58 protein-coding genes and 5 tRNA genes (2 of these 63 cut by a window edge) are annotated in these 57,671 nt (G+C 28.7%); 14 read left to right on the top strand and 49 right to left on the bottom strand.

Going from position 1 to position 57,671, the window contains the following annotated elements; all coding sequences use genetic code 11:
* The 4 genes from AMN78_RS02665 to AMN78_RS02650 all read right to left on the bottom strand — a co-directional run.
* On the bottom strand, positions 1–27 hold the beginning of the coding sequence (locus AMN78_RS02665) for an AEC family transporter (RefSeq protein ID WP_075534045.1). The gene continues 873 nt to the left of window position 1, outside the view; only the first 27 of its 900 coding nucleotides appear in the window; its start codon is at positions 25–27; its stop codon lies off the left edge, out of view.
* A complete protein-coding gene (locus tag AMN78_RS02660; protein WP_075534044.1) occupies positions 27–1,034 on the bottom strand; it encodes a putative transporter in 1,008 nt (335 codons plus the stop codon). The genes AMN78_RS02665 and AMN78_RS02660 overlap by 1 nt, the downstream gene beginning before the upstream one ends.
* A 2-nt stretch (positions 1,035–1,036) precedes the next feature.
* Positions 1,037–1,321 carry an ETC complex I subunit gene (locus tag AMN78_RS02655; RefSeq protein WP_075534043.1) on the bottom strand — a complete coding sequence of 95 codons (285 nt, stop codon included), beginning with the start codon at positions 1,319–1,321 and terminating at the stop codon, positions 1,037–1,039.
* Positions 1,322–1,330: 9 nt separating this feature from the next.
* A tRNA-Pro gene (locus tag AMN78_RS02650) sits at positions 1,331–1,407 on the bottom strand.
* A gap of 73 nt (positions 1,408–1,480) precedes the next feature.
* Between AMN78_RS02650 and nhaA the strand changes: the two genes are divergently transcribed.
* Genes nhaA through AMN78_RS02635 form a run of 3 tightly spaced genes read left to right on the top strand, consistent with a single transcriptional unit; the run spans position 1,481 to position 3,586 of the window.
* Entirely contained in the window at positions 1,481–2,659 is a 1,179-nt protein-coding gene (nhaA, locus tag AMN78_RS02645; protein WP_075534042.1) for a Na+/H+ antiporter NhaA, read from the top strand.
* Positions 2,652–3,053 (top strand): iron-sulfur cluster assembly scaffold protein, encoded by a 402-nt coding sequence (locus AMN78_RS02640; RefSeq protein ID WP_075534041.1) that lies wholly within the window; start codon positions 2,652–2,654, stop codon positions 3,051–3,053. The genes nhaA and AMN78_RS02640 overlap by 8 nt, the downstream gene beginning before the upstream one ends.
* On the top strand, positions 3,050–3,586 hold the full coding sequence (locus tag AMN78_RS02635) for a glutathione peroxidase (RefSeq protein WP_256997700.1): 537 nt from the start codon (positions 3,050–3,052) through the stop codon (positions 3,584–3,586). The genes AMN78_RS02640 and AMN78_RS02635 overlap by 4 nt, the downstream gene beginning before the upstream one ends.
* On the opposite strand, the gene AMN78_RS02630 is transcribed toward AMN78_RS02635, so the two are convergent.
* From AMN78_RS02630 to AMN78_RS02595, 8 genes are read right to left on the bottom strand one after another with little or no spacing between them, the layout of a single operon-like run.
* Positions 3,583–4,350, bottom strand: coding sequence for an MBL fold metallo-hydrolase (locus AMN78_RS02630; protein WP_075534040.1), 768 nt, complete (start codon positions 4,348–4,350; stop codon positions 3,583–3,585). The two genes, AMN78_RS02635 and AMN78_RS02630, sit on opposite strands and share 4 nt — an antisense overlap.
* Positions 4,347–5,123 (bottom strand): TatD family hydrolase, encoded by a 777-nt coding sequence (locus AMN78_RS02625; protein WP_075534039.1) that lies wholly within the window; start codon positions 5,121–5,123, stop codon positions 4,347–4,349. The genes AMN78_RS02630 and AMN78_RS02625 overlap by 4 nt, the downstream gene beginning before the upstream one ends.
* Positions 5,113–6,654 carry a methionine--tRNA ligase gene (gene metG, locus AMN78_RS02620; RefSeq protein ID WP_075534038.1) on the bottom strand — a complete coding sequence of 514 codons (1,542 nt, stop codon included), beginning with the start codon at positions 6,652–6,654 and terminating at the stop codon, positions 5,113–5,115. Before metG ends, AMN78_RS02625 begins: the two co-directional genes overlap by 11 nt.
* Positions 6,647–7,579: a hypothetical protein gene (locus tag AMN78_RS02615; RefSeq protein ID WP_075534037.1), complete on the bottom strand. Its 933-nt coding sequence runs from the start codon at positions 7,577–7,579 to the stop codon at positions 6,647–6,649. Before AMN78_RS02615 ends, metG begins: the two co-directional genes overlap by 8 nt.
* Complete coding sequence (tmk, locus tag AMN78_RS02610) at positions 7,579–8,226, bottom strand: dTMP kinase (protein ID WP_075534036.1); 648 nt, start codon at positions 8,224–8,226, stop codon at positions 7,579–7,581. The genes AMN78_RS02615 and tmk overlap by 1 nt, the downstream gene beginning before the upstream one ends.
* On the bottom strand, positions 8,219–9,367 hold the full coding sequence (locus AMN78_RS02605) for a D-alanyl-D-alanine carboxypeptidase family protein (protein ID WP_075534035.1): 1,149 nt from the start codon (positions 9,365–9,367) through the stop codon (positions 8,219–8,221). The genes tmk and AMN78_RS02605 overlap by 8 nt, the downstream gene beginning before the upstream one ends.
* Positions 9,360–10,103, bottom strand: a complete 744-nt coding sequence (locus AMN78_RS02600; protein WP_075534034.1) for a hypothetical protein — start codon at positions 10,101–10,103, stop codon at positions 9,360–9,362. The genes AMN78_RS02605 and AMN78_RS02600 overlap by 8 nt, the downstream gene beginning before the upstream one ends.
* Positions 10,093–11,091, bottom strand: coding sequence for a lytic murein transglycosylase (locus tag AMN78_RS02595; RefSeq protein ID WP_075534053.1), 999 nt, complete (start codon positions 11,089–11,091; stop codon positions 10,093–10,095). The genes AMN78_RS02600 and AMN78_RS02595 overlap by 11 nt, the downstream gene beginning before the upstream one ends.
* Before the next feature lie 106 nt (positions 11,092–11,197).
* On the opposite strand from AMN78_RS02595, the gene AMN78_RS02590 reads away from it, so the two are divergent.
* A tRNA-Ser gene (locus AMN78_RS02590) sits at positions 11,198–11,287 on the top strand.
* On the opposite strand, the gene AMN78_RS02585 is transcribed toward AMN78_RS02590, so the two are convergent.
* Positions 11,288–11,545 (bottom strand): succinate dehydrogenase assembly factor 2, encoded by a 258-nt coding sequence (locus tag AMN78_RS02585; RefSeq protein WP_075534033.1) that lies wholly within the window; start codon positions 11,543–11,545, stop codon positions 11,288–11,290.
* Positions 11,546–11,568: 23 nt separating this feature from the next.
* Between AMN78_RS02585 and AMN78_RS02580 the strand changes: the two genes are divergently transcribed.
* A complete protein-coding gene (locus tag AMN78_RS02580) occupies positions 11,569–13,620 on the top strand; it encodes an ATP-dependent DNA helicase RecG (protein ID WP_075534032.1) in 2,052 nt (683 codons plus the stop codon).
* Here AMN78_RS02580 and AMN78_RS02575 read toward each other — a convergent pair.
* On the bottom strand, positions 13,617–14,231 hold the full coding sequence (locus tag AMN78_RS02575) for a DUF502 domain-containing protein (RefSeq protein WP_075534031.1): 615 nt from the start codon (positions 14,229–14,231) through the stop codon (positions 13,617–13,619). The two genes, AMN78_RS02580 and AMN78_RS02575, sit on opposite strands and share 4 nt — an antisense overlap.
* Positions 14,232–14,329: 98 nt before the next feature.
* On the opposite strand from AMN78_RS02575, the gene AMN78_RS02570 reads away from it, so the two are divergent.
* Entirely contained in the window at positions 14,330–15,154 is an 825-nt protein-coding gene (locus AMN78_RS02570; RefSeq protein ID WP_082254526.1) for a M48 family metallopeptidase, read from the top strand.
* A 4-nt stretch (positions 15,155–15,158) separates the two neighbouring features.
* Here AMN78_RS02570 and AMN78_RS02565 read toward each other — a convergent pair.
* From AMN78_RS02565 to ssb, 6 genes are all read right to left on the bottom strand, one after another.
* Positions 15,159–15,234, bottom strand: a tRNA-Lys gene (locus AMN78_RS02565).
* A 44-nt stretch (positions 15,235–15,278) separates the two neighbouring features.
* Positions 15,279–16,394 carry a tRNA guanosine(34) transglycosylase Tgt gene (tgt, locus tag AMN78_RS02560; RefSeq protein ID WP_075534029.1) on the bottom strand — a complete coding sequence of 372 codons (1,116 nt, stop codon included), beginning with the start codon at positions 16,392–16,394 and terminating at the stop codon, positions 15,279–15,281.
* A gap of 4 nt (positions 16,395–16,398) precedes the next feature.
* On the bottom strand, positions 16,399–16,953 hold the full coding sequence (locus AMN78_RS02555) for a peptidylprolyl isomerase (protein ID WP_075534028.1): 555 nt from the start codon (positions 16,951–16,953) through the stop codon (positions 16,399–16,401).
* A complete protein-coding gene (gene coaD, locus AMN78_RS02550) occupies positions 16,950–17,441 on the bottom strand; it encodes a pantetheine-phosphate adenylyltransferase (protein WP_075534027.1) in 492 nt (163 codons plus the stop codon). The genes AMN78_RS02555 and coaD overlap by 4 nt, the downstream gene beginning before the upstream one ends.
* Before the next feature lies 1 nt (position 17,442).
* Positions 17,443–20,016, bottom strand: coding sequence for a DNA gyrase subunit A (gene gyrA / locus AMN78_RS02545; RefSeq protein ID WP_075534026.1), 2,574 nt, complete (start codon positions 20,014–20,016; stop codon positions 17,443–17,445).
* A 5-nt stretch (positions 20,017–20,021) separates the two neighbouring features.
* On the bottom strand, positions 20,022–20,480 hold the full coding sequence (gene ssb, locus AMN78_RS02540; protein WP_075534025.1) for a single-stranded DNA-binding protein: 459 nt from the start codon (positions 20,478–20,480) through the stop codon (positions 20,022–20,024).
* A gap of 100 nt (positions 20,481–20,580) precedes the next feature.
* Between ssb and uvrA the strand changes: the two genes are divergently transcribed.
* Positions 20,581–23,460, top strand: a complete 2,880-nt coding sequence (uvrA, locus tag AMN78_RS02535; protein ID WP_075534024.1) for an excinuclease ABC subunit UvrA — start codon at positions 20,581–20,583, stop codon at positions 23,458–23,460.
* 27 nt (positions 23,461–23,487) lie between these two features.
* Positions 23,488–24,090: a urate hydroxylase PuuD gene (locus tag AMN78_RS02530; RefSeq protein ID WP_075534023.1), complete on the top strand. Its 603-nt coding sequence runs from the start codon at positions 23,488–23,490 to the stop codon at positions 24,088–24,090.
* On the opposite strand, the gene secF is transcribed toward AMN78_RS02530, so the two are convergent.
* Genes secF through AMN78_RS02465 form a run of 13 tightly spaced genes read right to left on the bottom strand, consistent with a single transcriptional unit; the run spans position 24,091 to position 34,852 of the window.
* Positions 24,091–24,996, bottom strand: a complete 906-nt coding sequence (gene secF, locus AMN78_RS02525; RefSeq protein ID WP_075534022.1) for a protein translocase subunit SecF — start codon at positions 24,994–24,996, stop codon at positions 24,091–24,093.
* Entirely contained in the window at positions 24,996–26,540 is a 1,545-nt protein-coding gene (gene secD / locus AMN78_RS02520) for a protein translocase subunit SecD (protein ID WP_075534021.1), read from the bottom strand. Before secD ends, secF begins: the two co-directional genes overlap by 1 nt.
* Positions 26,541–26,550: 10 nt before the next feature.
* Complete coding sequence (gene yajC / locus AMN78_RS02515) at positions 26,551–26,835, bottom strand: preprotein translocase subunit YajC (protein ID WP_075534020.1); 285 nt, start codon at positions 26,833–26,835, stop codon at positions 26,551–26,553.
* A gap of 47 nt (positions 26,836–26,882) precedes the next feature.
* Positions 26,883–28,130, bottom strand: a complete 1,248-nt coding sequence (gene serS / locus AMN78_RS02510) for a serine--tRNA ligase (protein WP_075534019.1) — start codon at positions 28,128–28,130, stop codon at positions 26,883–26,885.
* Positions 28,123–28,884, bottom strand: coding sequence for a twin-arginine translocase subunit TatC (gene tatC / locus AMN78_RS02505; protein WP_179850604.1), 762 nt, complete (start codon positions 28,882–28,884; stop codon positions 28,123–28,125). The genes serS and tatC overlap by 8 nt, the downstream gene beginning before the upstream one ends.
* Positions 28,877–29,113 carry a Sec-independent protein translocase protein TatB gene (gene tatB / locus AMN78_RS02500; RefSeq protein ID WP_075534017.1) on the bottom strand — a complete coding sequence of 79 codons (237 nt, stop codon included), beginning with the start codon at positions 29,111–29,113 and terminating at the stop codon, positions 28,877–28,879. The genes tatC and tatB overlap by 8 nt, the downstream gene beginning before the upstream one ends.
* 5 nt (positions 29,114–29,118) lie before the next feature.
* Positions 29,119–29,316 carry a twin-arginine translocase TatA/TatE family subunit gene (locus AMN78_RS02495; RefSeq protein WP_075534016.1) on the bottom strand — a complete coding sequence of 66 codons (198 nt, stop codon included), beginning with the start codon at positions 29,314–29,316 and terminating at the stop codon, positions 29,119–29,121.
* A 40-nt stretch (positions 29,317–29,356) separates the two neighbouring features.
* Positions 29,357–30,043 carry an SMC-Scp complex subunit ScpB gene (gene scpB / locus AMN78_RS02490; protein ID WP_075534015.1) on the bottom strand — a complete coding sequence of 229 codons (687 nt, stop codon included), beginning with the start codon at positions 30,041–30,043 and terminating at the stop codon, positions 29,357–29,359.
* Positions 30,036–30,779 carry a segregation and condensation protein A gene (locus AMN78_RS02485; RefSeq protein ID WP_075534014.1) on the bottom strand — a complete coding sequence of 248 codons (744 nt, stop codon included), beginning with the start codon at positions 30,777–30,779 and terminating at the stop codon, positions 30,036–30,038. Before AMN78_RS02485 ends, scpB begins: the two co-directional genes overlap by 8 nt.
* Positions 30,780–30,787: 8 nt before the next feature.
* The gene (nagZ, locus tag AMN78_RS02480; protein ID WP_075534013.1) at positions 30,788–31,732 is read right to left on the bottom strand and encodes a beta-N-acetylhexosaminidase; all 945 of its coding nucleotides are present in this window, start codon (positions 31,730–31,732) and stop codon (positions 30,788–30,790) included.
* 2 nt (positions 31,733–31,734) lie between these two features.
* The gene (locus AMN78_RS02475) at positions 31,735–31,992 is read right to left on the bottom strand and encodes a hypothetical protein (protein ID WP_075534012.1); all 258 of its coding nucleotides are present in this window, start codon (positions 31,990–31,992) and stop codon (positions 31,735–31,737) included.
* On the bottom strand, positions 31,992–33,716 hold the full coding sequence (gene argS / locus AMN78_RS02470; protein WP_075534011.1) for an arginine--tRNA ligase: 1,725 nt from the start codon (positions 33,714–33,716) through the stop codon (positions 31,992–31,994). Before argS ends, AMN78_RS02475 begins: the two co-directional genes overlap by 1 nt.
* Positions 33,713–34,852, bottom strand: a complete 1,140-nt coding sequence (locus tag AMN78_RS02465) for a deoxyguanosinetriphosphate triphosphohydrolase (RefSeq protein WP_075534010.1) — start codon at positions 34,850–34,852, stop codon at positions 33,713–33,715. Before AMN78_RS02465 ends, argS begins: the two co-directional genes overlap by 4 nt.
* 31 nt (positions 34,853–34,883) lie before the next feature.
* Between AMN78_RS02465 and AMN78_RS02460 the strand changes: the two genes are divergently transcribed.
* Both AMN78_RS02460 and xth read left to right on the top strand, forming a co-directional pair.
* On the top strand, positions 34,884–35,198 hold the full coding sequence (locus AMN78_RS02460) for a HesB/IscA family protein (protein ID WP_075534009.1): 315 nt from the start codon (positions 34,884–34,886) through the stop codon (positions 35,196–35,198).
* Positions 35,198–35,974, top strand: coding sequence for an exodeoxyribonuclease III (xth, locus tag AMN78_RS02455; protein WP_075534008.1), 777 nt, complete (start codon positions 35,198–35,200; stop codon positions 35,972–35,974). Before AMN78_RS02460 ends, xth begins: the two co-directional genes overlap by 1 nt.
* Here xth and AMN78_RS02450 read toward each other — a convergent pair.
* From AMN78_RS02450 to AMN78_RS02420, 7 genes are all read right to left on the bottom strand, one after another.
* On the bottom strand, positions 35,967–37,169 hold the full coding sequence (locus AMN78_RS02450) for a sugar phosphate nucleotidyltransferase (RefSeq protein ID WP_075534007.1): 1,203 nt from the start codon (positions 37,167–37,169) through the stop codon (positions 35,967–35,969). The genes xth and AMN78_RS02450 overlap by 8 nt on opposite strands.
* Positions 37,169–38,887, bottom strand: coding sequence for a dihydroxy-acid dehydratase (ilvD, locus tag AMN78_RS02445; RefSeq protein ID WP_075534006.1), 1,719 nt, complete (start codon positions 38,885–38,887; stop codon positions 37,169–37,171). The genes AMN78_RS02450 and ilvD overlap by 1 nt, the downstream gene beginning before the upstream one ends.
* Positions 38,888–41,536 (bottom strand): valine--tRNA ligase, encoded by a 2,649-nt coding sequence (locus tag AMN78_RS02440; protein WP_075534005.1) that lies wholly within the window; start codon positions 41,534–41,536, stop codon positions 38,888–38,890.
* A gap of 31 nt (positions 41,537–41,567) precedes the next feature.
* Positions 41,568–42,830, bottom strand: coding sequence for an MGH1-like glycoside hydrolase domain-containing protein (locus tag AMN78_RS02435; RefSeq protein WP_075534004.1), 1,263 nt, complete (start codon positions 42,828–42,830; stop codon positions 41,568–41,570).
* Positions 42,830–44,023: a carbohydrate ABC transporter permease gene (locus tag AMN78_RS02430; RefSeq protein ID WP_075534003.1), complete on the bottom strand. Its 1,194-nt coding sequence runs from the start codon at positions 44,021–44,023 to the stop codon at positions 42,830–42,832. Before AMN78_RS02430 ends, AMN78_RS02435 begins: the two co-directional genes overlap by 1 nt.
* Complete coding sequence (locus tag AMN78_RS04075) at positions 44,013–44,669, bottom strand: carbohydrate ABC transporter permease (RefSeq protein WP_256997702.1); 657 nt, start codon at positions 44,667–44,669, stop codon at positions 44,013–44,015. Before AMN78_RS04075 ends, AMN78_RS02430 begins: the two co-directional genes overlap by 11 nt.
* A gap of 651 nt (positions 44,670–45,320) precedes the next feature.
* Complete coding sequence (locus tag AMN78_RS02420; RefSeq protein WP_075534002.1) at positions 45,321–46,643, bottom strand: ABC transporter substrate-binding protein; 1,323 nt, start codon at positions 46,641–46,643, stop codon at positions 45,321–45,323.
* Positions 46,644–46,763: 120 nt separating this feature from the next.
* Here AMN78_RS02420 and AMN78_RS02415 point away from each other — a divergent pair, with 120 nt between their 5' ends.
* The 3 genes from AMN78_RS02415 to AMN78_RS02405 all read left to right on the top strand — a co-directional run bounded on the left by AMN78_RS02415 (position 46,764) and on the right by AMN78_RS02405 (position 48,045).
* Entirely contained in the window at positions 46,764–47,819 is a 1,056-nt protein-coding gene (locus AMN78_RS02415; RefSeq protein ID WP_075534001.1) for an ABC transporter ATP-binding protein, read from the top strand.
* Positions 47,820–47,847: 28 nt separating this feature from the next.
* Positions 47,848–47,921: transfer RNA gene (locus AMN78_RS02410), tRNA-Cys, on the top strand.
* Positions 47,922–47,969: 48 nt separating this feature from the next.
* Positions 47,970–48,045: transfer RNA gene (locus AMN78_RS02405), tRNA-Asn, on the top strand.
* 1 nt (position 48,046) lies between these two features.
* Here the strand turns inward: AMN78_RS02405 and AMN78_RS02400 are convergent.
* Both AMN78_RS02400 and AMN78_RS02395 read right to left on the bottom strand, forming a co-directional pair.
* Positions 48,047–48,412 carry a helix-turn-helix domain-containing protein gene (locus AMN78_RS02400; RefSeq protein WP_075534000.1) on the bottom strand — a complete coding sequence of 122 codons (366 nt, stop codon included), beginning with the start codon at positions 48,410–48,412 and terminating at the stop codon, positions 48,047–48,049.
* Between the two features lie 143 nt (positions 48,413–48,555).
* Positions 48,556–49,239 carry a DUF6134 family protein gene (locus tag AMN78_RS02395; protein ID WP_075533999.1) on the bottom strand — a complete coding sequence of 228 codons (684 nt, stop codon included), beginning with the start codon at positions 49,237–49,239 and terminating at the stop codon, positions 48,556–48,558.
* A gap of 12 nt (positions 49,240–49,251) precedes the next feature.
* Here AMN78_RS02395 and AMN78_RS02390 point away from each other — a divergent pair, with 12 nt between their 5' ends.
* Positions 49,252–50,247: a cysteine synthase A gene (locus AMN78_RS02390; RefSeq protein ID WP_075533998.1), complete on the top strand. Its 996-nt coding sequence runs from the start codon at positions 49,252–49,254 to the stop codon at positions 50,245–50,247.
* On the opposite strand, the gene AMN78_RS02385 is transcribed toward AMN78_RS02390, so the two are convergent.
* From AMN78_RS02385 to galE, 7 genes are all read right to left on the bottom strand, one after another.
* Positions 50,242–50,973 carry an amino acid ABC transporter ATP-binding protein gene (locus AMN78_RS02385; protein WP_075533997.1) on the bottom strand — a complete coding sequence of 244 codons (732 nt, stop codon included), beginning with the start codon at positions 50,971–50,973 and terminating at the stop codon, positions 50,242–50,244. The two genes, AMN78_RS02390 and AMN78_RS02385, sit on opposite strands and share 6 nt — an antisense overlap.
* A gap of 1 nt (position 50,974) precedes the next feature.
* Positions 50,975–52,228: an amino acid ABC transporter permease gene (locus tag AMN78_RS02380; RefSeq protein WP_075533996.1), complete on the bottom strand. Its 1,254-nt coding sequence runs from the start codon at positions 52,226–52,228 to the stop codon at positions 50,975–50,977.
* Positions 52,225–53,400: an amino acid ABC transporter permease gene (locus AMN78_RS02375; protein WP_075533995.1), complete on the bottom strand. Its 1,176-nt coding sequence runs from the start codon at positions 53,398–53,400 to the stop codon at positions 52,225–52,227. The genes AMN78_RS02380 and AMN78_RS02375 overlap by 4 nt, the downstream gene beginning before the upstream one ends.
* 64 nt (positions 53,401–53,464) lie before the next feature.
* Positions 53,465–54,505: an amino acid ABC transporter substrate-binding protein gene (locus AMN78_RS02370; protein WP_075533994.1), complete on the bottom strand. Its 1,041-nt coding sequence runs from the start codon at positions 54,503–54,505 to the stop codon at positions 53,465–53,467.
* 158 nt (positions 54,506–54,663) lie between these two features.
* Positions 54,664–55,710, bottom strand: a complete 1,047-nt coding sequence (zapE, locus tag AMN78_RS02365; protein ID WP_075533993.1) for a cell division protein ZapE — start codon at positions 55,708–55,710, stop codon at positions 54,664–54,666.
* A 3-nt stretch (positions 55,711–55,713) separates the two neighbouring features.
* Positions 55,714–56,778 carry a tartrate dehydrogenase gene (locus tag AMN78_RS02360; RefSeq protein WP_075533992.1) on the bottom strand — a complete coding sequence of 355 codons (1,065 nt, stop codon included), beginning with the start codon at positions 56,776–56,778 and terminating at the stop codon, positions 55,714–55,716.
* Positions 56,779–56,785: 7 nt separating this feature from the next.
* Positions 56,786–57,671: the 3' portion of a UDP-glucose 4-epimerase GalE gene (gene galE, locus AMN78_RS02355; RefSeq protein ID WP_075533991.1), read on the bottom strand. It continues 86 nt past the right edge of the window; the window shows 886 of its 972 coding nt (coding positions 87–972); its start codon lies beyond the right edge, outside the window — the gene reads right to left on this strand; the stop codon is at positions 56,786–56,788.

Below are 57,671 nucleotides of genomic sequence, written 5' to 3'. Positions count from 1 at the left end.
GTCTATCAGTTTGATGTAGAGTTCCATTAAACTCTTACATCAGATTTTTGAGGTTTTCTCAACTTATTAGTATTATAATTTATAGCGGTTTCAAACTCCATTAATCGCTTATGAATAGATCTTAATTCAGTAATCCTTGTCCAATTATATAAAAATACAGAAAATGCGTCTTTTACTTCACCAAATGCATTTACTACTTGCATCATTACACCTAGAGTGAACGCTGCTGTAAATAATCCCGGAGCCATTATCAAGAAAGGAACTATTACAAACAATTGTCTATACCAAATAGCCCAAAGATCGAAATAACCATAGTGTAAAAATAATTTATGATAATTAAATTTTATACCGGTAAATAATTGTAAAACAGTTGGAGCTTGAACATAATTCTTTCTATCATCTTCACCATATACCAATTCTTTTCTAAATGCTGCCTCAACTTTTTGATTATTGTATTCAAGACCAGGTAGTTTAATACCAACTAACCAACTTATTATTATTCCTCCTAAACTAAGAGTAAGAGCAACCCACACTAAAGATCCAGATACATTATTTAAAAAAGGGACTGTAACATTAGATGAGAGAACCCATAAAATTGGAATGAAGGCAATTAAAGTCATTATTGCTTTAACCACCTGTAACCCAATAGACTCAACTATTTTAGCAAAGTTCATACAATCTTCTTGGATTCTTTGAGAGGATCCCTCTACCTTCGCTTCGGTTGCTCTCCAATAAGGCATATAAGAAAATGTCATGGCTTCTCGCCATCTAAATGCCCATAGTCTTGTGAACCAATTAGTAAAAGCAAAGAGTGTGACGTAGGGTAAAGCTATATATAAAAATCTTTTTATTGAGTCCCAAAATTCAGATATCTCACGTTTCTCTGCTGTTTGAAGAATATCATAAAAATCCTTGTACCAACTATTAAATAAAACATCCAAATAGGTTTGTAAAACAAGCAAAGTAATAATAAAAAATCCTCCGCCGTAAGACCAATAGAACCACTTCTTATCTTTAAAAAAACTTCTCCACATATTTAATCTTTAAGAAAATTATCTGCGTATGATTTAATCACAAATTCTTTTTTGTTTGGCTCAACAACATTGTAAGATATATTGTTTTTTTCTGCATACTCTACTGCTTTTTCTTTTGAGGGAAATTTTAAGATAACTTCCTCAAGAGTGTCCGAAGAGGTTTCCCAACCCATAAGAGGGTTAATTGAAGGATCTTTAGTTATAAACTCTAACACCCAATTTTTAAGTTTCCCCCTGCCCGATTGCATTGCAGTTTTTGCAGGAATGTATATTTTTGCTTTTTTCATACAATTTAATGGTCGGGGCGGCAGGATTTGAACCTGCGACCCTCTGGTCCCAAACCAGATGCGCTACCAGGCTGCGCTACGCCCCGAACGTCTGTTTTATAGGTTAATTAAGTGATTTTGGCAATTGAAAGATAGTCTCGATAGAAGTAAATAATATCAATGATCCAGTACATTACAAAACCCTTTAAATATTTTTTTAAGCTTGAAGCCGCTTCAGGATTAGTTCTTTTATTTGCGGCGATACTAGCCCTTATTATCAGTAATGGTAATTTAAGTGAATATTATTTTTCTACTCTGGAAAAATACATTATTCTTGGCACTAAAGAATTTGGACTTAAGCTAAGTGTCCTTCATTGGATAAATGATGTCTTGATGGCTATATTTTTCTTTTTCGTTTCTCTTGAAATTAAAAGAGAATTTATTCAAGGCGAATTATCAAATCCAAAGCAAGCTATGTTACCAATTATCGGAGCAGTTGGTGGAATGGCTGTGCCTGCATTATTCTATATCGTCATAAATTATTCTGATAGCACTACATTAAATGGCTGGGCTATTCCGTCTGCTACAGATATTGCGTTCTCACTAGGGGTTTTATCTTTATTGGGAAAAAGAGTACCTATCTCTTTAAAAGTTTTTTTAACCGCATTAGCCATAATTGATGATTTAGGTGCAATAGTCATAATAGCTTTTTTTTACTCTGGTAATATTGAAATTAAATATTTAATTTTAATGTTATTATCATTAATAGTTTTAATAGGTCTTAATAAATTTCGAATAAAAAGTTTTATCCCATTTTTGATAGTTGGAATTTTTTTATGGGACTTTACTCATCAGTCAGGAATACATGCAACTATTGCTGGAGTGTTATTGGCGCTAACAATTCCTCATAATACAAAAAATAGCAAACAATCTATGTTACTTAAATTAGAGCATGGTCTATCACCATATGTTGCTTTTGGTATAATGCCAATTTTTGCGTTTGCTAACGCAGGTGTTTCTCTTGAGGGTTTAACTTTTGCAACACTATTAAATCCAGTCCCACTAGGGATTGTTTTAGGTTTATTTTTTGGAAAACAAATCGGTGTATTCGCACTCTCATATTTATCTGTTAAACTCAAATTAGCAGATAAACCCACAGGTGCAAATTGGACAGCTTTTTATGCTGTATCAATTTTAACAGGTATAGGTTTTACGATGAGTTTATTTGTTGGAAACTTAGCTTTTGCAAATAATTTAGAATATATGGATGGAGTAAAAATTGGTGTTTTGACTGGTTCACTTCTTTCAACATTATTTGGATATTTCTTATTACTTTTTGCATCCAAGAAAAATGATTAACGAAGATGTTTTTAAATTAGCTTCTAATACTACCAACGTTGGTCTAAAAAATAGGTACTCACATAAGATATCTCTGAAAAATACGACCTGTGGTGACAAAATAACTATTGAGGTGATCGCAGATACAAAAAAGATCCATTCAATGAGATATGAAACGGTGTCTTGCTTGTATTGTGAAGCTTCAGCAAGTCTACTTTCTCAAAAAATAAAAAATATGAATCTAAAAGATTTTAAGAAAGATTTAATTATAATAAAAAAAATATCTAATAAAAAAAATATTACGTTTCCTAAAAAATTCTCTGATTTCAAAAAATTACTGAATAGCGACAATTTAAATAGATTTAAATGTATATTTTTGCCAATTGATGCAGTATTAAAAGCTTTTAAATTATGAAAAAAATATTAATTATTTTATTTATGTTTAGTTTTTTTTCAAAAGTTATTGCTGGGAATAATGGTACTGCTTATGATTATGAGTTTAATAGCATAGATGGGGAAATAATCAAACTAAGTCAGTATAGAGGAAAAGTAATTGTAGTAGTAAATGTTGCGAGCAGATGTGGTTATACCCCTCAATACGAAGATCTGCAAACATTATGGTCTGAATATAAAGATAAAAATTTAGTTATTTTAGGCATCCCTACTAATAACTTCAGACAAGAACCTGGTAACAATAAAGAAATAAAAAACTTTTGTGAAACAAATTTTGGAATTACTTTTCCGATGACAGAAAAGATTAGTGTAATAGGAAATAATGCACATCCATTTTATAAATGGGCAAGAAAAGACTATGGTATTGGCGCGATACCTAAATGGAATTTCCATAAAATTGTTATTGGAAAAGATGGAAAAGTCGCAGAAACATTCTCTTCTATAACAAATCCGTCATCTAAAAAATTCATTAAAGCAATTGAAAACTTGATTTAGTAAGTAAAACTTAATCCATCATACGCAGGGATTATATTTTTTGGCAATTTTTTCTTTAGTTTAAAGTAATCTAAATCTGTATGCAAATTTGTTAATATAGCCTTTTTAGGTTTAGTTATATTTATTAAATTTAAAGCTTCATCTAGATTAAAATGAGATGGGTGTTTATCAATTTTAAGACAATCTAATACTAAATAATTGAGATTTTTGAGATACTTAATATTTGTCAAAGATACGTAATTACAATCACTTATATACGCAATTTTATCAATAACATACCCGGTTGATTTTATTAATCCATGAGTAACTTGAAAAGGTTTAATGACCAATTTTGAATTTTTTTTTTTAATAGAAAAACTTTTATCTATTATATTCGCTTTCATGATTGGCTTATACCCTTGTTCTTCGAAGAAACAAAATCTGTAAGATTTTTTTAAAGCTTTGATCGTTCTTCGACTACCGTATATTGGGATCTTTGATTTATTTTTCCAATAAAATGGTCTCATTTCAAATATACCAGCTGTTTGATCTGCATGTTCATGAGTATAAATAATTGAGTCAAGATTTTTAATTTTGTTTTTTAAAAATTGATATTTTATATCCGGTGAAGTGTCTATACACACAGATAAATCCCCTTTTTGAATATGAGCACAACATCTAGTCCTTAAATTTTTCGGACTTTGTTTAAGATTTCCTCTATAATTAGTTATCCATGGAGATCCAAGAGAACTTCCACAGCCTAGAATTGTAAATTTGCTTCTCAATTTAATTTACCAAATAAATTAAAAAAATTATTAGATGTAATTTCTGAAAATTCATCGAATGATAAATTTTTCATTTTAGATAAAAACTTTACTGTATGTATAATAAAACTAGGTTCATTTGGTTTGCCTCTTAAAGGAACAGGAGCAAGATATGGAGCGTCAGTTTCAACTAATATTTTTTCGTTTGGTATATCTTTGAAAGTATTGGCTAAATCCTGGGATTTATTGAATGTAACAACCCCACTAGCAGAAATGTAAGCACCTAGATCTAATAATTTAAAAGCAAATTCTCTTGTTCCAGTAAAACAATGTATAAGTATTTTAGTCTCTTTTTTTTTTGAATGTTTTTCTAATATTTGTAAAGTTTCTTTTTCTGCAGATCTTGTGTGAACTATAAGTGGTAGATTTTTTTCTTGTGCAGCGGATATGTGTTCCTCAAAGGAATTGATTTGATCTTTCTTTTCAGAATGATTGTAATAAAAATCCAATCCTGTTTCACCAACACCAATAATTTTTTTATTTTGATTAATTTTATCAATTATATCAATACTTTTGATATGTTGATGTGACTTTGCTTCATGAGGATGAATTCCATAAGTGCCGTAAACACTTTTATGATTATTAACTATCTTAAGTATTTGTTCAAAACTTTCATCTTTTGTTGATATAGTGAGCATGAATTTAATACCCTCTTTATTTGCCCTATCAATCGTTTCATCTAAGGCATTCCACATAGGTTCGTAGGTTAGATGGCAATGAGAATCAATTATCATTTTCAATCTTTTTAAACAAAATATCTAAATTTTTTAACTCTAAATTATAGTCAAGAATGTCATTTTTTTTTATATTTTCAATTGAAATATCCTTATCAGATAAATTAATTGTTTCTAAAACTTTTTTAGTAGAAACCGGTATAATTGGACTTAAAAGAATAGAAATATTTTTTATTTGTTCTGAAATTGTATAAAGAATTGCATTCATTCTTTCTGGATCTTTTTTTTTAAAAGCCCAAGGCTCTGAGTCGTTAAAATATTTGTTTGCTTCGAAAGAAAAATTAACTACCATTTTAATATATTCATTTAAATTTTGGTTATTTATATAATCAATAAGTTTAGGAAGATTATTCTTAATATTTTGGATTAATTTAATATCACTTTCACTTAAATTGCTCTTTTTCGGTATTTTGTTATTACAATTTTTTTTTATGAAAGAAAAAACTCTTTGACATAAATTACCATAATTATTTGCTAAATCATTATTTATACAATTTTTAAGATTTTTCATTGAAATGCTTCCATCATTTCCTAAAGAGACTTCTTTTATCAAATAATATCTGAGTTGATCAATTCCATAATCTTTAATTACTTCAATAGGATCTAAAATATTACCAAGTGATTTAGACATTTTCTTATCATCTGAAAGGATCCAACCATGTCCAAATACTCTTTTAGGTAATGGCAAATTTGCTGCGATCAAAAAAGCTGGCCAGTAAACTGCATGAAATCTCAAAATATCTTTACCAATGATATGAACATCAGCAGGCCAAAAAGATTTATATTTATCATCAGCAATATTAGGAAAATTAAGTGCACTCAAATAATTAGTTAGAGCATCTAGCCAAACGTAAATGATATGATTTTTATTTTCAGGTACCGGTATTCCCCAAGAAAAAGATGTTCTGCTTATTGATAAATCCTTTAATCCTTTCTCAACAAACTTCACTACTTCATTTTTTCTTGATTTTGGTAAAATGAAATCTTCATTTTTTTTATAATGTTCTAGCAATTTTTTTTGAAATGCAGACAATTTAAAAAAGTAAGACTCTTCCTCTACCCATTCAACTGATGAACCAGAAGTTTTAGATATCTTTTTTCCATTTTTTTCTTCAATTTCATCTTTATCGTAATAAGCTTCATCAGAGACCGAATACCACCCACTATATTTATCTAGATAAATATCACCTGACTTAGTTAATCTATTCCATATTTCATTCACTGACTTAAAATGTCTAGGCTCTGTTGTTCTAATGAAATCATCATTAGATAAATGTAATGTTTTTGTTAACGATCGAAAAGTTTCTGAAATTTCATCACAAAATTTTTTAGGGTCTTTTTTATTTTTATCTGCCTCTTTCTGAATTTTCTGACCATGTTCATCTGTACCCGTCAAAAATAAAACCTCATAACCTTCTAGCCTTTTAAATCTTGCAAATATATCTGCAATTATACTTGAATATGCGTGACCCATATGGGGTTTTCCAGATGGATAATAAATAGGTGTTGTAATATAGAAGTTTTTATTCATTCGAAAATCTGTTTTCAATAGATTTAAGTAGTGAGCCTTGACTCAAGTTATATACAAAAAAATCATTAATATTGTTTAATAAAAATTTTCTATCTTCAATAAATTTGATTTTAGTCAAATTTTGACTATCTTTTCTTATTTTTAAGTAATATTCAGAATAAAACAATAATAAATCTTTAAAAAATAAATTTTTACTTTTCTTATAAAGATCTAAAATATTTTTAAAAGTTTTAAATATATTTTCTTTAATGTTTATATTATTTTCTCTCAAAGTAATGTTAATTTTTAGAAAATTACCAGGACTTATAATAATCTTATCTTGGTCAATAATTTGATCTTGGTTATGAATATCCATTAACAAATTTATAATCTGACTTCTTTGATTATAATTTAGCATAATCTTAAATTCTAAACATCGTGATTTTAGAGTATCAATTAAAGGCCTAGTTTTATTATTGATTAAAAAAAAATAATCATTTTCATTTGGTTCCTCGATTATCTTAAGTAAAGCATTTACTGAATTTGTGTTAAAGGTTTCTACATTATCCAAAATAACAAAGCGTTTATCATTATAAAGTGGTTTTTTTTGTAATTTATTCTTTAGTTCGCGAACAGCTTCAATATTTATATTTTTGAAATCATTGCTTTTTAAAAAAATTACGTTTGAAATTAAATCTTTAGATAAATTTTCAAAAAATTTATTTTTTTTTAAAATTTTTTTTTCTGATAAATTATAATTTTCTTTATCATAATAACTTATAATTAAATGATTTATCAGCGTGAATTTACCAATGCCCTTTTCCCCAGTAAGTAATATTACTTTTGGTAACTTTTGATTTAAAAGTAAATTTGATAGGTTATCAAATTCTAAATCTAAACCATAAAGTTGTATTGAATATCTTGGATTTATATTTTCAAATAACATTATTTTATATTGAGGTATTTAGAGGTAATATTAAATATTTTTTTCTCTAAAGAGTTATCATTTTTTGACGAGTCTAAAACAAAATAATGTTTTTTACCTTTGGCAATTTTAAGAAATGATTTTTGAACATTAGAGTAAAATAGTTGTGAAAAATTATCATATCTATTTTTGGTTTTTCTTTTTTTTAATCTTTTATTGGAAGATTTAGATGAAACTTTTAAAATAAAAGTAAGATCAGGCTTTAAGCCATTTAATATACTTTTGTGAATAGTGTTTACAAAATTAAAATTTATTTTTTTCCCGTAAATTTGATAAGCTATCGTCGAATCAACAAACCTGTCACAAATTATAACCATCTTTTTTTTTAATGAGGGTAATATTTTGTTTTTAACATGTTCATTTCGAGCAGCAAGGTAAAGCAAAGTATCTGTATACTTATCAAATTTCTCTTTTGAGGATTTGTTAAAATAATCTTTAAGTATTAGATTTCTTATCATTTCGGCACCTTTGGTGCCGCCTGGTTCTCTTGTCAATATAGATGGGATCTTCTTTTTTTTTAAAAATTTAAATAATTTTTTGCTCTGATATGATTTTCCACATCCTTCAACACCTTCAAATACAATAAAAAAAGGTTTCTTTTTATACATCACCCCAAATCAAATAATTTATTGAAGCAAGTAAACTTTTAAAAAAATTTACCTTTTTTAAATTTTCTGCAGCATATAATGGTAAACTTTTTATTAATTCATCTTTAATCAATATATCTAATTGAGCAATTTTTTCACCCTTTAGAACAGGTGCAACAATCGGACCGCTGTATTTTAAGGCAACTTTTAAATTTCGAATATCTTTTTTATTTATTGTTATATAATAATCTTCTTTTGTTGTAGCTTGAATTTTTTTACTTTTTCCCAACCATGTATCTAATTCAAATAAAGACTTATCTTTTTTTGAAACTTCAAAAGTATTTGTATTTCTAAATCCCCAGTTTAATAGTTTTAACGATTCCGAACTTCTCAAATTTTTAGTTGGGAAACCTGAAACAACAGCAATTAGTCGTCTATCATTTTTCTTCATCGAGCTTGCTAACGAATATTTTTCAACCGCTAAGTATCCGGTTTTTACCCCATCAACACCAACATTTTTATAAAGCAAAGGATTTCTGTTACCTTGTTTTATTGGATCTCCTCCAGTTCTGTCCCAAGTAAACGTTTTTTCTTTGAATAATTCATAATATATTGGGTAGTTATCTATTAAGTATTTTGACATTATCGCTATATCTCTAACCGTTGAAATATTATCCGGATCATTAATTCCTGATGAATTTGTAAAATTTGTAGAAGTCATACCAATCTCAATCGCTTTTTCATTCATCATTTCAGCAAAATTTTCTTCAGAACCAGCAATACCTTCAGCTAAAGCCACACAAGCATCATTGCCTGATGCAATTATAATACCTTTAAGTAAATTTTCTACTGAAACTTGATCATTTACCATAATAAACATTGAAGAATAACCGCTCTGAGATAGTCTCCAGGCATTTTCTGAAACTACAAACATGTCGTCTAAAGATAGTTTGTTTTTTTTTAAAAGATCAAATGCAATTATTGAAGTCATAATTTTTGTCATCGAAGCTGGATAAATTTGAGCATCGGGATCAGATTCATATAAAATTTCATCTGAATGGTAATCAATTAAAATTCCTGTTCTAGCATTAATATTGGGATTAGAATATGCTGAGACAACTAATTTTAAATAAATGACTACTAATATTAAATATTTATTCATTTTTATTTATTGTTATATCTAAATCTTCGAATCCAAACTTTACTAACTTAGTGTAATCATTTTTTACTAAATTTATACTATTATAAGGGCCAGAAAATAAATTTATTTTTTTATTACTTTTTCGCACTATTTTTAATTTTTTTGCATCTAAATTAGGTATTTTTGACAAAATTCTTTTTTTTAAATAAATAGCCGAGTCCTCTGAATAAAATGAAGCAATTTTTATATAAATTTTATTTTCGGTTTTATTCTTATTTTCTTTCTTATTTTTTGAAATATTAGAAATCTTTACTGACGTGACAGGTGCATTAGAAGATATTTTTTTTTCTTCGTTAAAAATTTTTGCCTTTTTAGCTACAAAAGACTTATTTTTTTTAAGTTCTAATATTTCTATTAAGGGTAATTTTTTATCTAAATTGATTTCAAGGGCTACCGAGTCAGAGATAGAGACTTTATAAAAATCTGGATATCTATTACTAATGGAATTTTTCAAAATGATATAATCCTTTGTTTCTGTATTAATAATCTTCATTAATGCATTTGGTTTTAGAAATTTATTAAAAGCTTTTAGTGGGGGATTATCGCTTGCAGATTTAAAAGACTTTTTATTAGGCTTAGAGTTTTCGACAATGTAAGCAAATCCTTTTGAATAATAAGGTTCCTTCTTGTCAAGATTTGTATAATTTGAGCTGCATGAAAAAAGAAATAGTATAAGAATAATTATTTTAAATTTCATTTTTAAAATTTTCTTTTAATGTACAAACTGCAAGTGCAAATCTAAGAGATCTATTCCAAGTTAAAATCTTTTCATAATTATCAAATACAATATAGGCTGGTGAATGAGTTTCTGCACCTGGAATGATGTCTTTATCAGGAATAATAATTGCTGAAAGAGAATTATTTTTAAGATTTAATTTATCGAAATTATTTATATATTTTTTAAAAAAATTTGCCTTTTTTTTATTTGAAATTTTTCTAGCTGAAGAATTAAGATATTTCTTTGGAATATTATCTTTTAAATTTATTTTAAAAAAACAAGGCTGATTTTTTTTCCAACCTATCCTTTTTAAGTAATTTGCTGCAGAAGCAAATGAGTCCTCCGTTTTTTTTAATTCAATTGTTTTATTTTTATTATAATCAATAGCAAAATTCATTATAGTTCTTGGCATAAATTGAAAATTTCCAAAAGCTCCTGCCCAAGAACCGTAAAGAATATTCTTTTTAACAATACCTTTATCTACTAAGTTTAGTAAAATTATTAATTCTTTTGTAAAAAATTCACTCCTTCTTTTGTCAAAGCTTAATGTAGCTAAAGATGAAACAATATCCATTTTTCCCAAATATTTTCCAAAATTAGTTTCGATGCCCATTAAAGCGAGCAATAACTCTTTTTCAACATCAAATTCATTTTCAATTTTATCTATAATTTTTTTTTCTTTTTTATATAACCTTTTTCCTTCTAAAATCTTTTTCCTGGATGACCTTTTCTTAATATAAGTGAAAGTATCCTCGTAAAATTCTGGTTGATATCTGTCATATTCTATAACTTTTGGAAGAAATATTGCTTTATCCATAACATCATCAACTACAGATTTTGATATTCCGTCGGAAACAGCTCTCGCTTTAAATTCTAATAACCAGGCATTAAACTCATTTTTAACTGCATTAGCATCTGTAATTAAAAAAAAATTTAATGATAAAATAAATATAATTATTTTTAGCATTTTACTGATTATCATAATTGTTATTTGTAAACTAGTATAAGAAACCTAGTACATAATCATTGTTATTTAGTAGCATTGATAGTAATAAGTATTGTGTTTGCAGTCAGGAGAGGTGGCTGAGCGGTTGAAAGCACTGGTCTTGAAAACCAGCAACGGGGCAACTCGTTCGTGGGTTCGAATCCCACCCTCTCCGCCATCATATTTTAAAGTTTTTAAAAATTTCAGATATTTTATTTTTATCAATCTCTTTTTTAACTTTATCAAAGTTATAAAAATCATAAATAATTTCATCCTCAAATTCTAAGAATTTTTCTAATTGCCTAAGTTGTTCATAGTTAAAAGAGTTTAGGTATTTTTTCACAAATTTTGTTAATAAAATATCCATTTCTTTAGTTCCTCTATAAGAAGCTCTGTATAAAAGTTTTTTTTTAAATATTTCTAATTCTTCAGACATAAAAATATAATATATATTATTTAATGACTTTTCTCAAAAAAGAAACAATTTTTCAAGATATTACAAAATTAAAAGGTGTAGGATCAGTTTTATCAAAATATCTAAAGAAAAAAAGAATTGAAAAAATAAAAGATATAATTTTTAACTTGCCTTATTCTGAAACTGATAGATCCAAACTATCCAAATTAAATGAATTGGAAATTGGAAAAATTCAATCGATAAAAGTTTTAGTTAAAAAAATAAATTTTCCCAGAAAAAGAAATCTACCCAATAAAGTTTTATGTGAAGATGATACTGGTGAGATTGAAATAGTTTACTTTAATAGTCGTGAAGGATACCTAAGAAAGATATTCCCAATTAATAAATGGGTCATAATAAGTGGAAAAATAAATTTTTTTAATAAAAAATATCAAATGACCAATCCGGACTATGTTACCGAAGAAGAAAATCAGGAGTATGTGATCAAAAATATACCTAAATATAGTTTAACAAAAGGGATCAATGAGAAAAAATACAGGTCAATAAGTGAGCAAGTAATTAAAAACTTGCCTTCGATTAATGAATGGCTAGATGATTTTTTTATTGAAAAATATAAATTATTAAATTGGAATGAAAGTATTAAAAAATTACATGCAACTGATGATGCAAAAAATATTAAATCAAGAAGTTATCGAAGATTAGTATTTGATGAAGTTTGTGCAAATTTGTTAACTTTATCTGAAAATAGAAAAAGAATTAAAAAAGAAAAAATACCTAAAATATTCAAAAACACTATCTCAAGTAAGATTTTGAAAGAGCTTCCTTTTAAACTTACAAAAAGCCAAGAAAATACATTAGGTGAAATAAATTTAGATTTAAAAAGTCCTAAGAGAATGTTTAGAATTTTACAAGGAGATGTTGGTTCTGGTAAAACAATAGTATCTTTTTTAACAATAGCTAATGTCCTTGAGGACAGCTATCAGTGTGCACTCATGTCACCAACCGAAATATTGTCATTACAACATTTTCATTTAGCTAAAAAAGTTTTTAGAAATATAAATATAAGAATAGAATTGCTGACCGGTAAAACAACTTATTCTAAAAGAAAAGAAATATTAAAAGACTTAGCAGAGGGTAAGATAAATTTTTTAATAGGAACCCATTCTTTGTTTCAAAAAAAAATTCAATTTAAAAATTTAGGTTATGTAATAATTGATGAACAACATAAATTTGGGGTCAAACAAAGATCTGATCTGGCAAAAAAAGGAGGAAAAAATTGCGATTTATTATTGATGTCTGCTACCCCTATTCCGAGAACTATGATGATGTCATTGTATGGTGATATGGATATTTCTAAAATAAATGAAAAACCCTCTATTAGAAAAAAAATTTTAACATTATCTAAACCAGAAAAAAAAATTAGCGAATTATGGCCATTTATAAAAAAAAATATTAAGCAACAAAATCAAATTTTTTGGGTTTGTCCTTTAATTGATGAGTCACAATTTTTAAACTATTCATCTGCCAAAGAAAGATTTGAATTGATTAGTAAACACTTTCCAAATGAAACTGGTTTAATCCATGGGGGTTTAGATAAAGATGAAAGAGAGAAGGTACTTAAAAAATTTTTAAAAAAAGAAATTCACATTCTTGTATCAACTACAGTTATTGAAGTTGGGATAGATTTTCCTGATGCCAACCTAATTATAATTGAAAATGCTAATAAGTTTGGTCTAGCACAACTTCATCAATTACGTGGTAGAGTTGGTAGAGGAGCTGAACAAGGTGTTTGTGTGCTTCTATATAAGGAGTCTTTAAGTAAAAATTCTATTAAAAGGTTAAAAATTTTGAAAAAAACAGACGATGGATTTTATATTGCAGAAGAAGATCTTAAACTAAGAGGATTCGGTGACCTGATAGGTTACCAACAAAGTGGATTAAAAAACTTTAGATTTGCTGACCCTTTAATTCATGAAGACTTATTTAAATTAGCAGACTCGTATGTTAAAAAGATTGAGGGTGATAAGATAGAAGAGCACAACTTTTTGCTGAAATTATTTGATAAAGCAGAAATAATACATGTTAATAATATTTAGTTAATATTAGTAGTCCCAGCTGAAACTATAAATTTTGAAGCTTGTTCAAATGAAACATCTAAATAAATTAGATCTTTTTTAGGAACCATTAAAAGAAAACCACTAGTTGGATTTGGTGTAGTTGGTACAAATACATTTATAACATCTTCATTGATATTTTCCTTAATTATACCTTGATTCTCTTTAGTTGCAAAACCTACGGCCCAAACACCTTTTCTTGGGTACTCTAGTAAGACAACACTTTTTTCATTGTTATCTGTTTTAGTAAAACTTTCAGTCATTTGACCTATAGCAGAATAAATAGTTCTTAAAATTGGTATTTTTTTAAGAAGATTATTTATTAATTCAAAAAATTTTTTTCCTAAGAAGGAAAGAGAAATCCAACCTACTAGTGTTATAAAAAAAAGTGCAACTATAATTTCTAATCCTGGTATGTTGAATGGTAGATAATTATTTGGATTTAATTCTTTAGGAATAATTTTTCCAGAAATTCTTATAAAAAAAAGTGTTAAATAAAGAGTGATGCCGATTGGTATCAATACAACCACACCAGCTATAAAATTATTTCTTATTCTTGAAAAAAACGATTTTTTGATATTATTTGTCCGCATTTTAAGAGTAACTTGAATAAATAATAAATATTATAATCAATATAAAAATTGCAATTAGTAATTTATTATTTAAAATCATGAATCTTAATATGTATAACATAAACAGAAGAAAATTTCTTGGCTTATTTGGCTGTGGTTGTTGCTCAATAATACTGCCATCTTGCACCACTGTGCCAATAACTGATAGGAAACAATTAAGTATAATTTCAGAGACAAAGATCAATAGACAAGCAGCATTAGCGTATGAAAAATTCAAGCAAAAAACTAAAATTATAACAACAGGTTCAACATTTAAAGAAATTACAACTATCGGTAAAAAGATGGAAAATGCAGTAAGTTCTTTTTTTAGTAATCAGAATAAAGAAGATCCTACAACAAATTTTGATTGGGAGTATGTTTTAGTAGACAACGATAAAATTGTAAATGCATGGTGTATGCCAGGAGGAAAAATTGCTGTGTATACTGGATTATTGAAAGTAACAAAAAATACAGACGCTTTATCAATAGTTATGGGTCACGAAATAGCGCATGCCGTTGCTCGTCATTCAATTGAAAGAGCAAGTCAAGCTATGACTGTAAATCTAGGCACAAGTATAGCTGACATCTTTCTAGGAGGAGCTATAAATAGGACACGAAATACTGTTGGAAGAAATACTGGCTTAGATATTTTTCAAATCGGTATTATGAATCCGTTTGGCAGAAAGCAGGAGTCAGAGGCAGATTATTTAGGATTAATTTTCTCTTCACTCTCTGGTTTTGATATTCGAGAGTCTGTTGAATTGTGGAAGAGAATGTCTCAAAATAAAAAAGGTAAAGAAGTGCCGGTTTTTCTAAGCACTCATCCAAGTAGCAAAAAAAGAATAGAGAATTTAAAAGGTTGGATTGATGAAGTTATCATTAAATATCCACCAATAAAAACTTGATTATTGGTGAGCCCTGATGGACTCGAACCATCGACACCCTCCTTAAAAGGGAGGTGCTCTACCAACTGAGCTAAGGGCCCTTAAAATGCATCTTTTATATACTAATTAAATAAATTTCAAATAATTAATCAAAAAAATTTATGTATTTTTTGTAAAATTTGTGGAATGAACCAACTTTAATATTTTTTCTTATTTCCCGCATAAATTGCTGATAAAAATATATATTGTTGAGAGAAATAAGCATAGAGGCTAACATTTCATCTGATTTTACCAAGTGGTGTAAATAACTTTTAGAGTATCTATTTAGACATCTTATGTCGCACTCTACATCCAAAGGAGATTTATCATTCGCAAACTTAGAATTTCTAATATTTAGTTTTCCTTTCCATGTAAAAGCTAGACCTGTTCTACCTGATCTTGTAGGCAAAACACAATCAAACATATCTATACCCTCTTTGACTGCTCCTAAAATATCTGAAGGTGTTCCCACACCCATCAAATATCTTGGTTTGATTTTAGGCAAATAATTAACTGACTCACTTAATATTTGAAACATGTCATTTTGATTTTCACCAACCGCTAAACCACCCATGGCATAACCATCAAATCCAATTTCTAATAATTTATCAATGCTTTCTTTTCTTAAATCTTTGAAGACTCCACCTTGAACAATCCCAAATAATGCTTTTGTTTTGTTGTTTCCGAATTCAATTTTACACCTTTTAGCCCATTTTGTGGAAGTGTTGATTGCATTTGATAGAATTTTTTTATCTTTAGTAAGTTTAGGGCACTCATCTAAAACCATTATAATATCGGAATTAATTGCTTTTTGAACTTGAATACTTTTCTCTGGACTTAAAATGATTTTTTTTCCATCTAGATGAGATTTGAATATGGCTCCAATTTTAGGATCTATTTTATTAAATTTAGAAAGTGACATTATTTGATATCCTCCAGAGTCAGTTAAAATTGGCTTTTGCCAGTTCATAAAATTATGAAGTCCGTTAAACTTTTTTAAAACCTCGATCCCAGGCCTGAGCAACAAGTGATAAGTATTACCTAATATAATATCTGTCTTAGTTTTTAGAATATCATCAACAAATAAACCCTTTACAGTTCCTTGAGTTCCAACAGGCATAAAAACAGGAGTTTCAATTATACCTCTTTTAGTTTTTATTAAACCAAGTCTTGCCTTGTCATCTTGAGCTACTAACTCAAAAGAAAATTCATCTTTTAACATTTGTTTATTTTGATCTGATTGAAATTATCTTGTCTGGATTTTTTACTGCTCCGGAATTTGGATCGCCTCTTTTAATTTTATCAACGAATTCCATTCCTTTTATAACTTTTCCAAAAGCTGAGTATTGTCTATCTAAGTGTGGAGCTGACTCAAAACAAATAAAAAATTGGCTATTAGCACTATCAGGGTCGGCTGACCTCGCTGCAGATAAAACTCCTCTTACATGTGGAATATCTGAAAATTCTGACTTTAAGTTTGGTAATTCAGATCCTCCTGTTCCAGCTAGTGATAAATTAAAATCTGATGAAGAAGAATTTCCAAATTTTACATCCCCTGTTTGAGCCATAAATCCTTCTATAACTCTGTGAAAAACCACACCATCATATTTTTTGCTATTTGATAATTCTTTAAATCTTTTAACATGATTTGGTGCTTTATCTGGATAAAGTTCGATTTCTACTTCCCCATAACTAAGTTTTAAAATCATAATCTCTTTTGCCATAACTTGATAATTTATTAAACTAAAACAAAATATAAATAAATAAATAAATTTTTTCATTGATATTTAGCTCTCAACATTTTAACTGCATATTTTGTAACAAATCTATCAATATTTCCACCAAGATTTGCGATTTCTTTAACAAATTTTGAAGATATAATCTGATTTTCAACATCTGACATCAAAAACATTGTTTCTATTTTAGAATTCAATTTTTTATTCATTCCTGCAAGTTGAAATTCATACTCGAAATCAGATACAGCTCTTAAACCTCTTATAATCGCTGAAGCATTATATTTTTTACATAATTCAATTGTTAAATTATCAAATGATATGACTTTAATTTTTTTTCTACTAAGTTTTAAATCTTTAAATAATGAGTGATTGATAATATTAAGTCTTTCCTCGATAGAAAAAAAATAATTTTTATCTGTATTATCTGTGGTTGCAACAATAAGTCGGTCAAACATCTTAAGAGATTTTTTAATGACATCAATATGACCATAAGTAATTGGGTCAAACGTACCAGGATAAACTGCAGTCTTCATTTTACTTTATGTTGTCCTCTATTTTTATTACAGATACAACTTTTTCGGTTCCAGATAATTTTTTAATTCTCACACCCTGAGTATTTCTACCAGCTATTCTAATTTCTTTTACAGCACATCTCATTATACTGCCCTTGTCTGTAGATAAGAGTATTTCATCAGTATCATTTACAACAATAGTAGAGGCAATATTTCCGTTTCTAGGAGAATTTATTATTCCTATAATTCCCTTCCCTCCTCTGTTAGTGACTCTATAATCTAAATAGGATGATCTTTTTCCGTAACCATTTTCAGAAACAGACAATATATATCTGTTTACGGCATGTTTAATTTTTTTGTCTTTGTTAATTACTTTATTATCAATTTGAGAATTATCTAATATTGATAAAGATATTACTTTATCCTTATCATTAAGTTTTAAACCTTTTATACCTTTTGAAGAACGACCTTTGAAAAGTCTTAACTTTTTTGATTTAAATCTTATACACTTACCAAACTGAGTGCTTAGCAAAATATCTTGGTCATCATTACATATTTTTACTCCTATAATCTTATCATCCTGATCTAGCTTCATTGCTATTTTGCCACTATTATTAATATTTATGAAATCCTCTAATGTGTTTTTTCTTACATTTCCTTTAGATGTTGCAAATATTACCATTAGTTTTTTCCATTCAGACTCATCCTCAGGCAAAGGCATAATAGAACTAATAGAGTGATGGCTTTTCAAAGGTAAAATATTAAATATTGACTTTCCTTTGGATGACGCAGTCCCCTCAGGAATTTTATGAGCCTTTATTTTATATACTAGACCTTGAGTTGAAAAAAAGAGAACCGGTGTATGTGTATTAGCAGTAAAAATTTGAACAACAAAATCATCCTCTCTTGTTGATATACCAGATTTGCCTTTTCCGCCTCTTTTCTGTGATTTTAAAGAGCTCAATGGTCCTCTTTTGATATACCCTTGATTGGTGATGTTGATCACTACCGACTCTTTTTGAATTGTTTCTTCAATATTGTAATTAAGCACCGCATCAATAATTTTTGTTTTTCTTGGTGAAGCAAATTTATCTTTAATATTTGCCAATTCATCAATTATAAGATTGTAAAGCGCTTTTTTAGAATTAATTATTTTATTAAATTCTATGATTGATTTTGCAAGACTAGATATCTCGGACTCTATTTCATTTATTCCAAATGCAGTAAGTTTTTGTAATCTTAGTTCTAAAATAGCTTCAACTTGATCAACAGATAATTGATAAATTGAAATATTTTTTTTCTTTTCAATTAGTGAAATCATTTTTATACTTTTTTTTATCTTCCATTTTTTAGATAAAAGATTTTTTTTTGCTATATTAGTGTCTTTAGAATTTTTGATAATCTTAATTGTTTCATCAATATTCTCAACAGCGGTGGCTAAACCTATTAATATATGTGCACGAGTTTCTGCTTTTTTTAAATCAAATTTTATTCTTTTAATAACAGTTTCTTCCCTGAATTTAAGAAACTCAGAAATAAATTCTTTTAAATTTAATATCTTCGGTTTGGAGTTTACTATTGCTAACGTGTTAAAACCAAATGAACTTTCTATATTAGTTAATTTAAACAATTGTCTTCTTACAGTTTCAGGTTCTACGCTTTTTCTTAGTTCAATCACCACTCTTATTCCCTCCCTGTTGGATTCGTCTCTTAAATCTCTTATCCCATCAATTTTTTTGTCCCTAACCAATTGGGCTATTTTTTCAATTAATAATGATTTGTTTACTTGATAAGGGATTGATTTAATAACTAGCGTTTCTCTACCTCCTTTTTTTTCCTCTAGCTCTATTTCTCCTCTAATTTTAAATGATCCTCTACCTTTATTATAACCTTGCTTTATTATATCTTTTCCAATTATTATTCCTCCCGTAGGAAAATCAGGTCCTGGTACATGTTTCATTAACTGACTTATTGTTATTTCTTTATTATTTATAAAAGCTATCGTAGCATCAACAATTTCTCCTAAGTTGTGTGGAGGTATACTTGTAGCCATTCCTACAGCTATACCACCTGCCCCATTTACTAAAATATTTGGATATTGTGAAGGTAGCACTTCAGGCTCTTTTTCAGTCTCATCATAATTACTTCGAAAATTAACAGTATTTTTTTCGAGATCTTCAGTCAAGAATTTAGAAATTCTTCCAAGTTTAGTCTCTGTATACCTCATAGCAGCTGGTGGATCTCCATCAATGGATCCAAAGTTTCCTTGTCCAGAGATGAGTGGGACACTCATTGAAAAATCTTGAACTAATCTCACTAATGCATCATAAACTGATTGATCACCATGAGGGTGATACTTACCTATTACATCTCCTACTATTCTTGCTGATTTTCTAAAAGGTTTTGACCAATCATAACCACCTTTGTACATTGCATAAATTATTCTTCTATGAACTGGTTTTAAACCATCTCGAACATCTGGAAGAGCTCTACTAACAATTACACTCATCGCATAAGACAGGTAAGATGAGCTCATTTCATCTTGAACAAATATAGGTTTAAAAGATTTGTTATTTTCTAATGTATTTTTTTCCATGAAAATTAAAAAGGTATCTCATCATCTAAATCAGAATTGTCTTGAGACATATTTTCATTTGGTAAAGAACTTTTATTCTCTGAAACTAAATTTGAGTTATTCGAGCTTGATCTGCTATCAAGCATTGTCAAACTTGAATTATAACCTTGCAATACAATTTCAGTTGAATATTTGTCTTGACCGGTAGTCTCGTCTTTCCATTTTCTCGTACTTAATTGTCCCTCAACGTAAACGTTAGCTCCTTTTTTAACGTATTGTTGAACTACATTGACAAGCCCTTCATTAAAAATTACAACTCTGTGCCATTCAGTCTTTTCTTTTTTCTCTCCACTTGATTTATCTTTCCAAGATTGACTAGTTGCTATGCTTAGTCTAGCCACACTTTTACCATTTACCATTTGTTTTATTTCAGGGTCTGCGCCTAAACGACCTATTAATTGCACTTTATTTAAACTTCCAGCCATAATATTTTGAATAAATTTTGATTTTATTATTATAAATAATCTTTTATTTATATCATATTTGATTACTAATTATAAGGTGATTATTATTTGAGGGAAAAAAATGTTGAAAAAAATCGTTGTAAAAGGGGCTAAAGAACACAACTTAAAAAATGTTTCTCTAGAAATTCCTAAAGAGAAATTAGTTGTTATAACTGGCCTTTCTGGGTCTGGAAAATCGTCATTAGCCTTTGATACAATTTATGCTGAAGGTCAAAGAAGATATGTTGAGAGCTTATCTTCATATGCCAGACAATTCTTAGATAAGATGAAAAAACCTAATGTAGATTTCATTGAAGGTTTAAGTCCAGCAATTTCTATTGAACAAAAGAATACTTCTAAAAATCCGAGGTCAACTGTTGCTACAGTTACTGAAATTTACGACTATATGAGGGTATTGTTTGCTAGAGTAGGAATTCCCTATTCACCGTTCACAGGTAAACCAATTAGATCTCAGCCGATTAGTGAAATGGTAGATAAAATTAAAAAACTTCCGAAGAATAATACTATTTATATTCTTGCTCCAGTAGTTAGAGGTAGAAAAGGAGAGTATAAAAAAGAAATCTTAAACTATAAAAAAAGAGGTTTTTCAAAAATTAAAGTTGACGGTAAATACCTTAATATTGATGAATTTCCAAACCTTAATAAAAAAGTAAAACACGACATATCAATAATCGTTGACAGAATTATACTAAACTCAAATTTAGGTAATAGGCTCGCTGATAGTGTTGAAACTGCAGTGAATCTTTCAGATGGTCTATTAATAGTAGAATATGAAAATGAAACCTTGCCAAAAAAGTTTAGGAAAAGGGAGTCCATAACATTTTCTTCAAAATTTTCTTGTCCTGAGAGCGGTTTTACGATTGAAGAAATCGAACCAAGACTATTTTCATTCAATTCGCCTTATGGGGCATGTGAAGAATGCGAGGGAATAGGACATAATTTAAATGTTGATCCAAACCTTGTAGTTACAGACCCAAAAAAAAGTTTGCAGGACGGTGTTATAGAACCTTGGTCAAAATCAACCTCATTGTATTATGCACAAACATTAGCCTCTGTCGCAAAACATTATAAAATTTCAATGTCAGAGCAATGGAAAAAAATTCCAAAGAAAATTCAAGATGTTATTCTTTATGGGTCTGATGAAGAAGAAATAAGATTTTCTTACGATGATGGCTATGAGTCATACTCTACGAAAAAAACATTTGAAGGTGTTATAAACAATCTTGAGAGAAGATATCTAGAAACTGATAGCGAATGGAAAAGAGAGGAAATATCTCAATACCAAAGTGAGACGGATTGTGAAAAATGTAAAGGAATGAGGTTAAAAGATGAAGCCTTATGTGTAAAAATAAATAATCTTAATATTAGTGAAGTTACTGAAAAATCAATTGATGTAGCACAACAGTGGTTTGAAAATTTAGAAAAGGTTTTAAATGAAAAAGAAAATAAAATTGCTCAACATATTCTTAAAGAAATAAATGAAAGACTAAATTTTTTGTTAAACGTAGGATTAAATTATTTAACTTTGTCAAGAGAATCAGGCACACTATCCGGTGGAGAAGCTCAAAGAATAAGACTAGCATCACAAATAGGATCTGGTCTTACTGGAGTCTTATATGTTTTAGATGAACCTTCTATTGGTTTGCACCAAAGAGATAATAAAAAACTAATTACAGCTTTAAAAAAATTAAGAGATTTAGGCAATACAGTCATTGTAGTTGAACATGATATTGAAACAATGGAAAGTTCAGATCATATAATTGACATTGGACCAGAGGCTGGTCTTAAAGGTGGTCGAATTGTTGCTGAGGGAGAAGTAAAAGAAATTATTAAGAACGATAATAGTATTACCGGGAGTTATTTATCTGGTAAAAAGTATATTCCAATTCCAAAAAAAAGAAGGTCTGCAAAAAATGGAAGGTTTATAGAAATAAGTGGCGCAAGTGGAAATAATTTGAAAAAAGTGAATTTAAAAATACCTGTTGGTACATTCACCTGTGTTACAGGTGTCTCTGGAAGTGGAAAATCAACTTTAATACTACACACTTTGTATAATGCATTTAATTTAATGTTAAATAAAAATAAAAGTCGTAAAGTTCCAAAAGCTTTCACTGGATTTAAAGGTACGGAGTTAATAGATAAGATTATCGATATCGACCAATCGCCGATAGGTAGAACACCAAGGTCAAATCCAGCAACTTATACTGGAGCCTTTGGTCCAATTAGAGAGTGGTTTGCTGGTCTTCCTGAGTCAAAAGCAAGAGGATACAAGGTAGGTAGATATTCTTTTAATGTGAAAGGCGGAAGATGTGAAACTTGCGAAGGTGATGGTGTTTTAACTTATGAAATGCATTTTTTACCCGATGTCTTTATTCCTTGCGATACTTGTAAAGGGGCTAGATATAATAGAGAAACCTTGGAAATAAGGTTTAAAAATAAGAATATTGCTGATGTATTAGATATGACAGTTGACGAAGGTTGTGATTTTTTTGAGAATATTCAAAGTATTAGGTCTAAATTAATTACCTTAAAGCATGTTGGGCTTGGGTATATGAAAATTGGTCAACAAGCAACGACATTGTCTGGTGGAGAGGCACAGAGAATAAAACTAGCAAAAGAATTATCTAAAAGACCTACTGGAAGAACTTTATACATATTAGATGAACCAACTACTGGTTTGCATTCTCATGATATAAAAAAATTACTAGAAATTTTGCAAGCGTTTGCAAATACTGGTAATACCGTTGTAGTTATAGAACACAATTTAGATGTTATAAAAACTGCTGATCATATAATTGATATGGGCCCTGAAGGAGGTATTAATGGGGGGAGAATTATCGCTGAGGGGACGCCAGAAAAAATTTCAACTGTAAAAGAGAGTTTTACTGGTAAATTTATTCGAGAAATAATAGGAAATGCTTCTATGAAAAAGACTGCTTAATGTTCTTATGTATGGTATAAAAGAATCATGACTAGTATTTTACAATCATTATCAAGAACAGTTCATCTATCCTTAGGAATTGCAATTTTATTACTTTTAGGGTTACATTTTTTTGGTGATGGGTTTGCTTTTGATAGATATTTCTTCAGCTGGTTATTTAGATACTTACATGTATTGACAGGAATAATGTGGATAGGATTGTTGTGGTATTTTAATTTTGTGCAAATACCATCTATGCCTAACATTCCGGACGATCAGAAACCAGCAATCGGTAAAGTAATCGCTCCTAAGGCTCTATTCTGGTTTAGATGGGCTGCTTTAGGAACAATAGTTACAGGATTAATAGTTTCATATCTACAAGGATATGTTCATCAAGCCATGGTACTGGGAATAGGTAGTGGAGATCCGAAAACTACGGCAATAGGAATTGGTATGTGGCTTGGAATTATAATGGCATATAATGTTTGGTTTGTAATTTGGCCAAATCAAAAAAAAGCTTTAGGAATTATTGAAAGTTCGCCGGAAGAAAAAGCTAAATCAGCCAAAACTGCCATGTTATTCTCAAGAGCTAATACTTTATTATCATTCCCAATGCTTCTTTCAATGGTAGCAGCACAAAACCTTTACTAATTAAGGTAGAATTTTCTCCTCCTCTTTTTCCAGAGTTTTATAACTAACTTTAAAGAATTTTAAAATTGGTGAAGCTACAAACATAGATGAATAGGTTCCGATAATCACGCCCAGAATCATAGCAAATGAGAAACCCCTTAAAATTTCACCTCCTAATATATAAATTGAAACTAGCGCTAATAATGTAGTAATCGATGTAATAATTGTTCTTGAGAGAGTCTCATTTATTGATAAGTTAGAAACATCGCTTATACTTATTTTTGTATATTTTAATAAATTTTCTCGTATGCGGTCATATATAACTACAGTGTCATTCATCGAGTAACCAACTATTGTTAATACTGCTGCTATTATAGATAAATTGATTTCTAAAGATAAAACAGAAAAAATACCTAAAGTTATAATTACATCATGAAATAATGCTATTATTGAACCAATACTAAACTGCCACTCAAATCTTATCCATATATAAAAAAGCATAGCAGCTAGTGCTAGAGATATTGCAATTATTGATGACTCTAAAAGTTCAGAACTTACCTTTGGCCCTACATTTTCTACCCTTCTGAAATCAACATCAGCGTTTAAATTATCGGCTAAAGTTTTTTTTATCTCAGGTATTAAATTACTATTATTAGTGTTTTTTTGTTCAACTTTGATTAAGTAGTCACCTTCTTTACCAAATTTTTTTACATTTATATCACCTAAATTCATAGACTTAAGAGAGTCTCTTATTGCAGAGGCATTAATTGAAGTATCTGTTCTTAGTTCAATTAATGTTCCCCCTTTAAAATCTATTCCATAATTTAATCCTTTAAAAGAAATAAAAATCAAACTTAAAATAAAAATTATAAGTGAAAAAATATTTGCTTTTTTAAATTTTGAAACGAAGTTTATATTTTTGATCATTATATTTTTAGTGTTGTGTTATTCTTTCTTAAAACTATAATTGACGTTAAGTGTCTTGCCAAAAAGTAAGCTGTAAAAAGTGTAGTTAAAATTCCTATCCCAAGTGTAATTGCAAAACCTTTAACCGGTCCTGAGCCAAATGCAAATAATATTACCGCAGCTATCAAAGTAGTTATATTTGCATCTAGAACTGTTATTTTTGCCTTAGAATATCCAGAGTCAAAAGCATGTATAATTGATTTTTCAGTTTTTAATTCTTCTTTAATTCTTTCAAATATAAGAACGTTTGCATCAACAGCCATTCCAACAGTTAAAATAATTCCTGCAATACCGGGAAGTGTTAATGTTGCTTCTAAAATAGTTAAAACCCCAACTAACATTAATAAATTTGCTATTAGAGCAATATTAGCTACTAAACCAAATAATCTATATTTATAAAGCATAAAGAATATTACTAAAATAAATCCCACAATTAGAGAAGTTATTCCAGATTTTATAGAGTCTTCTCCAAGATCTGGTCCAACAGTTCTTTCTTCAACCACATCGAGAGGAGTTGGTAGGGCTCCTGACCGAAGAAGTAAAGCAAGATCGGTAGCTTCTTGAAAAGAAAAATTTCCCGATATAACTCCTTTTCCAGAGGTGATTGGTTCATTAATATTAGGAGCACTTATTATTTTACCATCGAGTACAATAGCCAATCTTTTTCCAACATTATCTGTGGTTGTTCTACCAAATTTTTGAGAGCCAATTCTATCTAATGTAAAAGATACTGTTGGTTCATTTTGTTGATTTTGTATACTTGGTTGTGCATCAATTAAATTTTCACCACTCATCACAATTCTTTTACTAATTTTCAATGATTCACCAATTTCAGAAATTAATTCGTCAACTCCAAACTCAGAATTTTCACTTACCATTCTAAAATTTAGTTTAGCAGTTTTACCTAAAAGTTTTTTAATTCTTTCAGGATCTTTAAGCCCTGGCAATTCAACTAAAATTCTCTTTTCTCCCCTTTGCAATATTGTTGGTTCTTTCGTGCCTACATCATCTATTCTGCGTCTAACAATTTCAATAGATTGTTTTAAAGCTGAATTATTGATAGTAAGAAGTCCAAACTTTGAAAAAGAGACTTGAACATAATTATCATTTAGTTTTTTATAATCTAATTCAAATGCTCTATAATTATCAATGTATGGATTTATAAGATTTTCTTTCCTTGAAAAAAAAAATAATTCAAATTTTTCAAAATCATTAATCTTAAAGGTCAGATCTTTTTTGTTAATCTTAAAATCTGAATAAATTAAATTATTTTCACGAAAGAGTTTTTTAATTGGAATTACTTTTGACTGTATTTTTTCCTCAACTAGTGAGTCAGAATTTATTTCTAGCAAAAGATATGAACCGCCCTGTAAATCTAAACCTAAATTTACTTTTTTATCTAAAATTAGGTTATCCTTATGCTGAAAATTTAAGACAGAGAAAATCGAAATTAAAAAAAAAATTAAATATATTAAAATGATATTTATTTTAGAAAAATTTAACACAAAAAAAGAATTATTTTTTTACTTCTTCTTTTTTAAGCAAGCTTGTAATCGTAGATCTTATAATTTGTACTTTAGTGCCCTCTCCAATTACAACTTCAATTCTGTCATCCTCCATCACTCGATCTACAACACCTATGATTCCTCCAGAAGTAATAACCTCATCGCCTCTTTTTAAAGATTCCACCATAGCTTTGTGGTCTTTTACACGTTTTTGCTGTGGTCTAATTAAAAAGAAATAAAAAATTACAAAAATTAGTATTAAGGGTATAAATTGTGCTATTCCTTGTCCGCTCATGAAAAGACAATTATAATAAATGGGTTAGATTAACAAGTTAAATTTCATCAAATTTTATCTAAATTATTCATATATTTTTTTAATACATTTGGAATTGTAATCGATCCATCTTTATTTTGATTGTTTTCTAATATGGCAATCATGAGTCTCCCAACTGCTAAACCCGACCCATTAAGAGTACCTACAAATTCGTTTCCATTTTGTGATTTATATTTAGCCCCCATTCTTCTAGCTTGGAAAGTTCCACATGATGAGCAACTTGATATTTCTCTATACTTACTTTCAGAAGGTATCCATACTTCAATATCGTAAGTTTTTTCGGCGCTAAATCCCATATCACCAGTAGATAACAATACGACTTGATAAGGTATTTCTAATTTATCTAGAATTGTTTTTGCACAATTTAACATTCTATCTAGTTCAATAATACAATTTTTTGGCTCTACAATGCTTACTAATTCGACTTTATAAAATTGATGTTGTCTTATCATGCCTTTAGTATCTTTCCCGTAACTGCCGGCTTCTTTGCGGAAACATGGTGTTGAGGCTACATATCTTTGAGGTAATAAATCTTTATTTATTAAAGATTTTCTTACTAAATTAGTTAAAACTACTTCTGCTGTTGGGATCAAATATTTTCTTTGACCAGAGTTTTCAAATTTTATCTCAAATTGATCCTCTTCAAATTTAGGAAGCTGTCCAGTACCAAACATGACATCTTCATTTACAATTAATGGTGGTGAAATCTCTGTATAATTAAATTCATTTGTATGAATATCAAGCATAAAGTTTATAAGTGCTCTCTCTAATTTAGCTATATTATTTTTTAAAATAACAAACCTCGATCCAGATAATTTAGTTGCAGTTTCAAAATCTATATCATTAGATTTTGAACCAATCTCAACGTGTGATCTAGGATTAAAGCCAAATTTTTTAATTTTTCCAAATTTGTTTATAATTTTATTTGACTTTTCATCCTTACCTATTGGAACATCGGGTTGAGCAATATTTGGTAAAACATGTATCAATTCGTTGAGTTTGTTCTGAGCAATTAGCTGATCCTTGGATAATTTTAATATTTCTTCAGAAATTTTTTTTGATTTTTCGAAATTTGATTTGTCTTTTGATTTTGATAAGGTACCTTTTACTTGCTCTAATTTTTCCTTTTCACTAATTAATTTTCTATTTTTGCTATCGAGATTTTCAAATAGATCAGTGTTTAAATTAAAATTTCTATCGAGCAATTTTTTTTTAAAGGTACTTAAGTTTTTCCTCAATTCTTTGATATTATGCATCTTTTATTTCGTTTTCTTTTTTCTCTGTGAATCTCACAGTAAATATGGATAGTTCATAAAGTATTAACAAAGGTATTGCTAGCCCTACCTGAGTAATAGGATCAGGAGGAGTTAAAATTGCCGCTAAAGCAAATATTATTACAATTACATATCTTCTTCTTGCTCTCAAATATTCAGAATTTACAACTCCAATTCTTGCTAATAAATTTAATAATATCGGTAATTGAAAACTGATTCCAAAAGCAAAAATTAACCTCATTACTAATGATAGATATTCATTTACTTTTGCCTCAAGTTGAATCGGTAGATTTGAATTATTACCAATCGTCTCAAATGATAAAAAAAATTTTATTGCTAAAGGCATAACTAAATAATAAACTAAAAATCCTCCTAACAAAAAAAGTATTGGTGTGGATACTAAATAAGGCAATATCGCTTTCTTTTCATTTTTATAAAGTCCAGGTGCAATAAATTTATATATTTGGATTAATAAAACCGGGCTACCTAAAAAAATTGCCGTAAAAAATGCAACTTTTATATAAGTTATAAATGTTTCATGAAGCGCTGTAAAAATTAAACGTCTTGAAACTTTATCGTCTTTAACGGCTTCAGCATAAGGTGATACTAAAAAATTATAGATATGCTCTGCAAAAATATATGCGATAATAAATGATACAAAAATAAAAATTAAAGAATTTAAAAGTCTTGAACGCAACTCAATAAAATGACTCGTAAATGAATTGCTATCAGCCATTATTGTTATTATCTTTTTTTATTTTGTCATTTTTAGTGACAAATTCTTCCTCTAAATCTACTTCTTTAGTTACCGAAGACACCTCTTTTTGAAAGTTGCTAATAGTATTTTTAAATTTTCCTATATATGTGCCAATTTTTTTTAAAGCTATTGGAAATTCTTTAGGACCCAAAACCAAAATTGCAATAATTACTACCGATAAAATCTCTAACCAACCAATTTGAGGCATTTCTATTATTTATTTTCAGAGTCAGAATTATCTGACTTAGTGTTGTCATCTTGGTTGGTTGTAGATGTATCATCAGACATTCCTTTTTTGAAACTTTTAATGCCTTTTGCCACATCACCCATTAAACTAGATATTTTACCTCGTCCAAAAAGCAGGACAACAAGAACAACTACAATTGCTATTTGCCAGAAACTAATCCCCATACCTCAATTATATACAATAAAAAGGCTTAAATAAATATGTTTATTTTTCTTCTTCAGGTGTTTTTTTAATTGCCTCGTCAATATCTTCGTAAATATTCTGCTTTTCAGATATAGACTGTTCTTTATAGAATTTTCCAGTTCCAAAAATAGATTTGTCTATGGATGATGTATCAATAAGTCCTGCTGAACCCAGTTCATCAATCGTTGGCAAATCTGATAACTTTTGGATGTTAAAGTGATTTAAAAAATTTTCTGTAGTAGCATACTGTATTGGTTTCCCAGGAACATCCTTACGACCAGCAGGCCTAACCCAATCAAGTTCGAGTAAAATTTCTAAAGTATTAGAAGCAAATGAAACACCTCTAATTTCCTCAATCTCAGATCTGGTTACAGGTTGGTGGTAAACAATAATTGCTAAAGTTTCAATCGTAGCTTTTGATAATTTTTTTTGTGTAGATTTTTGTAATGCCATTAATTTTGATAAATCTTCAGCTGTTCTAAATGACCACTTATTTTTAATACATACTAAATTTATTCCCCTTTTTTTATAAATTTCCTTAAGGTTTTCTAGTATTTTTTTTAAGTCAACTGATGTTTGTATTCTTTTCTCAATAGTTTCAATATCCAAAGGTTCTGATGCTGCAAATAAAATGGCTTCAACCTGTCTTTCAATTTTAGTTGGTGCTGAAGGAAAGTCTATTATGTTATTTTTTTTTTTATTATTCATTTTGTGTTTTTTTTATCATAAGTTTATCAAATATTTTTTTTTGAGAAATTGAAAGCAGACCCTCTTTTGTTAACTCTAAACTTGCAGCAAATATACCAGCTATACCTGTTCTTTTCATTTTATTTTCTGAATAAAATTTTGGAATTAATTCAATAAGATTTTTCCAATCTTTAATTCCATTAAGATTATTTTTTAAATGCTTGATACCTTCCTCAGTAGTAAAAACTGGTAATTTTGGAATACTTATGTTTAGAAAGGTTTTTTGCATTTGTATGTTAGAATAAGTTTTTAACAATTCATAAAGGGAAACATCATAAACAGGTGTATTAATAGATCTAATACCACCTTTCATTCCTCTAGAAAAAATATGAACTCCTAATCTTTTTTTTTGGAGCATTTGATCTGATAAAATTCTAATTAGCTCTAATTTCTTTAATTGTAATTTTAATTTCTCAGCAACTTCAAGAGCTTTAAATTCGTCCTCGTCATCCTCGGGTAGTAAAAGTTTTGATTTTAAATATGCCAACCAAGTAGCCATTAGCAAATATTCTGATGCAGCTTCAAGGTTTAAATCTTCATGCTTTTTTATAAATTCTAAAAATTGATCTGCTAATAATGTAATAGAAATTTCCGCTAAATTAACTTTTTGTGATTTTGCTAAATCGAGTAAAAGTTCTAATGGCCCAGAATAATTTGGAATATTAATAGATATCTGAGTCAAGTTATTTGATTCCATTATTAATTTTACATTAAAAATTTATAAAATTCTGAAGTTTTTTTTGAGGTAAATTTATCAATATACGGTAGAGATTTAATCAATTTGAAGTTGTCATTTGTTTTTCCTGCACAATATAAAACTAAATTACAACCAGCCTCTATTGATTTAGTTGCATTTGTAATTAAGTCATATTTCAAAGCATTCATAGAAATATCATCTGAAATTAGTATCCCTTTAAAACCTATTTTTTTTCTTATAATTTCTTTGATAATCTTTTTTGAATGTGTTGCTGCATTCCTATTATCAAGTTTTGTATAAAGAATATGCGCGGTCATAGCTAATTTTGCATTTGATAATTTAAAAGGGTAAAAATCTATTTTGTTAAGCTTTTTTAAATGTAATTTTACTTTAGGTAATTTTTTATGACTATCCACTGTAGCGGCTCCATGTCCTGGTATGTGTTTAATAATACCAGCTATTTTTTTTTTGTGCAGATACTTTAAGGTTAATTTTCCCAATTGCTGTACTATTTTTCTATCATTTGAAAAACTTCTATTTCCAATTACTTTATTGGTATTCTTTCTTATTACATCAAGTACAGGTATAGTATTAATATTTATACCTAGCTCATTTAGAATTTGACATAATGAGAAAATATATTCTTGATAAATTTTAGAGCAAAAATCTCTATTTTTTTTAAATAAATTTCCAAAAAAACTTGCAGATATATTGTGATTTATAATATTTCTCAATCTAGAGACTTTTACTCCTTCTTCGTCAATTATTATCGGAAATTTCGTGTCATTAGTTAAATATCTTATATTCTTGGTTAAGTTCTTAATTTGTTTTTTTGATTTTAAATTTCGCTTAAAAAGAATAACTCCCCAAGGTTTTTCTTTTGACAGTAGAATTTTTTCCATTTTTGATAATTTGGTTCCATTTAGACTAACAATTAATGCTTTCTTTTTCATTGTTACTTTAGCAAATCCCAGAAGTTTCTTTTCTTATTCTCTTCAGTGTCATTTCTTAAAGAGTTATTAAATTCTATTACATTGTTAGTGTCGTTTTTTAATAATGGAAGATCAATAATTTTTTCTTTTAAAATCTGATCAATATTTTCACGATTATAATTTTTAGCATTAACATTTTTATTAGAGGAATAATAATTATAGGTACTAAGTATAAAAATAATAGCTAATAAAAGCATAACAATATTAAATACTTTAATCATCACATTTTTTCTGGAAGTGAAACTCCTAAAATATTCATTCCATTTCTAATAACTATTGCAATCAAATAAAGAAAGATAAAAGATTCAAATCTTTTCAAAACACCTTTTTCAATGAACTTAAATTTGCTATCTTCATTTCCCTTACTCCAGTAAGAATGAAATAATGTAGAAAGCTCGTATAGATAAAAAGGAATTTTATGTGGTTCAAGTTTATTGGCTGCAGACTCAATTATTTTTGGCCATTCAAATATTTTTCTATAAATTTTTTCTTCGTACTTATTAAAATTAAAAGATTTAGTATCAACATATATTTCATCATTTAAATCCTTCTGAAGTGTTCTAGCAATTGAATTAATTCTAGCGTAGGCGTACTGAACATAATAAACTGGATTATCTTTTGTTTTTTCTTTTACTTTTTCAAAGTCAAAATCAAGCTCCATATCATTGCTCCTGTTTAACATCATAAATCTTATAGCGTCTTTATTAACCTCATTTAATAAGTCTTGAGCAGAAATAAAATCACCAGCTCTTTTAGACATTTTGAAAGGCTTTCCATTTTTGTAAAGTTTTACTAATTGACAAACTTTACAATTTAGTTTTACCTTTTCGTTTGATAAAGCAGAAACTGCAGCTGTAATCCTTTTTATATAACCTGTATGATCCGCACCAAGAATATTAATTAAATTATCATATTTTCTATTTATCTTATCTGAATGATATGCAACATCATTAGCAAAGTAAGTCCATGATCCATCATTTTTTTGTAATGCTCTATCCATGTCATCGCCAAATTTTGATGATTTAAAAATTAATCTTTTAACCTTTTTCCAGTTTTTGGGCTCCTCGCCCTTTGGTGGATCGAGATAGCCTTCTTCTACAAATTTTTTATCTTGTAGTTTTTCCACTGCTTTTTTTACTAAATTTTGGTTAACCAAATCTGTTTCGGAAAAAAAACTATCATGTTTTATACCAAGTTTTTGTAAATCATTTTTAATAAGGTTCATTGACTCCTTTAGAGAGAGTTTTTTAAGCTCTTCAAAACAATTTTCAAATATCTCGAGATTTAAGTTCTTATTTTTTGAAATTATATTTTTAGCTATTTCCCTGATATAATCTCCCGGATACAAATGTTCTTTAATAATAAATTTTTCCTTAAATTTAATTTCCCTGATTCTTAAGTAAATAGACTCAACAAAATTTTTGATTTGGTTTCCATAATCATTGATGTAATATTCTTTCACAACTTTATTTCCATTAAATAAGAGTAAATTAGATATAACATCTCCAAAGATAGCTCCCCTACAATGTCCAACATGCATTGGGCCTGTTGGGTTAGCTGAAACAAACTCTACATTATATGACTCATTGGTTTGTTTTGATCCAAAGATTTCTTTATTTTTAATTATATTATTTATATTTACAGCAATCCCTTTTTTGGAAAGTTTAATATTAAGGAAACCTGGTCCAGCAACATCAATTTTTTCAAAATGGTTAATTTTATCTAAAAGAAGATTTTTAATCTCTAATGCTAATTTATTAGGTGCAATTTTATTTGCTTTTGCTAAAACTAAACAAACATTAGTTGATAAATCATAATTAAAATGTTCAGGTGGAATTTCCAGAATTATATCATGTAAATTGTCGATATTTTCTAAATTTAAAAAATCTTTACTTTCTAAAATTATTTTATTTATTTGTGTTAAATAATTTTCAAATATATTCATTTAATTTTATTGTAAAGATTTATTGCATATCTATCAGTCATACCAGCAATAAAATCACAAATTGATCTTGCGATATTCGATTTATCATACTTACTAACATTTATATAACTTTTAGGATTTCTTTTTATTGATAAGAATAATTTCTTAACAATTTTTTTTCCTGTATCTGTATTGAATCGCACTTTCTTATGGTAATACATTTTTCTTCTTAAAAAAATTTTAATTTTTTTATCAAATTTGCTCATTCTTTTTGAAAAGGTCACAAGTGGATATTTAGATTTTAAAACATCGCTTATATTATTAATCTTATTTTTTTTAATATTTGTTTGAGTAGTTTGTATTAAATCTTTAACCATTTCATTGATTATTTCTCTTACTATTTGCCTAATAACTAAATCCATTGAATTTTTTTTTAATTTTTTCTTATGTTTTAAAACAATTTTATTTAAAACTGGAATTTTTTCTAGATCTCTAAGATTAAATAGATTAGCTTTTAATCCATCCTCTATATCATGACTATTATATGCTACATCATCTGATATTGAAGCGATCTGTGCTTCAAGTGATGGACTTAAAGAAAATTTAATTTTATTTTTGAAATATGAAAGTCCTAAAATTTTTTTTAATTTACTTAAATTTTTAATTGGTCCATTATGTTTAATTAGTCCGTCTAATGTCTCCAAAGTTAAATTTAAACCTTTAAATTGATAATACCTATTTTCTAAAAATAGGATTATTCTTAAAGTTTGAATGTTATGATCAAACCCTCCAAATTTCCTCATACAATGATTAAGTGCATCCTCACCTGCATGCCCAAATGGAGTGTGTCCTAAATCATGAGCTAAACTGAGTGTTTCACATAAATCTTCATTTAAATTAAAAAATTTAGACAAAGTTCTAGCTATTTGAGCTACTTCTAAAGAGTGAGTGATTCTTGTTCTAAAATGATCTCCCGAGGTATTAACAAAAACTTGTGTTTTATGTTTAAGTCTTCTGAAAGCAGTAGAATGTATTATTCTATCTCTATCCCTTTGAAAATCTGATCTTAATGGAGTTTTTGTTTCTTTAAAAAACCTACCCTTTGACTTTAATGGTACAGCTAATTTAGATAAAGTTTGGATTGAATTTTTTTGCATGCTTACTATATAGATTATATACTAAATAATTATGGAAAAAAAATTAGAATTTACCAATAGTGCAAAAAACCAAATAGAAAAAATCACTAAAAGCGAAGAAAAAAAATATTTTAGAATTTCAGTTCAAGGGGGCGGGTGTTCTGGATTTAAATATAATTTTAGCTTTGATAATAAAATTGAGAAAGACGATATTTTATTTAATAAAACTGTGATAGATAAGCAGTCACTTGATATTATAGCTGGCTCAACTGTTGATTTTAAAAAAGAAATGATTGGTGAGTCTTTCTCTATAAATAATCCTAAAGCTTCGGCTTCATGTGGATGTGGTCTTTCTTTTTCAGTTTGATGAAAATAATTTCATGGAACGTGAATTCAGTCAGAGCAAGAATTATCAATATTATTGATTATATCAAAGAATCGAATCCTGATATTTTATTACTCCAAGAAATTAAAACTCAAGATATTAGTTTTCCTTATGAAGATTTTAAAAATATTGGGTACAATTCTTATGTTTTTGGTCAAAAAAGTTACAATGGTGTTGCTATTGTATCTAAACAAGAATTAGATAAAATAAATAATAGCTTTATTAAAGACGATTTGAAACAATCTAGAGTAATTACTGCTGAGTTAAAATTAAAAAAAAAAAAGATAGAACTTATTAATATTTACGTTCCAAATGGAAATCCTGTAGATACAGAAAAATATGAATATAAAAAAGAGTGGTTAAAAAAATTTATTTCAAATATTAAAAAGAAAATTCAAAAAAACTCGAATATTTTAATCGCTGGAGATTTTAATATTATTCCTGAAGAAATAGATGTTCATGATTTTAAAAGATATGAAAATGATGCTTTAGGTAGATTAGAAATAAGAAAAAAATATAGAGAATTAATAAATTTAGGTTTTAAAGATGTATATAGATTTAAAAATAAAACAAAACAAGAGTATACCTTTTGGGACTACTTTGCAGGTTCTTGGCAAAAAAATTATGGTATGAGAATAGATCATTTCTTGCTTTCAAATAGTTTAACTGAAAATATCAAATCAATTCATATAAATAAAAAACCGAGATCTAAAGAAAAACCATCTGATCACACACCTATCGAACTTGAAATTATTTAACTCTACCGTATATATCTTGATATCTAACTATATCAGTTTCTTTTAAAATTGATCCTAATTGAGCTTCAATTATTTTTACCGGTTTCTTAAACGGGTTTTCTATTCTGTGAATAGATTTAACTGGTATAAAAATAGTTTCATTAGTTTTCAAAAAAAATTTTTTTTTGTTAAGAGTTATTTTTGGAGTTCCTTGAGTTACAACCCAATGTTCAGAACGATAAAAGTGCTTTTGAAGACTTAAAACTCCTTTAGGTTTTACATAAAGTTCTTTAATTAAAAAATTTTTACCATTATACAAATTTGTATACCTACCCCAAGGTCTGTAAAAAATATTTTTCTTTTTTTGATATCTAGACTTTAGTTTATCATAGATTTTGCAAATTTCTTTCCAGCTACCCAGATCAGACCAAGGTATATTTAGATTTATAGCATTAATATCTTTTGATTTTTCCAATATTGCGTAATCGAAAGAAATTGTCTTGCATTTTAAAAAGTCATTTTTATTCAGATAATAAACATTATTTTTTAATTTTGATTTATTTACAGAGTTTAAACAACAATTAAAGTTTCTGTTTTGATACTTTTTGAAGTTATTAATTATTGATTTTTTTGTTAAAAAAAACATTCCTGAATTCCAATAAGCATTTTTTTTAATAATTTTTTTTGCTTTTTCTAAGTTTGGTTTTTCAATAAATTTTGAAACCTTATATTTATTACTAACTCTTTTTGATAAAAAATAACCAAACTCAGTTGAAGGGCTGAAAGGTTTAATTCCAAATATAAAGATATTTTTATCTGTAAGGTATTTTTGGTGTTTTTTAATAGATTTATTAAACAGGTTTGTTTTCTCAATTAAATGATCTGATGTTAGAAAAATTAAGGGTTGACTCTCAGGTATTTCTTTTATTAGTGCTGAACTGAGTATAGCAGGGGCAGTATTTCTTTTCGCTGGTTCAAGAATAATTTTATATTTTTTAAAGCCTTTTAATCTTAAATGTTTTTTAATTTCTCTTAAATATTTTTTATTAGTGCTAATTATTGGATAATCAAAAATAGAATTTTTTATCCTCTCTAGAGTTTTTCCGAATAACGTCCAATTTCCAAAATCAATAAACTGCTTTGGTTGATGATGTTTTTTGTCTGACCAAAGTCTTGTGCCTGAACCGCCACATAAAATTACTGGACGTATTTTCATTAAATTTTCGAATATTCTTTAACTTCTTTTTTCTTACCTGGATGTGTTGGAGCACCAAGATAAGCAGGTCCTACTGTTTGAGCATATTTCCAAATCGTTCCCGATCCAAAACTTGATTTTTTTTCTTTCCATTTTTTTCGTCTAGCTCTTAATTGAGCGCTAGTAAGCCTTACATTAATTGATCCTTTTTTTGCGTCTATATCTATTACATCCCCATTTTTAAGAAGCGCAATTGGGCCGCCCATTGCAGCTTCTGGGCCAACGTGACCAACACAGAAACCTCTAGTAGCTCCTGAAAATCTTCCATCAGTTATAAGTGCAACTTTTTCACCTTTGCCTTGCCCATAAATAGCTCCAGTTGTTGAGAGCATTTCCCTCATTCCCGGTCCACCTTTTGGACCTTCGTATCTAATTATTATTACATCACCATCATTATATTTTTTTGTCTGTACTGCTTTCATCGCGTCTTCCTCATTATCAAAACATCTAGCTTTACCTGTAAATTGTAATTTTTTTAATCCTGCAATTTTTACGATTGCTCCGTCTGGAGCTAAATTACCTTTTAATCCGACAACTCCACCATCTGGAGAAAGTGGATTGTTATATTCTCTTAAAACTTTTTGATTAGTATTAAACTTAATATTAGCTAAATTTTCTCTCATAGTTTTGCCTGTAACTGTCATGCACTCGCCATGAATATAACCTCCGTCAAATAAAGTTTTTAATAACATAGGAACACCACCGGCTTCCCACATGTCTTTTGCAACATATTTTCCTCCAGGTTTTAAATCAGCAAGATAAGGAGTTTTTTTAAATATTTTTGCAACGTCCATTAAATCAAATTTTACTCCTATCTCATTAGCTAGTGCAGGTAAATGAAGGGCTGCGTTAGTGGAGCCTCCAGTAGCAGCCACAATTGTTGCTGCATTCTCTAAAGATTTTTTTGTTACTATTTCTCTTGGTTTAATTTTTTTTTCTAATAAATTCATAACCGCTTGACCACTTTCATAAGCGTATTTATCTCTTTCCTCATAAGGGGCTGGCGTCCCAGCTGAATAAGGTAAAGCCAACCCTATCGCCTCCGATACACACGCCATTGTATTAGCTGTAAATTGACCTCCACAAGCCCCAGCACTTGGACAAGCTACTAATTCCAATTCTCTTAATTCTTCAGAAGACATTTTGCCTGAGGAATGTTTACCTACTGCTTCAAAAACATCTACGACGGTAACATCTTTTCCTTTAAATTTTCCTGGCAAAATTGATCCACCATAAATGAACACACTAGGTACATTCAATCTCAACATAGACATCATTAAGCCTGGAAGAGATTTATCACATCCGGCTATACCAACAAGCGCATCATAACAATGTCCTCTCACTGTCAGTTCTGCTGAGTCAGCTATTACTTCTCTAGAAATTAATGATGATTTCATTCCTTCATGACCCATGGCAATACCATCTGTTACAGTTATAGTACAAAATTCTCTTGGCGTTCCACCAGATTGTTTTACTCCTTTTTTAACTGACTGTGCCTGTCGCATTAAAGCTGTATTGCAAGGTGCAGCTTCATTCCAAGTGGATACTACGCCTACAAACGGTTTCGCCACATCCTGCTCGGTTTCTCCCATTGCATAGTAAAAAGATCTATGTGGAGCTCTATCTGGGCCTAAAGAAGTATGACGACTGGGTAGTTTTTTTTTATCAATTTTAGACATTTAATTAATACTAGACACAATACTTCTTAATTTTCCATCTTCAATAGTTAATTCTTTAACTAAATTTTTGTCATTTTGTACTATTTCTTTAGGCGCATTTGTCACATAAGCCTTATTTTTAAGCTTATTATTTAAATTAATTATTTGTTTATTAATTGTCTCAATTTTTTGTAAAATTCTCTCTTTTTGAGATCCTAAATTTACATCCTCATTAAAATTTAATGAAAGTTTTTCCTTAAGGACCAAGATATCTATTGAATTTTTATCTCTTACCTTTGTTGTAAGGACATTATTTACTCTACCAACCTGTTTAATCAATATTATATTTTTATTTATCAATTTCTTTAATTTCACTGATTTTTCATCAAAAAATATATCACAATATAATTTTGGCGTAATTTTTAACTCTGCTTTAGTAGATCTAATGTTAGAAATTATTTCAATTAAATCATTTATATTATTTTGATTTTTGCTAAATTTATTTATTACTTTAAAATCTGGCCAACTGGAACAAATTAAAAAATTATTGAAAATCTTTTTATAAGCATTTAAAGACCACAAATTCTCAGTGAAAAAAGGGATAAACGGATGAAGAATTCTAAGAATATTTGCCATCATAAAAGATGAGAAGGCCTTTGCCTCTTTAATTTCAATTTTATTTTTTGAATTTAAGATGGGTTTTAAAAACTCTAAATACCAATCGCAATAAGAATGCCAAACAAATTGATATGCATACCTTGCAGCCTCATCAAACCTAAATATTTCAATATTTTTTGTTATTAAATTTTGTGTTTTAATAAATTCATTATAAATCCAATGGTTTATTGGAAGTTTGATTGAGGTCAAATTAATCTTTTTATCTAATTTACAATTATTAAGTTTTAAAAAATTATTTGCACTCCAAATTTTTGTAATAAAGTTTCTATTTCCAGTAACTCTATCTTTTGATAATTTTACATCTCGTCCTGGAGAGGCCATCGAAATTAAAGTAAACCTCAAACTATCTGCTCCATATTCATTTATTAAATCTAATGGATCAATCACGTTACCTTTTGACTTTGACATTTTCTGCCCCTTTTCATCCCTTACTAAGGCATGAACATATACTTTATTAAAAGGTGTATTTTTTCTAAAATAATTTCCCATCATCAACATCCTTGCTACCCAAAAGAAAATTATATCAAAACCAGTAACAAGAACTGAAGTTGGATAAAATTTATTAAGTTCCTTTGTTTTGTTTGGCCATCCAAGAGTTGCAAAAGGCCAAAGAGCTGATGAAAACCAGGTATCTAAAACATCTGTTTCCTGTCTTAACTTAAATTGTTTATTTCCGTTTTTTTTCTTTGCTAGCTTTGTTGCATCTTTTTCATTTTCAGCAACGAAAATATTTCCTTTTTCATCATACCAAGCAGGTATTCTATGACCCCACCAAATCTGTCGAGATATACACCAAGGCTCAATATTATTCATCCATTGAAAAAATGTTTTTGACCAATTGCTTGGAAAAAAAGTAGTTTTGCCCTCTTTTACTATCTTAATTGGTTTTTTAGATAATTTTTTCGCATCGACAAACCATTGCTCTGTTAATAGGGGTTCAATTATAGTGTTTGATCTATCTCCATATGGAACTTTATTTTTAATATTTTCAATTTTAACAAGAGAACCTGTGTCCTTTAATTTTTTAATTATAAGCTTTCTTGCTTCAAATCTGTCTAAACCATGAAACTCTTTAATTCCATTTTTGTTTATTGTCCCATTCTCCTCAAAAATGTTTATTATTTCTAATTTATTTCTCTTGCCTACTTCATAGTCATTGAAATCATGTGCTGGTGTAATTTTTACGGCTCCTGAACCTTGTTCTGGATCAGCGTAATTATCAGAGATTATTTTGACAGTCCTATTAACAATTGGAATAAGAACATTTTTTCCAACTAAATTTAAATATCTTTTATCTTTTGGATTTACAGCAACCGCGGTATCTCCCATCATTGTTTCTGGTCTGGTAGTGGCGATAGTGATTTTTTGATCTGAGTTCTCTATCGTATAATCAATATAATATAATTGAGATTGAACATCTTTTTGGTTTACTTCCAAATCGGAAATAGCAGTTTGAAGTTTAGTATCCCAGTTGACTAATTTTTTGTCCTTGTAAATAAGCTTATTTTTGTAAAGATCAACAAAAACTTTAATTACAGCTTTTGAAAGGTCTTTGTCCATGGTGAACCTGGTTCTTGACCAATCACACGAACAACCTAATTTCTTAAGTTGATCTAAAATTATTCCACCAGACTCCTCTTTCCAATCCCATATTCTTTTAATAAATTTTTCTCTTCCTAAATCATTTTTTTTAATTCCTTCTTTTAAAAGGTTGTTTTCAACAACCGCTTGTGTTGCAATTCCAGCATGGTCTGTTCCTGGCTGCCACAGAGTTTCGAGGCCTTTCATTCTATTAAATCTAACTAAGACATCTTGGAGACTATTGTTTAGAGCGTGTCCCATATGTAATCTGCCAGTTACATTAGGTGGAGGAATTACTATAGAGAATTTTTTATTTGATTTGTTCTTTTTTGGTTTGAATAATCCTTTTTTAATCCAAAAATCTGAGATTTTTTTTTCTTCTTTACTATGGTTATATTTTTTAAATTCCATTTTTTTGATATCTAGAGATATATATCAGATTTTAATAACTATTAAGTTTAAAATCTAGGTATAAGGCAGCAGTCCAAGAAAAATTTTTAGCACCCATTCCTAAACCTGACTTACAACTGTAATATTCTCGAAATTTTTTTTTTTCGACTAAATTCAAGGTCTTTTTCTTTATTGTTTCTGCGAACTTCTTGTCTTTATTTTTTAAACCTTGGTATAAAATCCAATTACAATTAACCCATACCGGCCCTCTCCAGTAACGTTTTTCTTCGAATGATTTATGTTTAGAATTTATTGAAGGAAAAAGATATTTGTTATTTTTATTATATTTTTTTAAACTTTTTATTAATGATCTGTTTATTGAATTATTATTTAAATCAGCAAATAGCATAAAAAAATTAGTTATTGAAGGTATAGCTACTAAACTATTGTTTCTTATATCTTTATTCTTGAATGTCATTTTTTTTGAATTAAATAATTTTATAAGTTTGCTCTCATTTAAAAGAATATATTTTTTTATGGAAGAATTTCTTTTACCTATACATCTAAGTAAAAAATCTATATCTTTTAAAGCTTTTAGAAAAAGCGAATTAAATCCAACATCTACAACATTAAATTTTGATTTGAAGTAAAGTTTTTTTGGATCATAATTCATTTCCTTTAAATGATTTTTAATAGTTACATATCTATCATAATCAATTTTCAAAGGTCTTTGGCTTTGGTTGACAATTATATTATCCTTTCTCTTATAATTAAGGTTTAATTCTGTTTTGATCTTGCTCATCGGTTTGTCCCATAAAGGAGAATTATCATAACCACTTTCCCATGGGTGTAGTATAGAAATTAAACCAGTACGTTTAGGATCCCTGTATCTAATAAACCATTCTAAACATTTTTTAATTTTTAAAATTAAAGATTGATATTTTTTTATTTCTTTATTTGAAAAATTTTGTCTCTCAATAATTATCCTTAAAATACTTGCCAAGATCGGTGGTTGAGTTATTCCAGATGAGGAAACTTTTTTACCACAATTCCATGCTTTATAGTTAGGAGTATAATTTAAATCTTTAATATGGAAAAGAATGTGTGGTATCATTCCGTCATCCCATTGACCTGAAATCAGAGTTTCAAGTTCTTGAAATGAATAGTCCAAATTGAAATTAGAATATCCTAATGCAATAAAAGCTGAGTCCCAATTCCATTGGGCTGGATAAAGTTTAGTATTAGTTGGTAAAGTGTAATTTAATCTTCTATTATTTATTAAGGTTCTCTTTGCTTCTTTAATTGAGTTATTCATTATCCTTTGACACTTCCAGCTGTTAAACCACTTACTAAATATTTTTCGAAATATATAAAAATTAAAAGTATTGGCAAAGTAACTACCACAGATCCAGCCATTAGATATTGCCGCGGTGTTTCGGCATCACCAGTTAAATGATTTATTGCTCTAGATAATGTGAATGTTTTTGGATTATCTAAAAACATGAGAGAAAATAAAAATTCATTCCAAGCTATCATAAATACGTATAACGATACTGAAGCGATAGCAGGTAAACTAAGAGGAATTATTATTTTAATAATTATTCCAAACCAATTTTGTCCATCTATAAGTCCCGCCTCTTCAATTTCTTTAGGTATGCTTTTAAAGTATCCCTGAAGCATATAGATGGCTACAGGTAAAGTGGTTGCTGTATAAACTATTAGTAAACCTTCCACAGAATTCCTCAAACCTAGTTGACTAAAAACAGTGTATAGAGGAATTACTAATACTATTGCTGGAAACATATAAATTATTAATATTGATGTTGAAAGAAAGGTCTTACCGAAGAAATTTAATCTTGCTACAGCATACGCTGCGGGGATAGCAAATAATAAGGTTATTAAAACAGTTCCAATTGATACATATGAACTTGTAAGAATATATCTACCAAAATCATACGTTTTGAAAATGACAAAGTAAGACTTAAATATCTCAAAAATATTTTTTGAAAAATCAATACTTAGATCAATCGGATTGATTAATAAAGCTGTTTGCGTTTTAAAGCTGGTAACAAACATTATGTAAAATGGAAACAATATAACTAATGCAAAAAATACTATTGCAAATAAAGATAAAAACTCAAACACAATTTTTTCAGATATAAAATCCTGATTTAAATATTTTAAATCATATTTTTTTAATTTATTTGTAAAAAATAAAATTAGTAAAAAAATGCCTACTGAAAACCACATAGGTGAGTTTTCATTTAAAAATGTATATAAAATTGTAAATAATAAGGATAATATAAAAATTTTTAAGTTATGATTAAACTTTTTTCCAATAAATACACAAGTTATAACTAGTCCGAGTGATAATAATAGATTTAGATTAAAGTTAAGATTTGTAAAACTTAAACCTTGCAAAGTTGCTAATATTTTCCATATACAAATTATTATTGTAAGAAATATTGATGATGCAATTAAAGTTATTATTAAAGATTTAAATTTCATTTGCCTTTTTTCCAATTAATTTAAAATAAATAATCATAAAAGATATTAATAATAATACGATTACTATTGAAACTGCTGAACCCATGCCAATATTTGATACTGCAAATCCCTGTTGATAAACGCTTATTGGTAACGTTAAAGTACCCGAAGCACCGCCTGTTAACAAAAATATATCTTCAAATTTATTAAAGTTCCAAATAAATCTAATCATAAATAATATTGATAAAATCGCTGTAATTTGTGGAAGAGTAATATAAAAGAATTTTCTAAATGGCCCAGCACCATCTACATCCGCGGCCTCATAAAGATCCTTTGGAATAGCTTGTAGTCTAGCTAATATAAATAAAAAAGCTAAAGGAAAATATCGCCAAATCTCAAAAAATATAACTGTTGTCAATGCTAATCTAAGTTTCAACTCAAATCCTAAAATATTAACAATTAAATACTTTTGTCCAAGTAAATTTATAGGTTTTTCAATGACTCCGTAATTAACAAGAAGAGAATTTATCGTACCGCTATTAGGATCTAAGAGTAAAGTCCAAGTATAAGCCAAAGCAACCACAGGTCCTACGTAGGGAAAAAGCAGTATACTTCGCATAAAAGTTCTTCCATAAAATTTTTGATTTACAAGTTGAGCAGCAAATATGCCAAGTAAAATAGCTCCAAGTGTTCCAAAAAAAAGTAAAGTAAAAAGTTGTCATTAAAAGCTCAACAAAATTGCTATTTATGAAAACATTTTTAAAATTTTTAAAAGTAAAATCAGTAGTCAATAAAATATTATTTGATTTTCCACTCAAATCTGGTTTACTAGATTTTATATCTTTACTATTAATAGCATCATTATTTACGTCTTTTACAAATATTTCAAAATTTTCACGATATCCTGCTTCCCAATCTCCAAAAAAACATTTAACTTTTTGTGACTTGAATTCACATCTTTTATCCAAATTTACTGGATCAATATTTTTAGGTAATTTATCTGAAAATCTAACTTGTCTAATATCTTGGATTAGAGAACTATTTCTTAATTTATAGATAATTTTTAATTCAGAATTGCTATCTTGTATATTTTTAACAATTTTTTTTGCCCTAGGCTCGGGTATTCTTATATCTTTGAGTTCAACTTCTTTAAAACTAATCCAAACGTTTGCAAAAATTGGAAATAAAATAATTGCAAAAACTAAACATACAGCTGGTAAAATAAGTGTGTAAGCTGTCCTTTTTTCTAATTTTGATAATGTAGTGCTCATTTAAAAGCGGATAATATCTTATTATCCGCTTTTAAGAAATAAATTTGCTAGAATTTTGCTAATTCTGCGTTAATTTTTTTAACTGCCTCATCAACAGTTATCTGGTCATCAATGTATTCTCTTGTAATTCTATTCAAGAATTGGGCATTGATTATTTTTGATGCTCTAGAAAGCTCCCCTTCTTTTACACCCCATCTGTTTGCAGTATCTAATCCAGCAACAATGTTATTGATTACATCTGGTGAATAAAGTTCAGTTAATGGTTTTTTTCTATCTACACCAACTGGTAATTTACTCCAAGCTTTTGTAAATGCAGCAGGATCTGAAGAATTTCCTCTTCTTACAGGAAATTTACCCTCAGGAGCGATTGCTAGCGTGCTTGTGTAACCTTCGTCCATAGAATACTCAACAAACTTTTTAGCTTCATCAGTATCTGCATCAGCTGTAATACCGAAATATCTTACATCTGCCCATGCAGCACCTTTCTTGTTATTTGGTCCACTAAAATTCGTTATGAAACCAGTTTTAGAAGCAAGTTCAGGTGATGTTGGATCGCTGTTTATTGTTGGTGGAGCTGAATCTCTTAGTCCAGCTAATTCATCCATGATAAACGGTGACCAAATTATCATTGGTGTTTTACCAGCAAAGTATAACTCCCTAGATTGTTTCCAGAATAATTCTCCAGGAGGACTCGCTTTAGCTATAACTTTATAAAACTCTAAAGAGTTTTTAAGAGCTTTTCCTTGTTTTTTTGTTCCACCCTTTTTAACAAAGTTAACACCATTTGCTAAAAGAACATGTTCAAGAACTTGGCTCATAAAGTTTTCGTCAGTTTTAGTTGCAGCTACAAATCCAAACATGTCTCCGCCTGAAAGAGCTTTTACAGCTTTTGTAATATTTTCATAACTTGTTGGCGGTTCAAGACCTGCTTGTTTGAATAAGTCTTTTCTATAAACTACCATTTGTGTCCAGCCGTCAACTGGTACAGCAGCAATTTTTCCACCCTTCTTTGCCATGTTTAATGCTCCTGGAGCAAAAGTTTTCTTTCCTAAACTTTTAACAACATCATTATTAGCATTTACATCAAGTATACCTGCTTCAGCCCAAGGTAAGACATATTGAAGTGTGTGATAGATCACATCAGGAAGATTTCCTGCGGCTGCGGCTGCAGTAGCTCTAGAGCCTAAATCTTTTTCCTCTACCGGTATAACTTCAACTTTTATACCAGTCTTAGATTCAAATGATTTAGCCATCTCCATTTGTTTTTCCATTCTTGCTGGTTGAACTTCAGTAGTCCAAAAAGTTATATCTGCAAAACTATTAGACGTTAATAAAGTTAAAGCAAAAATGAATGTTAATAATTTTTTCATCTTTCCTCCTATTAATTATTTAAATAATGCTTTAAGTTTAACAAGATGGATAAAAAATCTTCTATGATTTTAATGCATACGAGATTTGATAAAATTAAAGATTTTAGAATTTGTTAAAATATGGCCTTTTTAAAATTTGAAGATATAGACAAATCTTTTGGTGAAAACAATGTAATTAGTAAATTTAACCTGGAGGTTGAAAAGGGGAAATTTATAGTATTGTTGGGTCCATCTGGTTGCGGAAAATCTACGCTATTAAGAATGATAGCTGGGTTAGAAAAAATTGATTACGGTAAAATACTTTTAGAAAATAATCTTTTAAATAATTTATTGCCTTCAAAAAGACAAATCGCAATGGTTTTCCAGTCTTATGCTTTGTATCCTCATATGAATGTTTTTGAAAACATCTCTTTTGGTTTAAAATCTGAAAAAATTTCAAAAGATCAAATAAAAGAGAAAGTAACTGAGGCTGCAAAAATCTTAAAGATTGAAGACCTTTTGAATCGAAGACCAAAGGAATTATCTGGTGGACAAAGACAAAGAGTTGCTATTGGTAGGGCAATTACAAGAAATCCTAAATTATTCTTATTCGATGAACCGCTTTCAAATCTTGATGCAGCTCTAAGATCAGAGATGAGAGTTGAAATATCAAAATTACATAAAAAACTTAAAAGCAATATTATTTATGTAACTCATGATCAAATAGAGGCAATGACTCTAGCTGACAAAATCGTAATTATGAACAAAGGAAATATCGAACAGTTTGGTACTCCGAATGACATTTACAATAATCCAAAGAACGTTTTTGTAGCTGAGTTCATTGGTAATCCAAAAATGAATATTATAAAAATCGAAAAAGAAGATATTGTAAATAAAAATACTTTAAATTTGTTCAATAATATAATTAAATTTGAAAACTCGAATTTTATTAATGATATTTATGTTGGAATTAGACCAGAAGATATCTCTTTGGAAAATAAAAGTGAAATAGCAGTTGAAATTACTGTCGAACTAATTGAAAACCTAGGATCAGAAAAAATTATATACACATACTTAAATGATACAGAAATAAGAATAAAATCCAGTAAAAATATTAAAGATAAAAATATTACAATTTACTTACCAAGAAATAAGTTATATTTATTCGATAACAATAAGAACAGATTTAAAACATGATACTTATCATGATTTTATCTTTAAGAATGGCCACGTGGCGGAATGGTTACGCAGAGGATTGCAAATCCTTTTATCCCAGTTCGATTCTGGGCGTGGCCTCCAAAAAAATTAGTTGTTTTATTATATTAAAAAAAGTATGTTGCCATTTATTCCTCGGTAGCTCAGTTGGTAGAGCAGTTGACTGTTAATCAATTGGTCGCAGGTTCGAGTCCTGCCCGAGGAGCCAATTATCCAACTTTTTCAAATTTTGATGTATTGTTTAAAATCTGCAAAATTTTTTCTTTTTGCAATTTAGACAACGAAGCGAAAGTTCTACTCAAGAATGAATAGTTTAAATCATCATTAGCATCTGAGTTTGAAATAACATCTTTAAATTCTTTAAAATCCTCAAAGAAATATATAATTGGAACCTTTAAAAACTGAGATAATTGCATTAATCTGTTAGAGCTTACACCGTTGGTGCCCTTCTCGTATTTTTGAATTTGTTGGAAAGTAACGTTTATTGCTTGTGCAACTTTTGTTTGAGTTAATCCTAAAGATAATCTTCGCAATCTCAACTTCTTACCTAAGTGAACATTAAAATTTTCTTCCATGGAACTCCCTAAAATTTTAAATATAGAACCTCAAAATGAACTTTTTGGCAATAGAAATAATTTATTTTTTTTGGGGGTCAGAAGTGCTAAAAAACCATATATTTAGTATTGACTAAAGTTAAAAAATAAAGACCAAAATTTAATTATTTTACTTTTTTTAACCTATATTCCCAATATCCTGTTTTATCGAAAGCAGCTTTCACCCACAGAAAAGTATTTTCTTCGTACCAAATGTCAGTGTTAAGTTTTTTATCTTTAGATAAACTTGGGTCAGATGAGCTAAAATTAAATCTTAATGTTTTGTATACTTTTCCTCCAATTTTAACATCTTCCTTGCCCTTAAATTCCACTTTTTGTTCTATTATTCGACCTGAAACCGCACTAATTTGAGCTTTCTTACTAACAATTTCATGGTTCCACCAAGTTCCAATAATCATGTCTTTATCTACTTTTCCTTTAAAAGATGAGCCATCGATAACTAAATCTTTGTCTTTTGTATCAACTGTGATTTTCACATATTTTTCTTTTTTATTTTGATTTGTTTCTGAATTAAAACCTGAAAAAATTCCATCTTTATATTTTTCAACCCCCTTAGCATAATAATTATAAAGATTTACACCTAGCTTTGTAATTTTAAAACTTACTTCGTTGCTAATAGTCAAATCATTCCCATTTCTTTGAAATTTATAGATATGATAGCCTATAGATTTGTTATTTCTGAATAATTCATATTCCAAATAATTATATTTTGAATAGTGATCTACGTGAGCATTTATATTTAAAGTTGAAAAAAATATTAAAGCAATTGAAAGTATGTATTTTTTCATATATTTAATGATATGGAAACTAGTTCTATAATTTCTCAAATTGGGAATACACCATTAGTAAAGTTAAAACAAGCCTCAGATTTAACTGGCTGTAATATTTTCGGAAAGGCTGAATATTTAAACCCTGGAGAATCTGTAAAAGACAGAGCGGCATTATTTATTGTTGAGGATGCAATTAAAAGAAAATTGATATCAAGAGGTGGTATAATAGTTGAGGGAACAGCTGGTAACACTGGAATAGGTTTAGCTGTAGTCTGTAAAGAATATGACCTTAAATTAAAAATAGTAATTCCAAATACCCAGTCAGTAGAGAAGAAAGAAACTCTCAAAAAATTAGGCGCTGAATTAATTGAAGTTGATGCTGTTCCTTACTCAAATCCTAAAAATTACATTAAACAATCGAAACAAATCGCTGAGGATTTAAATAAAAAAAGTAAAAGTGGAGTATACTGGGCCAATCAGTTTGATAATGTTATTAATACTGATGCTCATATCAAAACAACCGCAGAAGAAATTTGGGAACAGACTGCCGGTACGGTCGATGGTTTTACTTGTGCTGTTGGGACAGGTGGAACTTTAGCAGGAGTATCAATAGGATTAAAAAATAAGAATAAAAATATTAAGATTGCTTTATCAGATCCGATGGGTTCTTCACTATTCTCTCATATTAAGAATAACAAATTAGAAAGCTCAGGTAACTCGATAACTGAAGGTATTGGAACTGCGAGAATAACAAAAAATTTTGAAAAGGCATTAGTTGATGATGCTTTTCAAACAAACGACACTGAGGCTTTAAATATAGTGTATGAATTAATAGAGAAGCAAAAAATTATACTAGGTGGATCTTCAGGTATAAATATCGCTGGGGCTATTAAGTTAGCAAAAAAAATGGGTCCTGGAAAAACTATAGTTACTATTCTTTGCGATCATGGGAAAAGATATGCTAGTAAAATCTTTAATAAAGAATTTTTAAAAAGTAAAAATTTACCAATACCAAAATGGTTATAATATTTGACTTAGAAATAGTTTAGTACGATCTGATTTTGGATTTTCAAAAAATTCTTTTGTTTTTGCTCTTTCAACTATTTTTCCTTCATCCATAAAAATCATATAGTCTGCAACTTCCTTAGCAAAACCCATTTCGTGAGTAACTACTATCATAGTCATTCCACCTTTTGCTAAATCGACCATTACATCTAATACCTCTTTAATCATTTCTGGATCTAATGCGGAAGTAGGTTCATCAAATAACATAATTTTCGGTTCCATACAAAGTGCTCTAGCAATAGCTGCCCTTTGTTGTTGACCTCCTGAAAGTTGGCCCGGAAATTTTAGGGCTTGATCATCTATTTGAACTCTTGTTAAATTTTTCATTGCAACTTCCTCAGCTTTTTTTTTAGGTAACTTTTTTACCCAAATAGGTGCTAAAGTACAGTTATCTAAAATTGAAAGATGAGGAAATAAATTAAATTGCTGAAATACCATACCAACTTCAGCTCTTATCTTTTCAATATTTTTAGTGTTCTCAGCTAATTCTGTGCCGTCAACAATAATATTTCCCTCTTGATGTTCCTCTAGTCTATTGATGCATCTAATTAAAGTCGATTTTCCTGAGCCAGACGGTCCACAAATAACTATTTTTTCTTGTGGAGCAACCTCAAGATCAATATCTTTTAATACCTGAAATTTATCAAACCATTTGTTAACTTTTTTTAACTCAATTATTTTTCCCATTTTATCTTTCTGTGCTTAACTTTTTTTCAAGGTTTTGACTGTATCTACTCATTGCATAACATATAACCCAAAAAACTAAACCTGCAAATACATATCCTTCCATAGCCATACCTAACCATTTAGGATTAGTCTTAGCTAAACCTATCATACCTGCTAATTCCATCAACCCTACCACAAAAATTAATGGTGTATCTTTTACTAAGGCTAGTAGTGTATTTGCTATTCCTGGAATTACTAATTTTAGAGCTTGAGGCAATATAATAAGTGCATTCATTCTCCAATACCCCATTCCTAAAGACTTAGCAGCTTCGTATTGACCTTTTGGAAGAGCTTGAAGCCCACCTCTGACTACTTCGGCCATATAAGCTGCCTCGAATAAAGTAATAGCAAACAATACTCGAATTAATTTATCAATGAACGTACCGTCAGGCAAAAACATTGGAAACATTACTGACGCCATAAATAGTACTGTTATTAATGGAACACCCCTCCAAAGTTCAATAAAGCCAATAGAAATATATTTTATTGCAGGAAGATCAGATCTTCTGCCTAATGCTAAAAAGACTCCAATAGGAAAACAAAAAATTATTGCAAAAGCAGAAATTATAAATGTAAGTGACAAACCACCCCAAGCTGCAGTCTCTACATATTTAAGACCAAAGTCACCTCCAGAAATTAGCTTGATTCCTATAAAAGGATAAATAAATATAAGAAAAAAGATAAAATATTTTTTAATTTTTCTTGGTGAAAAAAAAGCAATTCCTACCAGAGCAAAAAGAGATAAAAAAGCAGTATTGATTCTCCATTGTTCAGGATCAGGGTACATACCATAAATCAATCTTCTAAACCAAACTTTTATAAATACCCAGCAAGCGCCTTGACCAGTACAATCGTCTTTTGAACTTCCAATAAAATTTGCATCTAAAAAAAACCAATTAATTAAAGGTGAAATTGACTTTATAATTATAAATAAAGTTAAAAGAGTTAAAATAGCATTAAAGTTACTTGAATTAATATTTTTGTTTAATAAATCTAATGTTCTTAATCCACTAAACTCCACTCTAATAAGAAAAAAACCAATAAAACCAAATATTAATGGAAAAAAATAACTTATGCCTTTTGGAAAGAAACCTACAAAATCAAACTGAAAAAATGAATTTAGAATTACATTTAAAAAACTTAAAAAAATAAAGGTAATACCAATAGGTAAATAAGTTTTGAGATTCTGCTTTGAAGGTTTTAAAATATTCATCATTTTTCTTTTATTGCCATTTTTTTGTTATACCAATTCATAAATACAGAGATAGCTACACTTAAACTTAGATAAGTTAGCATCGTAATTGAAATTATTTCGATAGCTCTACCTGTTTGCATTAAAGCAGTGCCTGCAAAAACTAACACTATATCTGGATAAGCTATTGCAGCTGCCAAAGACGAATTTTTTGTTAAGTTTAAGTACTGATTTGTAGTTGGTGGAATTATAATTCTAAGAGCTTGAGGCATTACCACTAATTTCAAAACTTGATTTTTATTTAATCCTATACTTAATGCGGCTTCTTTTTGTCCCTTGCCGACTCCTAATATTCCCGCCCTAACATTCTCAGCAATAAATGTAGCTGTGTACATTGATAAAGATAATGCCAATGCAAGCAGTTCAGGAATGATGTTTACTCCACCATCAAAAGTAAAAATTGAAGGTGAAAGCTGCTTTAAAACTGGATATTCAAATGAAAGGTTTACATCAAATAAAAAAAATGAGATTAATGGAAAAGTTAATAAAATTAAAAGTGAAAATATAAATACTGGAACTTGTCTACCATACTGTTCTCTCTGCTTTCTAGCATAGTTTCTTAAAAAATAAATTGCTGTTATTGAAATTATTATCGCAATTATAAAGAAGTTAAAATTATTCCATATGAACTTTGGAACATAAAAGCCTTTCACTGTTAAAAATGAAATATCATAAAAATTAATTGCTTCATTTGGTAGTGGGAGGGCCCTAAGTGCTGCAAAATACCAAAAGAATATTTGTAAAATAAGAGGAATATTTCTAAAGATCTCTACATACCATTCTGCTACCTTAGAAATCAAATAATTATCAGACAACCTTGAGACACCAACAATAACACCAAGGATAGTAGCAAAAAAAATTCCTATTACTGAAACTAAAAGAGTGTTTAATAAACCAACAAGAAAAGCTCTAGCGTATGAGTATGAACCATTATAATCTATAAGTGAAAAAGTTATATCAAATGAAGATTCTTGGTTTAAAAAACCAAATCCAAAAGCAATCCCCCGATTGCCCATGTTAGTTTGAACATTGGTAACAAAATAAATTATTACAGAAAATAATACGGTAAGTATTAAGATTTGAGGTATTAAATTTCTTATTTTTTTGCTTTGAAAGCTTATATTTTTAAAGTTCATGAGAATGTTTAGAGAATAAAAAAAAGGGCTGAATAAATCCAGCCCTTTTTAATTAATTTATGAATTATCTTGCAGGTGGAACATAAAGAATTCCGCCCTTAGTCCAAAGTTGATTTGGACCTCTATTAGGCATAATTCCTGTATCAGCAAGGTGTTTTTTGTAGCTTTCACCATAGTTTCCAACTTGCTCTATAATTCTTAAGCTCCATTCATTATCCAGACCGAATGCAGCACCTAATTCACCCTCTGCTCCTACTAATCTCTTAATAGCAGGATTATCAGATTCTTTCAGACTAGATGCATTAGCTGAATTAACACCGTATTCCTCTGCTTCAATAAATGTATTTAAAGACCATCTTACTATATCTTCCCAAACATTATCTCCTTGTCTCACAACAGGACCTAATGGCTCTTTTGAGATTGTTTCTGGTAATACTTTATGTTCAGAAGGATCTTTCATTTTTGTTCTTTGCGCAGCTAGACCAGATTTATCAGTTGTATAAGTATCACATCTTCCTGCGTCATAAGCTTGAACAACTTCATCTGCACTTTTGAAACCAAGAGGTTCATACTTAATATTTTTTGAGTTGAAAAAATCTCTCATATTAAGTTCAGTAGTAGTACCAATATTCGTACATGCAACTATACCATCTTTGAATTCATTCACAGAATTAATTCCAGAACTTTTTCTCACCATAAAACCTTGACCATCGTAAAAGTTTACACCAACAAAAGTTAGTCCAATGTCAGCGTCTCTTGATAATGTCCAAGTTGTATTTCGTGATAAAATATCTATTTCACCAGAATTTAATGCTGTAAATCTCTCTGCAGCGTTTAATGGAGTATATTTAACTTTATCAGCATCACCTAAAACAGCTGCTGCTACAGCTCTACACACATCCACATCGATCCCAGACCAATTTCCTGATGCATCAGCATTTGAAAATCCAGGAACTCCTTCAGAAACTCCACACTTTACAAAACCAGCTTTTTTCGTGTTTTCTAAAGTTTTGGATTTTTTAGACCCTGCACCATCTTGACCGCAAGCAGCTAAAAGTAGAGATGCAAAACCAACTAAAATCCAATTTTTTATAGATTTAATCATATTATGATTTCCTTTTTTTTATTGTTAACAATATTTTGAATTATGTATTCAAAATGATTAAACGAATTATGATTTATTTTTTTTTCAATTTCAATTTTAAACGGGTCAATATGTAGAAGTAAATCTATTTATTTTAACTAAATGTGTTTATTTACAACCTAAACTAAAAGATTATTTGATGCAGTCATTTCATAAACTCTGCTAATTGTCCTTTTGAAAACTTCAGCGTGTTTCTTTGATGTTCCTAACCTCATAATTTCTGTCTCCATTGAAATTGTCAAACCAACTTTTTTTTCATAAAAAATATCAATTAAGGTAATAAATCTAAGTTGCTGGTTAGAGTTATAGTCATTAAAGATAGGTACTTCTTCAATAAAGATATGATTACAAATTCTAGATAAATTTAAATAATCCTCTGCTCCCAAATTTTTATCACATAATTCTCTAAAATTAAATCTAGCTACACCATCATAAAAATTATTTAAATTAAAAACTCTTCCTTTTGTGTTTATTGACTTTTTTTCTTTTTTTAAATTTTTTGTCAATATTCTAAATTTTTGATTTACATTAAACAAAGTTTTTTCATTTAAGGGATAAAAAATTCTTTGATATTTATCTTGTCTCTGTGTTCTGTAATCATCTTCTAAAAACAGTTCTTTTTGCACTGATTTTTTATTGATTAACTCAAGAAAAGGTATGAATTGCTCCCTTTGTAATCCATCTTTGTAAAGATCAGTAATTTTAGTATTAGTTGTCAAAATGATTTTAATGTTTTCTTCAAATATTTTTTCAAATAATTTTCCAAGAATCATTGCATCAACAATATTTGTAACTTGAAATTCATCTAAAAAAATAAGATCGAATTTTTTTTTTAAGTTTTTAACGAATTTTTTAATTGAATTTTCTTCATTTTCTTCGTGTCTGAAATCATGAAAATTAATCATAAATTCATTAAAATGAACCTTCATTTTATTAGCCTTAACTTGCTGATATACTTGATTCACTATCATTGTCTTTCCAACACCAACACCGCCGTATAGATAAAAACAATATTTATCTGTCTGCGTAAAGAAATTAAGTAATTTCTTTTTTGTATTTAAAAAATCCTCTAAAGAATTCACTATTTCTATTTGTTTGTTATTAATTTCAAATTTATTACTATGGCAAAATTCTATAAAAGAATTTTGTAAAGAATTTTTAAACATTAATTATATGTTATTAAATACAGCTCTAGCGCATTTTACTGTATCGCTATTACCTTGAAGGTCCTTTGTTCTACTCTCTTTTTTTGCCAACGTTTTCTCAATTGAATTTTCTATGCTTTTAGATGCTTCATGCTCTCCTAAAAAATCTAGCATCATCGCTCCAGACCAAATTTGGCCAATAGGATTTGCTATTCCTTTACCTGCTATATCGGGTGCAGAACCGTGAACTGGTTCAAACAGTGATGGAAATTTTTTATCAGGATTTATGTTTCCTGATGGAGCTATTCCAATTGTTCCAGTACATGCTGGCCCTAAATCTGATAAAATATCTCCAAATAAATTTGAGGCAACTACAACGTCAAACCATTCAGGTGTTAAGACAAATCGTGCAGTGAGTATATCAATATGATATTGATCAGTTTTAATATTAGGATAATTTTTTTTCATTAAATTAAATCTTTCATCCCAATATGGCATAGTGATTGAAATCCCATTTGACTTTGTTGCATTCGTCACTTTTTTTCTACCTCTTGATTTAGCTAATTCAAAAGCAAATTTTTGAACTCTATCAATTCCATGTCTTGACATAATAGTTTCTTGAATAGCAATTTCCCTCTCCGAGCCTTGAAACATTTTCCCTCCTACTGATGAATATTCTCCCTCGGTATTTTCTCTTACGATGAACATATCTATATCACCTGGATTTTTATTTGCTAAAGGACAAGGAACACCATTAAATAATTTTACTGGTCTTAAATTTATATATTGATCAAATTCTCTTCTAAATTTTAGTAGAGAACCCCAAAGGCTTATATGATCTGGAACTTTTGAGGGATCTCCTACTGCACCAAAATATATCGCGTCATGACCTGAAATTTTTTCTTTCCAATCATCAGGAAGCATTTTTCCATTTTTTTCATAATAATCGCATGAAGCAAAATCAAATTCATCAAACTGTATGTTGAATTGATGTTTTTTTGCAGTTTCTTTTAATACTTTAATACCTTCTGGCATTACTTCCTTACCTATCCCATCGCCAGCTATTGTTGCTATTTTATAATTCTTCATAATAGTATTATTGTCTTTTTTCCCATATTAAGCAACTTTTAACAATTTTTCTTAAATTATTAAATTTTGGCTTCCAACGAATAAAACGCATTAATTTATTATTTGATGCGATAATTTTGACTAGGTCAGCTTTTCTCCTTTTTGTAATCAATATTTTTACTTTTTTCGAAGTTTGTTTTTTGAACTCTTTGGCAACCTCTAAAACTGATGTCCCTTTATTGTAACCACAATTGAGTATTTTAGATTTATTTGTTTTATCAATTTTTTCTAAGACTTTGAAATGAATCTCTGCAATATCACTTACATGAATAAAATCCCTTATACACGACCCATCTTTTGTTTTATAATCATTCCCATAGATTTTGAAAATAGGCCTTTTTTTCATAACTTCTCTTGAAAAATTTTTAAATAAATGATCACTTTTATTTATCAATCCAATTTTTCCAGACGGGCTAGACCCAGCGATGTTGAAATATCTAAGTATACCGTAATTAATATTGTTTTTTTTGCAAAAAGATTGAATAATCTTTTCGCATTTTACTTTTGTTCTACCATAAACACTTTTGGGTTTAATAATTGAATTTTCTGAAACTTTAAACTGACCATCCTTATAAATTGCTGCAGTCGAGGAGAATATGAAATTTTTAATAGTATTATTACTGCAAGCTTTTAACAAATTTTGTGTTCCAATAACGTTATTCCAATAGTATTTTTTTGGATATTTTTCACCTTCGCTTATTATTAAATTTGCTGCTAGGTGAATTACGGAGTCAATTTTATTTTCTTTAATAATTTTTTTTATATTTTTATTGTTATGAATATTTAGTTTAAAAAACTTAGCTTTTTTATTTATAAGAGAACGGTAGCCCGTTGATAAGTTATCTACTATGTAA

The organism is Candidatus Pelagibacter communis (genome assembly GCF_001179945.1).
In the GTDB taxonomy this organism is placed as follows: domain Bacteria; phylum Pseudomonadota; class Alphaproteobacteria; order Pelagibacterales; family Pelagibacteraceae; genus Pelagilacustribacter; species Pelagilacustribacter ubique_A.
The sequence above is the reverse complement of the archived record's forward strand: the minus strand, read 5'-3'. Positions and strand labels throughout refer to the sequence as shown.

Excerpts from the sequence above, each read along its gene's own strand:
- AMN78_RS02660 (WP_075534044.1), bottom strand. The coding sequence starts at position 1,034 with ATGTGGAGAAGTTTTTTTAAAGATAAGAAGTGGTTCTATTGGTCTTAC.
- AMN78_RS02655 (WP_075534043.1), bottom strand. The coding sequence starts at position 1,321 with ATGAAAAAAGCAAAAATATACATTCCTGCAAAAACTGCAATGCAATCG.
- nhaA (WP_075534042.1), top strand. The coding sequence starts at position 1,481 with ATGATCCAGTACATTACAAAACCCTTTAAATATTTTTTTAAGCTTGAA.
- AMN78_RS02640 (WP_075534041.1), top strand. The coding sequence starts at position 2,652 with ATGATTAACGAAGATGTTTTTAAATTAGCTTCTAATACTACCAACGTT.
- AMN78_RS02635 (WP_256997700.1), top strand. The coding sequence starts at position 3,050 with ATGAAAAAAATATTAATTATTTTATTTATGTTTAGTTTTTTTTCAAAA.
- AMN78_RS02625 (WP_075534039.1), bottom strand. The coding sequence starts at position 5,123 with ATGATAATTGATTCTCATTGCCATCTAACCTACGAACCTATGTGGAAT.
- metG (WP_075534038.1), bottom strand. The coding sequence starts at position 6,654 with ATGAATAAAAACTTCTATATTACAACACCTATTTATTATCCATCTGGA.
- AMN78_RS02615 (WP_075534037.1), bottom strand. The coding sequence starts at position 7,579 with ATGTTATTTGAAAATATAAATCCAAGATATTCAATACAACTTTATGGT.
- tmk (WP_075534036.1), bottom strand. The coding sequence starts at position 8,226 with ATGTATAAAAAGAAACCTTTTTTTATTGTATTTGAAGGTGTTGAAGGA.
- AMN78_RS02605 (WP_075534035.1), bottom strand. The coding sequence starts at position 9,367 with ATGAATAAATATTTAATATTAGTAGTCATTTATTTAAAATTAGTTGTC.
- AMN78_RS02600 (WP_075534034.1), bottom strand. The coding sequence starts at position 10,103 with ATGAAATTTAAAATAATTATTCTTATACTATTTCTTTTTTCATGCAGC.
- AMN78_RS02595 (WP_075534053.1), bottom strand. The coding sequence starts at position 11,091 with ATGCTAAAAATAATTATATTTATTTTATCATTAAATTTTTTTTTAATT.
- AMN78_RS02585 (WP_075534033.1), bottom strand. The coding sequence starts at position 11,545 with ATGTCTGAAGAATTAGAAATATTTAAAAAAAAACTTTTATACAGAGCT.
- AMN78_RS02580 (WP_075534032.1), top strand. The coding sequence starts at position 11,569 with ATGACTTTTCTCAAAAAAGAAACAATTTTTCAAGATATTACAAAATTA.
- AMN78_RS02575 (WP_075534031.1), bottom strand. The coding sequence starts at position 14,231 with ATGCGGACAAATAATATCAAAAAATCGTTTTTTTCAAGAATAAGAAAT.
- tgt (WP_075534029.1), bottom strand. The coding sequence starts at position 16,394 with ATGTTAAAAGATGAATTTTCTTTTGAGTTAGTAGCTCAAGATGACAAG.
- AMN78_RS02555 (WP_075534028.1), bottom strand. The coding sequence starts at position 16,953 with ATGAAAAAATTTATTTATTTATTTATATTTTGTTTTAGTTTAATAAAT.
- coaD (WP_075534027.1), bottom strand. The coding sequence starts at position 17,441 with ATGAAGACTGCAGTTTATCCTGGTACGTTTGACCCAATTACTTATGGT.
- gyrA (WP_075534026.1), bottom strand. The coding sequence starts at position 20,016 with ATGGAAAAAAATACATTAGAAAATAACAAATCTTTTAAACCTATATTT.
- ssb (WP_075534025.1), bottom strand. The coding sequence starts at position 20,480 with ATGGCTGGAAGTTTAAATAAAGTGCAATTAATAGGTCGTTTAGGCGCA.
- uvrA (WP_075534024.1), top strand. The coding sequence starts at position 20,581 with ATGTTGAAAAAAATCGTTGTAAAAGGGGCTAAAGAACACAACTTAAAA.
- AMN78_RS02530 (WP_075534023.1), top strand. The coding sequence starts at position 23,488 with ATGACTAGTATTTTACAATCATTATCAAGAACAGTTCATCTATCCTTA.
- secF (WP_075534022.1), bottom strand. The coding sequence starts at position 24,996 with ATGATCAAAAATATAAACTTCGTTTCAAAATTTAAAAAAGCAAATATT.
- yajC (WP_075534020.1), bottom strand. The coding sequence starts at position 26,835 with ATGAGCGGACAAGGAATAGCACAATTTATACCCTTAATACTAATTTTT.
- serS (WP_075534019.1), bottom strand. The coding sequence starts at position 28,130 with ATGCATAATATCAAAGAATTGAGGAAAAACTTAAGTACCTTTAAAAAA.
- tatC (WP_179850604.1), bottom strand. The coding sequence starts at position 28,884 with ATGGCTGATAGCAATTCATTTACGAGTCATTTTATTGAGTTGCGTTCA.
- tatB (WP_075534017.1), bottom strand. The coding sequence starts at position 29,113 with ATGCCTCAAATTGGTTGGTTAGAGATTTTATCGGTAGTAATTATTGCA.
- AMN78_RS02495 (WP_075534016.1), bottom strand. The coding sequence starts at position 29,316 with ATGGGGATTAGTTTCTGGCAAATAGCAATTGTAGTTGTTCTTGTTGTC.
- scpB (WP_075534015.1), bottom strand. The coding sequence starts at position 30,043 with ATGAATAATAAAAAAAAAAATAACATAATAGACTTTCCTTCAGCACCA.
- AMN78_RS02485 (WP_075534014.1), bottom strand. The coding sequence starts at position 30,779 with ATGGAATCAAATAACTTGACTCAGATATCTATTAATATTCCAAATTAT.
- nagZ (WP_075534013.1), bottom strand. The coding sequence starts at position 31,732 with ATGAAAAAGAAAGCATTAATTGTTAGTCTAAATGGAACCAAATTATCA.
- AMN78_RS02475 (WP_075534012.1), bottom strand. The coding sequence starts at position 31,992 with ATGATTAAAGTATTTAATATTGTTATGCTTTTATTAGCTATTATTTTT.
- argS (WP_075534011.1), bottom strand. The coding sequence starts at position 33,716 with ATGAATATATTTGAAAATTATTTAACACAAATAAATAAAATAATTTTA.
- AMN78_RS02465 (WP_075534010.1), bottom strand. The coding sequence starts at position 34,852 with ATGCAAAAAAATTCAATCCAAACTTTATCTAAATTAGCTGTACCATTA.
- AMN78_RS02460 (WP_075534009.1), top strand. The coding sequence starts at position 34,884 with ATGGAAAAAAAATTAGAATTTACCAATAGTGCAAAAAACCAAATAGAA.
- xth (WP_075534008.1), top strand. The coding sequence starts at position 35,198 with ATGAAAATAATTTCATGGAACGTGAATTCAGTCAGAGCAAGAATTATC.
- AMN78_RS02450 (WP_075534007.1), bottom strand. The coding sequence starts at position 37,169 with ATGAAAATACGTCCAGTAATTTTATGTGGCGGTTCAGGCACAAGACTT.
- ilvD (WP_075534006.1), bottom strand. The coding sequence starts at position 38,887 with ATGTCTAAAATTGATAAAAAAAAACTACCCAGTCGTCATACTTCTTTA.
- AMN78_RS02440 (WP_075534005.1), bottom strand. The coding sequence starts at position 41,536 with ATGGAATTTAAAAAATATAACCATAGTAAAGAAGAAAAAAAAATCTCA.
- AMN78_RS02435 (WP_075534004.1), bottom strand. The coding sequence starts at position 42,830 with ATGAATAACTCAATTAAAGAAGCAAAGAGAACCTTAATAAATAATAGA.
- AMN78_RS02430 (WP_075534003.1), bottom strand. The coding sequence starts at position 44,023 with ATGAAATTTAAATCTTTAATAATAACTTTAATTGCATCATCAATATTT.
- AMN78_RS02420 (WP_075534002.1), bottom strand. The coding sequence starts at position 46,643 with ATGAAAAAATTATTAACATTCATTTTTGCTTTAACTTTATTAACGTCT.
- AMN78_RS02415 (WP_075534001.1), top strand. The coding sequence starts at position 46,764 with ATGGCCTTTTTAAAATTTGAAGATATAGACAAATCTTTTGGTGAAAAC.
- AMN78_RS02400 (WP_075534000.1), bottom strand. The coding sequence starts at position 48,412 with ATGGAAGAAAATTTTAATGTTCACTTAGGTAAGAAGTTGAGATTGCGA.
- AMN78_RS02395 (WP_075533999.1), bottom strand. The coding sequence starts at position 49,239 with ATGAAAAAATACATACTTTCAATTGCTTTAATATTTTTTTCAACTTTA.
- AMN78_RS02390 (WP_075533998.1), top strand. The coding sequence starts at position 49,252 with ATGGAAACTAGTTCTATAATTTCTCAAATTGGGAATACACCATTAGTA.
- AMN78_RS02385 (WP_075533997.1), bottom strand. The coding sequence starts at position 50,973 with ATGGGAAAAATAATTGAGTTAAAAAAAGTTAACAAATGGTTTGATAAA.
- AMN78_RS02380 (WP_075533996.1), bottom strand. The coding sequence starts at position 52,228 with ATGATGAATATTTTAAAACCTTCAAAGCAGAATCTCAAAACTTATTTA.
- AMN78_RS02375 (WP_075533995.1), bottom strand. The coding sequence starts at position 53,400 with ATGAACTTTAAAAATATAAGCTTTCAAAGCAAAAAAATAAGAAATTTA.
- AMN78_RS02370 (WP_075533994.1), bottom strand. The coding sequence starts at position 54,505 with ATGATTAAATCTATAAAAAATTGGATTTTAGTTGGTTTTGCATCTCTA.
- zapE (WP_075533993.1), bottom strand. The coding sequence starts at position 55,710 with ATGTTTAAAAATTCTTTACAAAATTCTTTTATAGAATTTTGCCATAGT.
- AMN78_RS02360 (WP_075533992.1), bottom strand. The coding sequence starts at position 56,778 with ATGAAGAATTATAAAATAGCAACAATAGCTGGCGATGGGATAGGTAAG.